Below are 55,368 nucleotides of genomic sequence, written 5' to 3' on the forward strand. Positions count from 1 at the left end.
GTCCGCTCGACTTGCATGTATTAGGCACGCCGCCAGCGTTCGTCCTGAGCCAGGATCAAACTCTCCATAAAAGAAGTTTTCGCTTTCGACGCTAGTCGAGAGAGAAAAGCTTCAACGAAGTCTTTCCAAACCGGACTAGCCGGTGAAGAAAAATCTTCAAAGGATGGCTTGTTAGCTCATCGCTGACTTACATTTTAAAACCTGTTTGACAGGTCGCTCATTGTTCAGTTTTCAAAGAACAAATTCTTGTGAAATCCTTGTCGCGTCTAGCTTTTCTTACGCTCGTCCAACTCCGTTTAACGACGTTGTCTCATCGGCGACTTTTATAAGATACCATAGGACCTGTGGGTAATGCAAGCATTATTTTAAAATAATTTTATTCACATGTGGACAATGCGCTTCCATCAACGATAAGAACGCATATTGAGCGCATATCTGGACAGCTCTTTAGGCGAGGCAATACGGGCGTACATGCGGAATATCACCTTGTAGCGTTTCGCAATGGAGGTTTTAATATCACCGTCTAAACGGGAGTCGTTGAGATCAAGCAGCATTTCATCAAGCTCTTTGCGCAGGACGTAGTCGAGTTCTTTGCATTCTCTATCGTTGAACAGTATTCCGAGCATAGCTGGCAGTGTCCCCCTTTTGCAATTCAGCCCTATTGGACCAATAGAAACGGCGCCTTACGCATGTCGCGTTAGACGCCGCCTTATTGGTATGCTCAGAAATTGGAAATTTTATTACCTCTCAAGCAGCCAAACTGTAAATGTACTTTCTATAATGGACGCTGCAAGCAGCATAACTACGATAAGAACCATTGCCGGAAGCGATTTTTTCACGAAATATTCAAGCTCTTGTCCCCATCCTTTGCGGCGGGTGAGTATAACGCCTATACCAGAAAACATGAGCTTGCCAAAACGCATGCCGTAAGCGCAAGCAAACAGGATAGCCGGTATTTCCAATATGCCGTGAGGCAGCAGACCTTTGACGACGATCGTAAATAACATGCCTTCCTCAGAGGCGATGCCGATAACATAACCGAGCACCATTCCATTGATCGCCAAAAATATTAAGGGAACGATACCGAACAAGGAGCCTATATACATTACAAGAATCGCCTTGATCGCGTTATTGAAGAAAATAAAGATCATAAACCAAAGCGAAGAGTTTTCCATCGCATTTATTTTTTGCGCCACTTCACCAAGACCCGATAATTGCCCTTGTATAAAGTTGTCCAGCGCGGGGTTCGTCGCCCCTACAACCATACCAGCTATCAGAATGACCGTGCTAAAAATGATGTAATGCCGCATCTCCTTCAGATGTCCGAATATTTCGCGAAGCGCAAACATAGTAACGCTCACCTCTTCTTATTTTTCTGGTTGGCAATGAATAAGTTTATTGTACGGGCATAGATTGTACTAGAACAAGCCCTATTAGAGAGGAGATTAATGCCGAATGAATATGTTCTATGTATGGAATGGCCGGAAGTTGAAGCGTTATTTGCTGATTGGCATCGGAATTCTTTTTGCCGCTGGAGTTATTTATGCCGAGAAGGATAATATTACGGTGTTCGCTCCCAACCAGCCCGCAGCGATTTACAGTGTGCCTACGGAGAAAAAGGTCGTTGCCTTCACCTTCGACATCAGTTGGGGAGACAAGCGGACAGAGCCAATTCTTGAGGTGCTGAAGCAGAAGAACGTAAGGAAAGCAACCTTCTTCCTATCCTCGCCCTGGAGTCAGTCGCATCCCGAAATCGTTAAAAAAATTGTTGAAGCAGGTTACGAGATCGGCAGCCACGGCCATAAGCATGACAATTACAGCAAGCTTAGCGAGGATGAGATCCGCACTCAAATCCAGACCGCTCACACGATTCTGTCACAGGTAACCGGCAAATCGCCCAACTTAATTCGGCTGCCCAACGGTGATTTTGACAAACGGGTGCTGAGTGTTGCCGAGCAGCTCAACTATAAAGTGATTCAGTGGGACACCGATTCTCTGGACTGGATGAACATCGGAAAGGATAAAATCATTAACCGAGTCGTCAGCAAGGCGCATCCCGGCGACATTATCCTTATGCATGCCAGCGATTCCGTCAAACAAACGCACGAGGCGCTTCCGGTTATTATTGATCAATTGCGTGCGAAGGGCTATGATTTTGTAACGGTGTCCGAGCTGATCGCGCAGACGGATCTTCAAGGCAAGCCGGTGCAGGACAAACCGACGATGTTTGAGCATTTTGATACAGCTTTGGCTGGTTACTAAGGTGGTATCGTTAAACGGCCGGCTTCGCATCTGCTGCGGAGTCGGTCTCTTCTTTGCGCACAAGACGGTGCAGAAGCATAATTTGGTACGCATTGCAGGCGAACAATGGTATGACCATAAAGATTATAGCTGCCGTGTTGCTCTCATCGCCATTGATGCTTGGCCATGATTCTAGAATCGTTACGACAAACAACAGGAACATCGTTGGCGCAATTGCGCTTTTATTGGTCTGCTTTGCCTTGAAATAGGTGACAATTGCTGAGGCCGCAACAAGTGAAAGCGGAAGCACCCAGAAGATCCAGTTATTATTCAACGCCCCTCTGTCCTCGTACAGGTTGTATCCCAGCAGGCCCACTGCGAACAGTGTCGTGTAGCCTTGAAGCGCATTCCACATATAGCTTTTGCGAATAATGCCTAAGGCAATATAGGTCAGAACAAGGTAGGCGAAAAAGCCCATTTGACTAAATGCCCCGAACAGCAGGCCGACAAGCCCCATCATCACCGCATTAAATCCTGCCGCCTCCAGACCCATAAATCCAAAGGAGGGGTCTGTCCACTGCAGAATGCTTCCAACCAGTATGGTTACAACACCGCCCAAGGCCATCGTACTCCAAAATATAAAAAATAATTTGCGCAGATTCAAACTGTCCACTCCTAAACTTTTTTGTGAGGTATGCCGGATATAAGTCAATTATCCGGTTCGTGTGCATCGCTTTATTTTACCATGTCCACTACAAAAAGCTATGCTGCATCCATGATAATCCGATGAACAATGTGCCATACTACAGAACATGAAGCACGTCGCTAAATTAGAAAGGAGACGCGTGAATCATGCTTAAACGTTGCGCAATGCTCATCGCGTGCGTCATGCTGGCTTCTATATTGGCAAGCTGCGGCGCCGAGCCATCCAGCGGGTCGAACGAAGCAGTCAGCTACAAGGACATGAAATCGATGGTTATTGACATACTGAAGACCGAGGATGCTCAAAAAGCATTGCAGGAATCGGCTCAGCAAATGACGGGCAGCACGGGATTCAGCTCGAAAATTATGAGCGTTCAGGATCAGGAGCAGGTACGGCTTGCAGTCAAGGAAACACTTGTGTCGCCAGAATACGATAAGGTTATTGAGAAGCTGATGACCGACCCTAGATTTGCAGGTGAATTCGCCAAATCAGTTAATAAGCAGAACAAACAAATTCATAAAGATCTCATGAAGGATCCCGCTTACCAGAAAGACCTCATACAGGTATTGAAGAGCCCGGAGATGAACCGGATGATTCTGGATGTTCTTCAAAGCACACAGTACCGCAAGCAAGTCTCAACCATCATGCAGGAATCGATGCAAAGCCCAATGTATCGCCTGGAAATTCTGGATTTACTCAAAAAAGCTGTTCAAGAGGAGCTTAAACCGAAGCCCGACGAGAAAGTGAAGAAAGCCGAGGGCGGCGGTGGCAGCGACAGCCAATCCCAAGAGGAATCAGGCGGAGGCTCTGAGGAGGATTCCGAGGGCGAAGGCCAAGGCTCTTCAACTTAGCGGCTGCCGAATAAAAGCCCGCAAGACTGCTTATGCTGCACGAACGCACTAATGGTGCGCACCTTTCAGCAAAATGTCCTTGCGGGCTTCTTTATGGGATCTTTCAGACTTATGGCCGCTGAGCTTCGCATTTGTCGATAACGCGATCAGCAACCTCCAGATACAGCTTGCCATTCTCGGTATCCGCCTTGTAAACCGATGGCGAATAGTCGGGCTCCGACAGATGGTTGTCCGGCGCGCCTAACGGAATTTGAGCAAGCAGCTCGGAGTTGAGCGATTCCGCAAGACGAGCGCCGCCTCCGCGTCCAAAGACGTATTCCACTTCACCGCTCTTGCTTACATAATGGGACATGTTCTCGATCACGCCGATGATCTCATGCTCGGTTTTGATCGCCATCGCTCCTGCCCGCGCTGCGACGAAGGCCGCGGTGGCATGTGGCGTCGTCACAATAATTTCTTTGCTCTGTGGAATAAGCTGATGCACGTCAAGCGCTACATCGCCCGTTCCCGGCGGCAGGTCCAGCAGCAAATAGTCAAGCTCTCCCCACTCGATCTCGGAGAAGAAATTGCGCAGCATCTTGCCGAGCATCGGCCCGCGCCATACGATTGGCGCATTGTCTTCGACGAAGAATCCCATCGACATGACCTGTACGCCGAATTTCTCGATCGGAATGACGCGCTCATTCTCGATTTGCGGGCGATCTTCGATCCCCATCATGTCGGGGATGCTGAAGCCGTAGATGTCGGCGTCAATTATGCCGACACGCTTGCCTCTACGGGCCAGGGCGACCGCCAGATTGACGGTCACCGTGGACTTGCCAACGCCGCCCTTGCCGCTGGCGATGGCGATGAACTGCACCCCGCTGCCGGCTTGCAGCAGCGGATGTGCCTCAAGCCCGGCCCCGTGCCCGCGTACGGGGCCGCTGCTGGCTTGGCCGCCCGCGCCTGCGGCAGCGGCGGCGGGCTTGTCTGCGGCGCGGCTGCTGCCAGCGCCGCCCTGCGCTTGCGCGGGCGCATCCGCGCGCGCCTCACCGGCCCGAAACCGGAAATGCACGGTTTCGGCCCCGGCTCGCGCCAGCGCGTCGCGCAGCGCGCCCTCCAGCGAGGGGTTTGCACCCTCGCTGACCCCAAGGACCGTCAGTGACACATGACGGTCCCTCACCATAACATCGCGGATGGCAACAAGTCCATCCGCACCAAATTGTGCCGCAGCAGATTCTGCGGCCGAAATAACTTCTTCACGAGTTGGCATCTATACTTCGTCCCCTTATTCAACAGACATAGAAAACCTACTATTGCGATTGTAATAAAACCATAATACCATATTCCGACTTCCTGCCAAAACGAATCTAAGCTAAACTTCTATAAATCCATTTATTCTTATGTTAATTACTTCCATATCACTGCGAAGCCGGCTCCCCCGAGCCCCATTTCTCCTTTGCCGTATATCGCAGTATCCCTTGATAGATCGAAGCAGCGACCATTTTCTGATAATTGCTGTCCGCCAATCTGCTCGCTTCACCTGGATTGGAGAGAAAGCCGACCTCAACAAGAGCACTTGGTATATTATCCATCGCCTTCAGCAGATAAACGGTATTGACGGTGGAAGCCACACGCTCCGTATTCTCCAAATTCCGTTTAATCTCATGCTGAATGAACGATGCCAGCACCACATTGTCGGGATGATTCGGATAGAAGAACGTTTGTGCGCCCGACCAGCGGGCAGAAGGTATGCTGTTCATATGGATGCTAATAAACAGCGAGGCCCCCTTATCCTTGACGAATTGAGCCCGTTTCACCAAATCCTCTGTCTTGCGCCGACTAAGCTTGCGTGTTCCTTCCTCCGCCAAATCATAATCGCCCTCGCGCGTCATAACAACGATTGCTCCAGCCTCCTGCAAATAATCGCGGAGCTGCAGCGCAATCGCCAAATTCAGATCCTTCTCCACGACGCCCTGCTTGCTCACAGCACCGCCATCCGCACCGCCATGACCTGCATCTATCGCTACAACCTTGCCGGAGAGCGGCAGCGTCCAATAGGTCCATGTTCGACTGGCAGGTATGTCTTGCGTAAGGAGTACGACAGTGAGTGCAACGGCGACCATGCCCACTACAATACGAATAACACCGCGATATGTAAGCCAGATAACAAAACGATTACGAATTCCGCGCATACAAAAACCACCCCTATTCCACATAAGAAGATAATGTGCGGATTTGACGTTCCTCCGCTTTATTATCATCTTATGGGACGAGGTGGTTCGTTATGCTTTCATCAGCACCGATTAGTTAACCGGCTGGGACATGCCTTCAATCAGAATCTTCGCAACCTCAGGACGCGAGAATTCCGGCGGCGGACAAACACCGTCACGCAGCAATGCGCGAACCTTCGTTCCCGATAGCGTCAAATGCTCCTCGCTGCCATGCGGACAAGTTTTGCTGGAAGCCATATTGCCGCATTTTTTACAGAAGAAGCTGTGCTCGAAGAACAATGGCGTAATGCCGAGCTCATCAGCAGTGAACGTACGGAGCAATTCTTGCGCCTCATAAGTGCCGTAGTAGTCGCCTACACCAGCATGATCGCGCCCAACGATAAAATGGGTACAGCCATAGTTTTTGCGCACCATCGCATGGAAGATCGCCTCACGCGGTCCAGCATAACGCATAGCTGCAGGGAATACGCCGAGAAACGCGCGATCCTGTGGATAGTAGTTCTCCAGCAGAGCGATATAGCTTTTCATCCGAACATTCGCAGGAACGTCATCGGATTTGGTTTCACCAACAAGCGGATTCAGGAACAACGCGTCAACGATCTCCATTGCACACTTCTGAATATATTCATGCGCGCGGTGTACCGGGTTGCGTGTCTGGAATCCAACGATTGTACGCCAGCCCTTCTCAGCGAAAATGCGGCGAGTCTCAGCCGGATCAAAATAAAATTCATTGAATTTCTCCGGAACAGGACGATTCAATACCGTAATCGCGCCGCCAACATAAGTCGATGGACGACCATACAGCTTCGCGACGCCTGGATGTTCTTCATCATCGGTTTTGAAAATATGAAGCGCCTCATGCTTCTGATCAACGCTATAAATGCTCTCAACATCGATTACGCCATATACGATGCCGTCTTCGCCGATTAGTGCGGCGCGCTTGCCTACCGACAGCTCGGCTGCCTTGGCTTCCTCAACAGCAAGTGTAATCGGAATGCTCCATACCGTTCCGTCTGCAAGACGCATACGCTCAACAACCGAGCGATAATCGGCTTCATTCAGAAATCCAGCAAGCGGGGAGAATGCTCCCACACCAATGAGGTCCAAATCAGAAACTGTCCAATTGTTGATTGTGATTGATTGTAAACCAGCTGCTTCTGCAAGCAATGCTTCGCGCTCCGTGCCAGCTGCGACACGATTGATCAAAACACCGCCATGCGGTTTAATGCTGCTCATTGTATGAATGGCCTCCCTTTATTTATGCAGTCCGCATTCTGTTTTTTCTTGACCAGACCAACGTCCTGCGCGCGGATCCTCGCCAGGCATAACTTGGCGCGTACAGTACTCGCAGCCAATGCTTGGGTAGTTATTGTCATGCAATGGATTATAATATACATTGTTCTCGCGAATATAATTCCATACATCCTCTGTCGTCCAGTGCGCGATTGGGTTGAACTTGATCAGCCCGAATTTAGTATCATATTCAACTTTCTTCGAGTTCGCACGTGTAGGCGCTTGATCGCGGCGAATACCGGTAATCCATGCATCATACCTTGAGAGAACTTTGGTCAAAGGCTGTACTTTGCGAATGTTGCAGCATTGGTTCGCATCACTCTTCCACAGCTCATCACCGAACTGCTCCGCTTGCTCCTCCGGCGTAATCTCCGGTTTCATCTGCACAAACTTCATACCGTATATTTCCATCATTTTATCGCGTGTCTCATAGGTTTCCTTGAAATGAAAATCAGTGTCCAAATAGAACACATCCGTGTTCGGACTAATCTTCTGCAGCATATCAACAAGTACAACATCCTCCGCGCCAAAGCTGCAGGCAAATGTAATATTAGGGAATGTTTCTACCGCATATTTCAAAATAGCCTCCGGCGATGCATGCTCGAGCTCTTCCGCCTTTTGATTAACTAGTGCTTCTTTTTCAAAAAGGTTCATGATTGAGTCCCCCCGTTTAGAATTCCTAAAATTAGCTACATTAAATTATACGTCCAACTGCATGAATGTTCAATGACCTAATTGAGCCAAAATGATAAAAAATGCCCTCTCTGGCGTGCAGAGAAGGCATTTTCCTTTGAATAGATTAACGTTTCGAGAACTGAGGCGCACGACGTGCTGCTTTAAGGCCGTACTTCTTACGTTCTTTCATACGTGGGTCACGCGTCAGGAAGCCTGCGCGTTTCAAAGCTGGACGGAATTCCGGATCTGCTTTAAGCAGAGCACGGGAAATACCGTGTCGAATTGCTCCTGCTTGACCGGAAATACCACCGCCATGAGCGATAACGAGTACGTCGTATTTAGACGTCGTGTCCGTCAGGTTAAGTGGTTGTTTCACGATCAGCTTGAGCGTTTCAAGACCAAAGTATTCATTAAGGTCGCGTTTATTGATAACGATTCGTCCTTCACCCGGCACAAGACGTACGCGTGCAACAGAGTGTTTACGACGACCGGTTCCATAGTATTGAACTTGAGCCATGAAACTGTCCTCCCTCTAATTAACCACGAAGTTCGTAAACTTCTGGATTTTGTGCTTGATGCGGGTGCTCCGAACCAGCGTAAACTTTCAGCTTGAGCTTCAGTTTGTCGCCCAGACGATTCTTTGGAAGCATGCCGTGAATAGCAAATTCCAATACGCGCTCTGGTTTGTTTTTCAACATTTCACCAGCAGGTGTTACTTTCAAACCACCTGGGTGCATGGAGTGACGATAGTACATTTTGTTTGCAAGCTTGTTGCCTGTAAGAACAATCTTCTCTGCATTGATGATAACAACGAAATCGCCAGTATCAACGTGCGGAGTGAATTGTGGTTTGTGCTTGCCGCGAATAAGGCTTGCAGCTTCGCTCGCCAGACGGCCAAGCGTCTTGCCAGTCGCATCAATAAGGTGCCACTTGCGTTCTACTTCATTAGGCTTAGCCATAAAGGTGGTGCGCATGAAAGATCCTCCTTCTTCATTTCAACAATCGTTCTCATGTATGAAGAAACGTTATACGTCTCATCTGTTTAAGTACTAGTTTGAATTTGCTTTTGTTGGGGCCATCTTAGTCGGGGCTGTGGGAGAGCCACTAAGAAAGCACAAGTTATATTCTACTATAAATAATTGCTATACGCAAGCAGTTTATTGACTTGTTCTCCCTTATGCAACACTTATTCCGCATACTCAATATCCCACAGCATCAGACCGTGCGCCATTGCGGTCGGTCCTGCTGCTGAGCGATCCCTTGCTTGCAGAATAGCAGCCATTTGGGCAGCTTCTCTTTTCCCTTGTCCGACCCACAATAATGTTCCGACAATGATGCGCACCATATTGAACAGGAAGCCATTGCCGGTCACATAGATGTCCAGCTTGCCATCTCCTTCTACAAGCCAGGCGTCATATATTGTTCTGACATGACTGGACTTCGTAGATTGCCGCGAGGCAAAGGAAGTAAAGTCATACTCGCCAATTAGCGCAGCAAGCGCCGACTGCATCGCAGCAACATTAAGAGGAGTGGGATGATGGAACCGATAGTTCCGTTCAAATACATCCGGGAACTTGTTAGTATCGATTGTATATTTGTACGTCTTCTTCTTCGCTGAGCGACGCGAATGGAATTCAAGCGATACCTCATCAGCATGAAGAACGACAATATCCTTAGGCAGACGAGTGTTCAATGCGAGCGCCCAACGTTCAACAGGAATACTTGAATGCGTAAAAAAGTTGAACACCTGTCCGCGTGCATGAACACCTGCATCGGTGCGGCCCGAACCAATAATACGCTCATCTTCCCCAGTGATAGCCTTATTGGCCTTCTCTATAATATCCTGTACCGTATTGCCGCCCGGCTGCGTCTGAAAGCCATAGTAACCTGTACCGTCATAGCTGACTACCATCCTGATATTCCTCATCCGGCACCTCCAGCCTGTTCACTTAGAGCTCGTCACATCGGCAAATAAAAAAAGGTGGCCGTAAGGCCCACCCTTTCTTGTTTACGCACGATCCACCAGTTCCAAGTACACCATAGGTGCAGCATCGCCGCGGCGAGGACCTAGCTTCAGAATCCGCGTATATCCGCCTGGACGTTCCGAGTAACGGGTAGCCAGATCGGAGAACAGCTTCTGGATTGCATCAGGTCCGCCATCGATGGACTCGCGGCGAACATAAGCAGCAACCTGACGACGAGCGTGAAGATCGCCACGCTTAGCAAGCGTGATCAGCTTCTCAGCGATTGGGCGAAGCTCTTTCGCTTTTGCTTCCGTCGTTTGGATGCGCTCATACAGGAACAAGTCAGTGACGAGATCGCGGAATAATGCTTTACGCGAGCTAGCATCACGGCTTAGTTTTGAATATGCCATTGATTTCCCCTCCTTTAAAAGATTTGCAAAGCAAATCTATCTGTGTAACGTAACCGGTCGACTAGTCTTCCATGCGAAGGCCAAGACCAAGTTCTTCAAGCTTCTCTTGTACTTCCTCCAAAGATTTGCGACCAAGGTTGCGCACCTTCATCATATCTTCTTCGGTTTTCGTAATCAGCTCTTGAACGGTGTTAATGCCTGCACGTTTCAGACAATTGTAAGAGCGTACGGAGAGATCCAATTCCTCGATCGTCATCTCCAGCACTTTCTCTTTCTTGTCTTCTTCCTTCTCGACCATGATTTCCGCATCTTTGGCTTCATCCGTCAGACCAACGAATAAATCAAGGTGCTCGGTTAAAATTTTTGCGCCGAGGCTAACTGCTTCTTCCGGCCTGATGCTGCCGTCAGTCCATACTTCAAGTGTCAGCTTATCATAGTTGGTCACTTGACCGACGCGAGTATTTTCAACGCTATAGTTGATGCGTGTAATCGGCGTGTAAATGGAATCTACAGGGATCACGCCAATTGGCTGATCATCCCGTTTATTGCGATCCGCTTGAACATAACCGCGTCCACGATTTGCGAATACCCGCATATGGAGACGTGCACCGGAGGCAAGTGTTGCGATATGAAGATCAGGGCTTAAAATTTCGACATCGCTATCGGCGCGAATATCAGCAGCCGTAACGATACCATCGCCCTCAGCGTCGATTTCCAAAACCTTCTCTTCGTCGGAATGGATTTTCAACGAGAGTCCCTTAAGGTTCAGGATGATCTCGGTTACGTCCTCAATTACGCCTGGAACCGTCGAGAATTCGTGAAGAACTCCATCGATTTGAACCGATGTCACAGCTGCGCCAGGCAGCGATGACAGCAGAATCCGGCGCAAAGAATTACCTAGTGTCGTGCCGTAGCCGCGTTCCAGCGGCTCGACGACGAAACGTCCGTAAGTGCCTTCCTCATTCAGTTCTACGGTTTCGATTTTCGGCTTTTCGATCTCAATCACTAATAGTACCCTCCTTCAAAACGTCGCTCCGCTACAATTATCGCTAGTGATGTCAAATCATGTAGTATGCCAAACCTTCACAACCATTATTCACAAGTTGGAGATATTTGATACCACGTGCATTTGACTATACGCGACGACGTTTTGGCGGACGGCATCCGTTATGTGGAACTGGTGTGACGTCTCTAATAATATTCACTTCAAGACCTGCAGCTTGCAGTGAGCGAATTGCTGCTTCACGGCCAGCGCCTGGACCTTTAACAACCACTTCCACAGATTTCATGCCGTGTTCCATTGCCGCTTTTGCAGCGGATTCAGCAGCCATTTGAGCTGCGAATGGTGTGCTTTTACGGGAACCTTTAAAACCGAGGTTACCCGAGCTTGCCCAAGAAATCGCATTGCCGTGAGGGTCAGTGATCGTGACGATCGTGTTGTTGAACGTCGAGCGGATGTGTGCTACGCCCGACTCGATATTTTTACGGTCACGACGTTTGGTACGAACCACTTTCTTTGGTTTAGCCATTTCGGTTATCCCCCCTTATTATTTCTTCTTGTTCGCTACAGTCCGACGAGGACCTTTACGCGTACGAGCATTGGTTTTCGTGCGCTGACCGCGAACAGGAAGACCACGGCGGTGACGAACACCACGGTAGCAGCCAATCTCAATCAGACGCTTAATGTTAAGCGAAATCTCGCGACGAAGGTCGCCTTCAACTTTAACCGATTTATCAATCGTTTCGCGCAAACGGCTTACTTCATCTTCAGTCAAATCGCGAACGCGTGTTTCGGCGCTGATGCCAGTCGTGCTCAGAATTTTCTGTGCAGTCGTAGTACCAATACCGAAAATGTACGTTAATGCGATTACGACGCGTTTATCGCGAGGTAAGTCTACACCAGCTATACGTGCCATGTGTCGTTTCCTCCTTTATCCTTGTTTTTGTTTGTGTTTCGGATTTTCACAGATCACCATAACATTGCCTTTGCGACGAATAACTTTGCATTTCTCGCAAATGGGCTTGACCGAAGGTCTGACTTTCATCGTGATTACCTCCTGAATTCTCTCGTCAGCAGATCATTGCGGATCTACTTCCGATAGGTAATGCGTCCTTTAGACAAATCATAAGGCGATAACTGGACGACTACTTTGTCTCCTGTCAGAATGCGAATAAAGTGCATTCTGAGCTTGCCCGATACATGGGCCAGAATTTGGTGTCCGTTCTCCAGCTCTACCTTGAATACAGCATTGGGCAGCGGCTCGACGACCGTACCTTCGACTTCAATAACGTCTTCTTTGGACACAGTCATTCCCCTTTCAGTTGCGCAAACTTCTGAATTACAAAACGCAGCTTGGCGTTTGTTACACGGCCGGATTCCCGCATGCTGTCAGTCACTTCATGACTGACGACCGGTTGCAATAGAAGATGTGTTACATTCTTCTTCTTAGGTTGATCGAATCGCCGTTTGTCTCCATCAGCGATAAGGACAAAGCGCTCGTCTATGACGCCAATAATGACAGCATAGCCGCCCTCGTCCTTGCCTCGCATAACTTTTACGATCCGGCCGATCTCTGGCATATGTTCCAATGCGCTCAACCTGCCTGCTCTCTGGATTGAGTTAATATTTCGCAGCCGTTCTCGGTTACAGCCACAGTATGCTCAAAGTGAGCGCACCATGTGTCATCCACAGTAACGACTGTCCAATTATCCTCCAGCGTACGAACATAACGCTCGCCGATGACAACCATCGGTTCGATCGCCAGAACCATGCCCGGTTTCAGACGTGGACCGCGATCAGGTACGCCGTAGTTTGGAATCTGCGGTTCTTCATGGAGACTTGCTCCAATGCCGTGACCTACATATTCTCGCACTACGGAGAAGCCAGCTGCTTCGATCACTTGTTGAATCGCATGCGAGACAGTGAACAGCCGCACATCCGCCTTCACCATTGCAAGGCCGGCGTACAGGGACTGTTCAGTCACTTCCAGCAGACGGTTTGTTTCTTCACTGATGTCGCCAACGCCGTAGGTCCAGGCGGAATCGCCATGGTAGCCCCCGTATTGCGCGCCGATATCAATGCTGATAATGTCGCCATCATTCAGCTTTCGTGATCCCGGAATACCGTGCACCAGCTCGTTATTAACAGAAGCGCAAATGCTGGCAGGAAATTGATTGTAGCCTTTAAAAGAAGGCAATGCGTCTTGACTGCGAATGTACGACTCGGCGATACCATCCAGCTCCTTGGTCGTTATTCCAGGACGTATCGCTTGTTTCAGCAAACGATGCGTCTCGGCAACGATCCTGCCAGCTTCTCTCATATATCGCAATTCCGCTTCGGATTTGCATATGATCATTATACCGAACCCCGCAGACAGGCTGTAATTTCTCCTGTTACTTCGTCGATTTCCTTCTCGCCGTTTACTTCTCTCAGCAATCCTTTGCCTGAATAGTAATCAAGCAGCAGTGATGTCTTCGAGATATATTCGTCAAGACGTGTTCCGACTTTCGCTTCCGTATCGTCTGACCGCTGATACAGCTCGCCGCCGCATTTATCGCAAACGCCTTCTTGCTTCGGCGGATTGAACATAACATGATAAGTCGCGCCACAAGCTTTACAAATGCGGCGACCGGTCAGACGCGCAAGCAGCAAGCCACGGTCTACCTTTAAGTTAACGACATGATCGATGCTGCGGCCCATTTCAGCCAGCATTTCGTCCAGTGCCTCAGCTTGCTGAAGCGTGCGCGGAAACCCGTCAAGCAGAAAACCGGAGTTGCAATCCTCAAGCTGCAGACGCTCACGAACGATACCGTTCGTAATTTCATCCGGAACGAGAAGACCTTGATCGACATACTCCTTCGCCTTTTGACCAAGTGCCGTGCCCTGCTTCATCGCGAGCCGAAAAGCATCGCCGGTCGAAATGTGCGGAACACCGAAAGTGTCTACAATTCGTTCGGCCTGCGTACCTTTGCCAGCGCCCGGAGGGCCCATGAATAAAATGTTCATTAGCGTGTTCCTCGCTTTAAGCACAATAGGCTCTAAGCGGGTTCCGTCACATGCAACATGCGCGGAATCCCGGTTTTGAACCTATCATTATTTATTGATAAACCCTTTGTAATGGCGCTTGATCAATTGTGTCTCGATCTGCTTCATCGTATCAAGTGCAACACCGACAACGATTAGCAATGCGGTACCGCCAAGCTGAACACCTGTAGGTAATCCGGCAAGAGAGCCGAGAGCTATAGGCGTCAATGAGATAAGCGCCAGGAAGATCGCTCCGCTCAGAGTAATCCGTGACATAACGCGAGTAATGAAGGATGAGGTTGGCTTGCCTGGACGAACGCCAGGAATATATCCACCGTTCTTCTTCATTTGATCGGCCATTTGAACCGGATTGATTTGCACAAACGTGTAGAAGAATGTAAATCCGATAATCAACAGTACATAAAGCACCATACCGAGCGGTTTATCATAGAACAAGTTGTCTTTCACCCAAATCGCCCAAGCATGTGTAGACCAGAATTGTGCGATTGTAGCTGGGAATGCCAAGAGCGAGCTTGCGAAGATAACCGGGATAACGCCTGCTCCATTAACCTTCAATGGAATATGCGTCGATTGACCACCGTACATTTTCCGTCCAACAACACGTTTAGCATATTGAACCGGGATTTTGCGTATTCCTTGCTGAACAAAGATAACGGCGACTAGTATTGCAATGACCACTAGGACCATAACAACCGCCTTAACGATGTTCAAGAACAGCTGATCTCCAGCATCTAAGAATTGATCGTTGTAGATCGTCTGGATTTGACCAGGAATACCAGCTACGATACCGGCAAAGATCAGAATCGAAATTCCGTTACCAATGCCTCTCTCCGTAATCTGCTCACCGAGCCACATCAGGAAGGATGTACCGGCAGTCAGAATAATCGCAATCATGACGTAGTCCGTGAACGTAGCCCCAGGAACCATCTCATATTGATATTGTCTGTTAAAGCCGATCGCTGTACCGAAACCTTGAATCAACGCGAGTATAACTGTACCGTAACGCGTGATTTGAGCCAGCTTGCGTTTGCCGTTCTCGCCTTCCTTTGCCCATTCGGCAAATTTAGGAATAACGTCCATCGACAGCAATTGTACGATGATTGACGAAGTGATGTAAGGTATGATCCCGATCGCGAAGATAGAGAACTGGAACAATGCACCACCGGAGAAGGTGTTAAGCAAACCGAACAAATCTCCGCCCTGATCCATACTTTTGAATACGTCTTTATTTACTCCAGGCACCGGAATAAAGGAACCTAAACGGTAAATCAACAAGATGAACAGTGTAAAAATAATCCGCTTGCGAAGGTCTTCCACTTTCCATATGTTGGAAATGGTCTTTAACAATTAGATCACCTCGGTTTTACCGCCGGCAGCCTGGATTTTCTCTACCGCAGATTGAGAGAATTTGTTTGCTTTTACGGTAAGCTTAGCCGTGATTTCGCCATTGCCCAAAACTTTAATGCCGCTTTGTGGGTTTTTGACGATACCTTGCTCAATTAGCAACTCAGGTGTTACTTCTGTTCCATCTGTGAAGCTGTTCAGCTCATCGATATTTACAATCGCATACTCTTTACGGAACGGATTGTTGAAACCACGCTTAGGTACGCGACGATACAATGGGTTTTGTCCGCCTTCGAATCCAGGACGGACACCGCCACCGGAACGAGCATTTTGACCCTTGTGACCGCGACCAGCTGTTTTGCCGTTGCCGCTACCGATACCACGGCCTTTGCGGAAGCCCTCTTTACGAGAACCCGGTGCTGATGCCAGATCATGCAATTTCATCGTACGTTGCACCTCCTTATTATTTCTACCACCAACTAATGGCGATTTATGCTTTTACTTCTTCAACTTTAATCAAGTGGCTAACACTGTTCACCATACCGCGAATGGCGGGGCTGTCACTGTGGACAACCGATTGGCGAATCTTACGCAGACCCAGCGTAGCAACTGTCGCACGCTGTTTCTCGTTACGACCGATTAGGCTGCGAACGAGGGTGATTTGCAATTTTGCCATCGAATTTCCCTCCTTAACCCAAAAGCTCTTGTACGGTTTTTCCGCGCAGTTTGGCAACATCCTCAGCGCGTTTCAGGCGGGACAGCCCTTCCAGCGTTGCGTTAACCATGTTCATGGAATTGGATGAACCAAGCGATTTCGTAAGAATGTCGCCTACTCCAGCCAGCTCAAGAACCGCACGAACAGGACCGCCAGCAATCACTCCGGTACCTTCCGATGCCGGTTTGAGAAGCACGCGTCCTGCACCGAAATGACCAAGAACTAGATGCGGAATAGTTGTGTTTACGAGTGGAACGAGGATCAGGTTTTTCTTAGCATCCTCGATGCCTTTACGAATAGCATCTGGTACTTCGCCCGCTTTGCCGATACCAGCTCCAACATGACCTTTGCCGTCGCCGACAACTACAAGTGCACTAAAGCTGAAACGGCGTCCGCCTTTTACAACTTTCGAAACACGGTTGATTTGGACTACTTTTTCAGTCAGTTCTAACGTATTCGGATCTATACGCAAGTCGTTTTACCTCCTTAATGAATATTTGAATCAGAATTTCAGACCGGCTTCGCGTGCTGCGTCTGCCAGCGCTTGAACTCTGCCGTGGTACAAGTAACCGCCGCGATCGAATACAACTTCCTCATGACCTTTTGCTTTTGCACGAGCTGCAATCAATTCGCCGATTTTGCGAGCGGATTCGACGTTGCCGCCGTTGCCCACCTGTGCTGCAACTTCTTTATCAAGCGTAGATGCAGCAGCGATTGTTACGCCTTGTACATCATCGATCAATTGAGCATAGATGTGTTTCGAGGAACGGAATACAGAGAGACGCGGACGTTGCGTAGTTCCACTGATTTTCTTACGAACACGCAGGTGACGCTTCAGACGCGCTTTGTTTTTATCAGCTTTCGTAATCATTCGTTGCACACTCCTTTCCTTGGTCCTTATGAAGCTCTTCTATTTAAGCAGCCGCTCTTGGCTGCTTATTTTTTCTTACCTGCTTTACCTTCTTTACGAAGAATGCGCTCGCCTTCGTACTTAATACCTTTACCTTTATACGGCTCAGGCTCACGAACGGAACGAATTTTTGCAGCAGTTGCGCCAACGAGTTCTTTGTCGATACCCTTCACGATAATTTTCGTGTTAGATGGCACTTCGAACTCAATGCCGCCTTCCGGTGTAATCTCAACCGGATGGGAGTAACCAACGTTCAGCACGACTTTATCGCCTGCTTTGCTTGCACGGTAACCAACGCCTACGAGCTCCAGGTTTTTCGCAAAACCTTCGGATACTCCGTTCACCATGTTAGCGATGATGCTGCGGGTTGTTCCGTGCAGGGAACGATGCAATTTATTGTCAGAAGGACGCTCTACAGTGATTACACTGTCCGCTACTACCACTTTCATATCCTTGTGGATTTCACGGCTCAATGAACCTTTAGGTCCTTTAACGGTAATGAAGCTGTTGTCCAAGTCGATGTTTACGCCACCGGGTACTTGGATCGGTTTACGGCCAATACGAGACATTGTTGCACCTCCAATCTTTGTGACAGTTAATTACCAAACGTAGCAGACTACTTCGCCACCAGATTTCACTTGGCGAGCTTCTTTATCGGTCATAATCCCTTTGGACGTGGAAATGATCGCCATTCCAAGGCCGCCCAGTACGCGAGGGACTTCATTGCTTTTCGTGTAGACGCGCAGTCCCGGTTTGCTGATACGTTTCAGGCCGGTAATGACACGCTCTTGGTTAGGGCCGTATTTCAAGAAGATACGGATAATCCCTTGTTTGTTATCTTCGATATACTCAGCATCACGGATAAAGCCCTCACGCTTCAAAATTTCAGCGATTTGCTTCTTAACTTTCGAAGCAGGCATTTCAACCGTCTCGTGACGAACAACGTTAGCGTTACGAATGCGAGTCAGCATATCTGCGATCGGATCAGACATAACCATTGTATTAACCTCCTTCCCGAACTAGGCTGATTACCAGCTTGCTTTTTTAACGCCAGGAATCTGGCCTTTGTGTGCTAATTCACGGAAACAAATCCGGCAAATTTTAAACTTTTGCAAAACGGAATGTGGACGGCCGCAACGCTCGCAGCGCGTGTATGCACGCACTTTGAATTTTGGTGCTCGTTGCTGCTTGATCTTCATCGAAGTTTTTGCCACTTGGTATTACACCTCCTGTGGATTACTTCGTAAATGGCATGCCCAGTTGGGTCAGCAATTCACGTGATTCCTCGTCCGTTTTTGCCGTCGTGACGATGACGACGTCCATACCACGCACTTTATCAACTTTATCATACTCAATTTCAGGGAAGATAAGTTGCTCTTTCAAGCCCAGTGTATAGTTGCCGCGACCATCGAACGCTTTGTTCGATACACCGCGGAAATCACGTACGCGAGGAAGAGATACGTTGAACAGTTTGTCAAGGAAGTAGTACATGCGCTCACCGCGCAGCGTTACTTTAACCCCAATTGGCATGTTCTCGCGAAGTTTGAAGCCCGCGATCGATTTCTTCGCACGAGTTACAACAGGTTTTTGACCTGTAATCAAGCGAAGCTCTTCAACAGCAACATCAAGTACTTTAGAGTTCGAAACAGCCTCACCCATACCAATGTTGATGACGACTTTCTCAACCTTAGGCACTTGCATTACTGTCGTATAGTTGAACTTCTGCATCAATGCAGGAGTAATTTCATTCAAGAAACGATCTTTCATTCTTGCTGCCATGGTTCATGGTCCTCCTTTCTCTAACGGTCAATTAATCGATAACTTCTCCGGATCTTTTGGCGATCCGAACTTTTTTGCCGTTGTCGAGCACTTTGTATCCGATACGAGTTACTTTACCGCTCTTCGGATCAACGTGCATCACGTTCGAAACGTGAATTGGCGCTTCTTGCTCAACGATGCCACCCTGCGGATTTTGCTGGGAAGGACGCGTATGCTTCTTCACCATGTTAACGCCTTCGACGAGTACGCGATTCTCACGTGGATACGCTGCAATGACACGGCCTTTCTTGCCTTTGTCTTTACCAGTAATCACGATAATCGAGTCGTCTTTCTTCACGTGCAATTTATTGTTGTGTGATTCCAACACTTTTTTCACCTTTGGCATGAGTTACACCTCCTGCATCTTGCGCTAATACGCAAGTAAATTTCGGCTTATTAAATAACTTCCGGAGCTAGGGATACGATTTTCATAAAGTCACGATCGCGGAGTTCGCGAGCAACTGGTCCGAAAATACGAGTACCACGCGGGCTCTTATCTTCTTTCACGATTACAGCTGCATTCTCATCAAACGCGATGTAAGAACCGTCTTTACGGCGCACCGCACGTTTCGTACGCACGATAACCGCTTTAACAACATCACCTTTTTTGACAACGCCACCTGGTGTTGCTTGTTTAACGGAGCAGACGACCAGATCACCGATGTGTGCTACACGACGTCCAGTACCACCTAGCACACGAATACACATTAATTCTTTTGCGCCAGAGTTATCAGCAACACTCATACGTGTAAATGGTTGAATCATTTCAACGTCCTCCTTTCGGGAAAATGCTTAGAAAAGCATTTTTACAGAATAACAGCTACTTCAACGATTTCGACCAGGCGGAACCGTTTATCTTTCGAAAGCGGACGAGTTTCCATGATTTTGACTACGTCGCCGATTTTGGCTTCGTTGTTCTCGTCATGCGCTTTGAATTTTTTCGTATACTTGATGCGTTTATGGTACAGATCGTGTTTTTTGTAAGTCTCGATTGCTACAACGATCGTCTTGTCCATTTTATCGCTTACGACTTTACCAACTTGAACTTTGCGGGCATTGCGTTCGCTCATGTTCTTCCTCCTTCCTTACTATACCGTTTCGTTATTATTCACGGACAATCAACTAGCTGCTGATTCCCAGTTCTCTTTCACGTAGAACGGTTTTGGCACGAGCTATTTCCTTCCGCACATCACGGATGCGCGTTGGGTTCTCCAATTGACCGGTAGCCAATTGAAAACGAAGGTTGAAAAGCTCTTCTTTAAATCCAGCAACTTTTTGCTCGATCTCAGTAGAGGTCAGGTTGCGCAATTCATTAGCTTTCATTTGCTTCACCACCCACTTCTTCGCGTTTCACGAACTTCGTTTTGATCGGGAGTTTGTGAGCAGCAAGACGCATAGCTTCGCGAGCGATCTCTTCGCTTACACCAGCAAGCTCAAACAAAATTTTACCCGGTTTAACGACTGCAACCCATTTTTCCACATTACCTTTACCGCTACCCATCCGCACCTCAAGAGGTTTTTGAGTAATCGGTTTGTCTGGGAATACTTTAATCCACACTTTACCGCCACGACGGATGTAACGAGTCATCGCGATACGAGCAGCTTCGATCTGACGGTTCGTGATCCATGAAGGCTCCATTGCTTGCAGGCCGAATTCACCGAAGTTAACTGTCGTTCCGCCTTTAGCGCGACCTTTCATGTGACCGCGTTGTTGCTTACGATGTTTGACACGTTTTGGTACCAACATGATTAGTTGCCTCCTTCCTGCGGAGCTTTCTTCTTAGGTGGAAGGATTTCACCGCGATAGATCCATACTTTTACGCCGATACGACCATAAGTCGTATGTGCTTCCGCTGTACCGTAGTCAATATCAGCACGCAACGTATGAAGTGGAACTGTACCTTCGCTATAGCCTTCCGAACGAGCAATCTCAGCGCCGCCGAGACGTCCGCTAACAGCTGTTTTAATTCCTTTAGCACCGGAACGAATCGTCCGTTGAATCGATTGTTTCATTGCACGACGGAACGAAATACGACGCTCCAATTGTTGTGCGATGCTCTCTGCAACCAAGATTGCATCCAATTCAGGATGTTTGATCTCAGCGATATTGATATGGACTTTTTTGCCTTTAGCAATCTTGGAAACCTCGGAACGAAGGTTCTCAACCTCGGAACCGCCTTTACCAATTACCATACCAGGCTTAGCCGTATTGATCGTCACGTTAACGCGGTTAGCTGCGCGCTCAATTTCAAAGCGGGAAACAGCTGCGTCCTTCAACTTGTTTTTCAAGTACTCACGAATTTTTACGTCTTCCATGAGCAGATCACCAAAGTCTTTGCCAGCGTACCATTTGGATTCCCAATCCCGAATGATACCGACACGAAGACCGACTGGATTTACCTTTTGACCCACACGTTATCCCTCCTTATTTCTCAGATACCACCAATGTGATGTGGCTGGTTCTTTTGTTAATCCGGCTAGCGCGACCCATAGCACGCGGACGGAAGCGTTTCATAGTTGGTCCTTGATTCACAAATACTTGTGATACGACCAATTTATTAACGTCCAGCTGGAAATTATGATCTGCATTAGCGATTGCAGAATTAAGCAACTTCTCCACGATCGGGGAAGCTGATTTCGGCGTATGACGCAGAATCGCAATTGCTTCGCCAACTTGCTTGCCGCGGATTAGATCCACAACCAACTGGGCTTTACGAGGAGCAATGCGAATGTTATTAGCGAACGCTTTAGCTTGTTGCATGGATGAACCTCCTTTCATTCATTAGAAGCTATCAATTAACGATTAACGACGGCCTGTTTTCTTATCGTCGTTACCGTGACCTTTGTAAGAACGCGTCGGTGCAAACTCACCGAGTTTGTGTCCAACCATATCTTCCGTCACATACACTGGCACATGCTTGCGACCGTCATAAACAGCGAAAGTGTGGCCGATGAATTGCGGGAAAATCGTCGAACGGCGAGACCAGGTTTTAACAACAACCTTCTTCTCAGTCTCGTTCAATACCTCAACTTTTTTCAACAGGTAACCGTCAATAAACGGTCCTTTTTTCAAACTGCGACCCATGGATGATCCTCCCTTCACGCTAGCATTGCATGACGCGTATGCGTCATGCGACTATTACTTCGTACGACGACGAACGATATATTGGCTTGACGCTTTTTTCTTTTTGCGAGTTTTGAATCCGAGTGTTGGTTTGCCCCATGGTGACATCGGAGATTTACGTCCGATTGGCGCACGACCTTCACCACCACCGTGTGGGTGATCGTTCGGGTTCATTACAACACCACGTACTTCTGGGCGTTTGCCAAGCCAACGGGAACGTCCGGCTTTACCGATTTTCACGAGCTCGTGATCCTCGTTGCCTACAGAACCGATTGTTGCACGGCAAGTTTTCAGAATGCGGCGTACTTCACCGGAGGACAAGCGGATTGTTACATAGCTTTCTTCTTTACCGAGCAGTTGTGCTTCTGTGCCTGCTGCACGAACCAACTGTCCGCCTTTACCAGGCTTCATCTCGATATTGTGGATAACTGTACCAACCGGAATGTTCTCAAGCGGCATAGCGTTGCCGATTTTAATATCTGAACCAGCGCCTGAAACGATTTGAGCGCCGACTTTCAGACCTTTAGGAGCGATGATGTAACGTTTTTCTCCATCCACATAGTGGATAAGCGCAATGTTCGACGTACGGTTTGGATCGTACTCGATCGATGCTACATTACCAACAACGCCGTCCTTGTTACGTTTGAAGTCGATGATCCGGTATTTACGTTTATGGCCGCCACCATGATGGCGAACCGTAATTTTACCTTGATTGTTGCGACCTGCTTTTTTGAAAAGCGGTGCAAGAAGTGATTTCTCCGGTGTACTTGTCGTAATCTCTTCGAATGTCGAGACGGACATGCCACGACGTGCTGGAGATGTCGGTTTATACTTCTTGATTGGCACTTCGATTCCCTCCTTAACCGATTTCTTGCGGTTTATCCACAGGCAGAGCCATCAGGCTCTACTCCTGCAAACTAAACCGATTCGAAAAATTCTAGTTCGTTGCTTTCAGCGCTCAATTGCACGATCGCCTTTTTCCATTCGGACGTATATCCACTATGTTTGCCATAACGCTTAGGCTTAGCCGGCATACGCATTGTGTTAACAAACGCAACTTTTACGTTGAAGATTTGCTCGATAGCTTGTTTGATATGTGTTTTGTTCGCACGCAAGTCGACTTCGAACACATAGCGTTTATCAGCCATAAGCTCACTCGTTTGTTCCGTAATGATCGGGCGCTTGATAAGATCGCGTGGATTCTTCATTACGCAAGCACCTCCTGTACTTTCTCAACTGCTTCTTTGGTAATAATAAGCTTGTCATATACAAGCACATCCAGAACATTAATGCCATCAGCTGCAACGATCTTGATTCCCGGAATGTTACGAGCGGACAATGCAACATTGTCTTCGTAATTAGCCGTTACTACAAGCGCTTTGCGAGCAACTTTCAGGTTGTTAAGGATTGATGCGAACTCTTTTGTCTTCGGCTGCGAGAGAGCCAGTTGATCCAATACGATGATGTCATTGTCGATCACCTTCGAAGACAGAGCAGATTTGATTGCCAAACGGCGAACCTTCTTCGGCAATTTGAAGCCGTAGCTGCGAGGAGTCGGTCCGAAAACCGTACCGCCGCCAACCCATTGCGGGGAGCGAATGCTACCTTGACGCGCGCGTCCTGTTCCTTTTTGTTTCCAAGGCTTGCGACCGCCGCCGCGTACTTCGGAGCGCCCTTTTGTCTTATGCGTACCTCTGCGTTCTGCAGCTTGCTGCAACAGAACTGCGCTGTGCAAGACGTGTACGTTCGGTTGAATTCCGAATATCGTTTCGGACAATTCAACTTCGCCCACTTGCGAGCCGTTCACGCTATAAAGTGCTACTTTCGGCATTGCTTGTTCCTCCTTTCTTTAGAAGCGATTATTTCTTCACCGTTAATTTAACTTTAACGAAGCTGTTTTTAGGACCTGGAATCGAACCTTTTACGAGCAGCACATTGCGTTCTGCATCGACGCGTACAATTTCAAGATTTTGAATTGTAACCGTTTCGTTACCCATATGTCCTGGAAGGCGTTTGCCTTTAGGAACGCGGTTCGCTTGGATGGAACCCATCGAACCTGGTCCACGATGATAACGGGAACCATGAGACATTGGTCCACGAGTTTGGTTCCAACGTTTGATAACACCTTGGAATCCTTTACCTTTGGAAATACCCGTTACGTCAACGAATTCGCCAGCAGCGAACAAGTCAGCTTTCAATTGTTGGCCAACTTCATATTCACCGATGTTAATGCCGCGAATCTCACGAACGTAGCGCTTAGGAGTCGAATCAGCTTTCTTGGCGTGACCGACTTCCGGTTTAGTTGCTCTACTAGCTTTCTTATCGGAGAAACCAATTTGAACAGACTCATAGCCATCGTTCTCTTGGTCTTTCTTTTGTAGAACAACACACGGACCTGCTTCAATTACCGTTACAGGTATAACGTTACCCTCAGCGGTAAACACTTGCGTCATTCCTAGTTTTTTACCTAAGATACCCTTCATGTTGACACCTCATTTCCTTCCTGCATTATGCTGTATTACAATTTAATTTCGATATCGACACCGGATGGCAGATCTAAGCGCATCAATGCATCGACCGTTTGCGGCGTTGGGTTAACAATGTCGATCAAGCGCTTATGAGTGCGCATTTCGAATTGCTCCCTAGAATCCTTGTACTTGTGTACCGCACGCAGAACAGTAATGATTTGCTTCTCTGTCGGAAGCGGAATCGGTCCCGACACGCCTGCTCCAGAACGTTTAGCAGTTTCCACGATTTTCTCTGCGGATTGATCAAGAATTCTGTGATCGTACGCTTTCAAGCGAATACGAATCTTTTGCTTTGCCATATAAGTCCCTCCTTTTATCGCCCAATTTAGTATCGGACATACTCCGTAAGAAAACCCGACACGCCCCTCATGGCAAAGGAGCCGTGTGTGTCGGCAACCTCTCACATCATCGCAACGTCACAGACCAACTTCACTATTATATCTAAATCGATGGGTGAATGCAACAACTAAATTAGGCACTTGATTGTGATGAATTTAGGGGCGCTGCGCGGGGCAATAAACGGTCTGCGGCCGCTGTTGCGATCATGTTGCTTCATTATAACAGTGACCCAAGGTGGCAACATGATCGCAAAGGCGGCTCGTAAACTCTCCGACTCGTTTATTGCTCTGCTTCGCTTCCCCATATTCATCAAGATCACTACGCGCTAATCGCGCATCTAAGAAAAACAAGACTGCATTATTATCAGTATTGCAGCTGTATTGGATTCTTAAACAGTCGCAGTGCGATGGATATTTACTCTGCTTCTTCTATATATAATGAAGTAATGGCGCAGCATTGCAGCTATCATCAATTAACTGTCGCTACTTTCTACTGTTTGCCGTTCCGCTTCTACGCCGCACGGTAGGGCGAGATGCTGTCCCTTCGATAGAGCCACCTTCGTTCATTCACTCTACCTTAAGACGATATTTCCTGCTTATACGAGTGAGCCGACACTTTCGACGTAGCTGTTAGCCGATTTTATCCGCTTAATGTCTGTCCCGATGCGACCTTTTACCGCGCAGTCCGGATTTAAGACGATTTTTCCTGCTTACACAGCTCAAACACAAACTCCCAGATGCTATAAGCCAATTTTATCTGCTTAACCTCTCCGATTGAAACAGAATGAAGTAGATTCACACCGCTCAATCGGAGACTCGCCCACTTGACTACTTGCTGCTATACCACCCTCAACGAAGGAGCGATCTGTCGTTCTACCAGCCGAGCTATGTGCCCCAGGCTATTTGCTGCTTATTTGCGCTGAAGGTTCACTGGGCAAACAAAAGACCCTCACCGAAGTGAGGGCCTTTCTACCATTATAATGAGCGCGGCTGATGCCGGGCTTTATTATTTTTGGATGGATGCTACTGCGCCAGCGCCTACAGTACGGCCGCCTTCGCGGATTGCGAAGCGAGTTCCATCTTCAACAGCGATAGGAGCGATAAGCTCAACCGTTACTGTGATGTTATCGCCAGGCATTACCATCTCAGTGCCTTCTGGCAGGTTGATGATACCCGTTACGTCAGTTGTACGGAAGTAGAACTGTGGACGGTAGCCAGTGAAGAAAGGCTTGTGACGGCCACCCTCTTCTTTAGTCAAAACGTAGATTTGAGCAGTAAAGTTCGTGTGTGGTTTAACGGAACCCGGCTTAGCCAATACTTGGCCACGCTCGATGTCAGCACGGTCTACACCACGAAGCAATGCGCCAATGTTGTCGCCAGCTTGAGCGGAGTCAAGCAATTTGCGGAACATTTCTACGCCTGTTACTACGCATTTGCGAGTTTCTTCAACTAGACCGATGATTTCGATCTCGTCGCCTACTTTAACAACGCCACGCTCTACACGGCCAGTAGCAACTGTACCGCGACCTGTGATCGTGAATACGTCCTCAACCGGCATAAGGAAAGGTTTGTCCGTATCGCGCTCAGGAGTTGGGATGTAAGTATCAACTTGCTCGAACAGCTCAACGATTTTGTCAGCCCATGCACCATCTGGGTTTTGCAATGCTTCACGAGCAGCACCACGGATGATTGGCGTATCGTCGCCTGGGAACTCATATTCGTTAAGAAGGTCGCGAACTTCCATCTCAACCAATTCAAGAAGCTCATCATCTTCAACCATGTCGCATTTGTTCAAGAATACGACGATGTAAGGAACACCTACTTGTTTGGAAAGCAGGATGTGCTCACGAGTTTGTGGCATTGGACCGTCAGCTGCGGACACAACGAGGATTGCTCCGTCCATTTGTGCAGCACCAGTGATCATGTTCTTAACGTAGTCGGCGTGACCCGGGCAGTCAACGTGAGCATAGTGACGGTTAGGCGTCTCATACTCAACGTGAGCTGTCGAGATCGTGATACCGCGCTCGCGCTCTTCTGGAGCTTTGTCGATTTGGTCGAATGCTACTGCAGCTCCACCATAACGCTTGGAAAGAACTGTCGTGATAGCAGCAGTCAAAGTTGTTTTACCATGGTCAACGTGACCGATTGTACCGATATTAACGTGCGGTTTATTACGTTCAAATTTTGCCTTAGCCATTGAACTTAATCCTCCTTAATATATAGAAAATATGTGATAGGTCGAATTCGGTCAACCTGCTGGCTTTCCCTTCATTCGACCAAGTACTGCTTATTACAGATGCTGCTTGTCAAAGGCTGCTATTAAGCGCCTTTGGATTTGGAGATGATCTCTTCAGAGATCGAGCGTGGTACTTCTTCATAGTGCGAAAGCTCCATGGAGAATACGCCGCGCCCTTGTGTACCGGAACGAAGTGTTGTGGAGTATCCGAACATCTCTGCCAGAGGCACCTTCGCACGTACGATCAAGGAACCATGACGCGAGTCAGATCCTTCGATACGTCCACGACGGGAGCTCAGCATACCCATTACGTCACCCATATACTCTTCAGGTACGGTTACTTCTACTTTCATGATAGGCTCAAGCAGAACCGGAGCACATTTGTCCTTAGCTGCTTTAAGCGCCATCGATCCAGCAATTTTAAACGCCATCTCCGAGGAGTCAACGTCATGGTAAGAACCATCGACTACAGTAGCTTTAATGTCAACAAGAGGGAAGCCCGCGAGGACACCGTTCTTCATTGACTCTTCGATACCAGCCTGGATCGGTCCGATAAATTCACGAGGAATTGAACCACCGACAACCTTGCTTTCGAAGGTAAAGCCTGCTCCTGCTTCTTGTGGCGAGAATTCAACCCAACAATGTCCAAATTGACCACGGCCGCCTGATTGGCGTACGAATTTACCTTCGACCTTCGCAGCTTGCTTGAACGTCTCACGGTATGCAACTTGCGGCTTACCAACGTTCGTTTCAACTTTGAATTCACGAAGCATACGATCAACAAGGATTTCAAGGTGAAGCTCACCCATACCAGCGATGATTGTCTGTCCAGTTTCTTCGTCCGTGTGCGCACGGAACGTAGGATCCTCTTCAGACAGCTTTTGCAATGCGATACCCATTTTATCTTGGTCAGCTTTCGTCTTAGGCTCAACCGCGAGCTGGATAACCGGCTCAGGGAAGTTCATCGACTCCAGAATAACCGGGCTCTTCTCATCGCAAAGCGTATCGCCAGTCGTTGTGTCTTTCAGACCTACGGCAGCTGCAATATCACCGGAGTAAACATCGGTAATTTCTTGACGGCTGTTCGCATGCATCTGAAGAATACGTCCAACGCGCTCACGTTTGCCCTTCGTTGCATTCACAACGTATGAACCGGAGCTAAGTACTCCTGAGTATACGCGGAAGAACGTCAGCTTACCAACATAAGGGTCAGTCATAATTTTGAATGCCAAAGCCGCGAACGGCTCGTCATCCGATGACTTGCGAGTCGTCTCAGTTCCATCCTCAAGTGTACCCTTGATAGCTGGAACGTCAATTGGAGCAGGCAAGTAATCTACAACTGCGTCAATCATAAATTGAACGCCTTTGTTACGGTAGGAAGATCCACACACTACTGGGTAGATCTTAACTTCACAAACACCTTTACGCAGTGCTGCTTTAAGTTCTGGTATTGAAATTTCTTCGCCCTCAAGGAACTTCATTGTGAGCTCTTCGTCAAGCTCAGCAACTTTCTCAACGAGGATATTGCGAAGCTCTTCAACTGTATCTACCAGATCAGCCGGGATTTCAATTTGCTCTGGATCTTTACCGAGATCATCTTTGTATTTGTAAGCAACTCGTTCAACGATGTCAACTATACCAACAAAGTCATTCTCGGCACCGATTGGCAATTGAATAGCGACAGCATTAGCTTGCAGACGCTCACGCATATCTTTGATAACGTTGAGGAAGTCTGCGCCGATGATGTCCATTTTGTTGACGTATGCGATCCGCGGAACACCGTAACGGTCAGCTTGACGCCATACTGTTTCGGATTGCGGCTCAACGCCTTCTTTTGCACTGAAAACGCCTACGGCCCCGTCCAATACGCGCAGGGAACGCTCAACTTCAACCGTGAAGTCAACGTGTCCCGGGGTGTCGATAATATTGATGCGGTGACCCTTCCATTGAGCAGTAGTAGCAGCGGAAGTAATCGTAATTCCGCGCTCTTGTTCCTGCTCCATCCAGTCCATCGTTGCTGCACCTTCGTGCACTTCTCCGATTTTGTGGGTACGGCCTGTGTAGAACAGAATCCGCTCAGTTGTGGTTGTTTTACCCGCATCGATATGCGCCATAATCCCGATGTTGCGTGTATTTTTCAAGGAGAACTCTCTTGCCATGATTTCGTCTCCTTTCGATTATATGAATCCTACCAGCGGTAGTGAGCGAATGCTTTGTTAGCTTCCGCCATCTTGTGTGTATCTTCGCGCTTCTTCACAGATGCGCCAGTGTTATTGGAAGCATCGATGATTTCAGCAGCCAGACGCTCTTCCATCGTTTTCTCACCGCGGTTACGTGAATAGTTCACGAGCCAGCGGAGACCAAGCGCTGTACGACGCTCTGGTTTTACTTCAACCGGTACTTGATAGTTTGAACCACCTACACGGCGAGCTTTAACTTCAAGAACTGGCATGATGTTTTTGATTGCCGCTTCGAAAACTTCCATCGGCTCTTTACCTGTACGCTCGTTAATAAGGGTGAATGCATCATACAAAATCGTTTGAGCAACACCGCGTTTACCATCGAGCATAATGCGGTTGATGAGACGAGTAACAAGTTTGCTATGGTATAGCGGATCCGGCAGAACATCGCGTTTAACAACAGGACCTTTACGTGGCATGAGGAAATCCCCCTTTCTTTAGTGTTCACTTCGGTTACCTTAAAGATAACTTCTTGTGGATTATTATTTTTTCACTTTAGCACGCTTCGTTCCGTATTTCGAACGAGCTTGTTTACGGTTGTTTACGCCTGCAGTATCAAGTGCACCGCGAACGATATGGTAACGTACGCCCGGAAGGTCTTTAACCCGGCCGCCACGAACCAGAACGACACTATGCTCCTGAAGATTGTGACCAATACCACCGATGTATGCTGTAACCTCAACGCGGTTCGTCAAACGCACACGCGCATATTTCCGCAATGCGGAGTTCGGTTTTTTCGGAGTCATCGTACCTACACGTGTGCAAACCCCACGTTTTTGTGGCGCGCTTTGGCTAGTTTCTTCACGTTTCAGTGCGTTGAATCCTCTTTGCAAAGCCGGCGATTTCGATTTAACGACTTTCGCTTCACGGCCTTTGCGTACGAGCTGATTAATTGTTGGCATGTTGCCACCTCCTTCCCAAATGACTGTCTTGCTCCATCCAATATGAAGGCTTATTTAAGCCCACAGACCCAGGCGGTTCATAAAGAAACAAACGAAAGTTTCTACCGCAGTCTTTCCCCGGTAAAAACGATATTTCCTTATTCTATTTCAGGTATGACTGCCGCCATAGCGGCGCCGACTTCGATCCCGCAGGTAACCCCAAGGTTCTTCATCGTGTCCACCCAGGAGATTGGAACCCCCGCCGTTTCGCAAAGTCGGACAATCTTGTCCGTCATCCGCTGATCTGCATCTTGTGCAACATAGACTAGTATGGCGTTGCCTTGCTCTACCATCTTCACCGTCTGCTTGCTGCCGATAACAAATTGCATCATATCCCATCCTTCTATGTCTAGTCAAAACCGAGCGACTTATGATAGAGGGTAAGTTCTGATCTGACAATAACAAGGATATGCAATAGGCACACTACGACATAGTAGCACTTTGATTGGCTGCATGTCAAGCAGGTTGTAAAAGTACATTTGTGAAGTTTCAGTAAATCGATCTCTTCTTGGCTGTATAAACAGCGCAAAGAGCGATTAGCGTCACCGTCAACCTGCCGGCTGTACGCATCTCGCTCTCTGTACTGCTACCAGACTAGATCAGTTCATTTCGTCCACGATACACTATTCTACTGTGACCGTTTCAGCAGCTTCTAGAGCTGTGTCTTCCGCTTGCTCTTCTTCCATGCCTGCAAAGCTAATGCTGCGGTAACGGTTCATCCCTGTTCCTGCTGGAATGAGCTTACCGATAATGACATTCTCTTTCAAGCCGAGCAATTGGTCAACTTTCCCTTTAATTGCCGCATCCGTCAGAACACGAGTCGTCTCTTGGAAAGAAGCTGCAGACAAGAAGGAATCTGTTTCCAATGAAGCTTTGGTAATACCAAGCAATACCGGCTTGGCAACAGCTGGCTCCATATCGGAAAGAATCGCTTCGCGGTTCGCCGATTCGTACTCATGAATATCTACAAATGCACCTGGGAGAAGCTTGGTGTCACCCGCATCAACGATACGGATTTTACGAAGCATCTGCTTGATCATAACTTCCACGTGCTTATCGTTAATTTCAACACCCTGGTTCCGGTAAACGCGTTGAACTTCTTGCAGAATATAGTTCTGAACGCCACGGATACCTTTAATGCGAAGCATATCCTTCGGATCAATCGATCCGTCAGTCAGCTCGTCGCCTGCCTCGATGTGCTGGCCTTTAGCGACCCGTATACGGGATCCGTAAGTGACCGCATATACTTTCGATTCCGCTTCGCCTTGCACTTCTATTTCACGACGATCCTTCGCTTCACGGATGTCTTTAATAATCCCGTCAAGCTCAGAAATGATCGCTTGCCCTTTCGGATTACGCGCTTCGAACAGCTCCTGGATACGCGGCAAACCTTGCGTAATATCGTCTCCGGCAACACCGCCGGTATGGAATGTACGCATTGTAAGCTGTGTTCCCGGCTCACCGATGGATTGAGCAGCAATGATTCCGACTGCTTCACCAATTTCAACAAATTTACCTGTCGCAAGGTTTCGTCCGTAGCAAATCTTACATACGCCATGACGTGCGCGGCAGCTCAATACAGAGCGAATTTGAAGCTTCTCAACACCAGCATCGATAAGCTCTTCCGCTTTGTTGGAATCAATCAGCTGGTTGCGATGAAGGATAACTTCACCGGTCTTCGGATTGCGAACTGTCTCGAAGGAATAACGTCCTTCGATACGATCATAGAGATCCTCGATAACCTCTTTACCATCTTGAATCTTGCTGACGGAAAAGCCTTTGTCAGTGCCGCAATCGTCTTCGCGGACGATCACGTCTTGAGCAACGTCGACGAGTCGGCGGGTCAGGTAACCGGAGTCAGCAGTACGAAGCGCTGTATCGGCAAGACCTTTCCGCGCTCCGTGAGTCGAGATAAAGTACTCGAGAACGGTCAGACCTTCACGGAAGTTGGATTTAATTGGCAACTCGATAATTCGACCAGACGGATTCGCCATGAGACCACGCATACCGCCAAGCTGTGTAATTTGCGATTTATTACCCCGTGCCTTAGAGTCCACCATGAGCATAATGGAGTTATAACGATCCATTGATCTCATTAGAACTTCTGTAATCTTGTCTTTGGATTTGCTCCAAATTTCGATAACACGGTCATAACGCTCTTCGTTCGTAATCAAACCACGACGGTATTGATTCGTAACGACTCTGACCTTCTCTTCCGACTCTTTCAGCAATTCTTTCTTCTCTTCCGGCACGATAACATCGGATACAGCAATCGTGATGCCAGCGCGAGTCGAGTAAGTAAAGCCCAGCTGTTTAATGTCGTCAAGAATGACCGAGGTTTTAGTCGTATGATATTGGCGGAAGCACTCGGCAATAAGAAGTCCCAGATACTCCTTGCCAACAGCACCCATTTGCGGCACTTCATCCATAAACTTGCGCAAATCAGTGCCTTTTTCATATACAAAATATCTGTCCGGCGTACCTTGCAGCAAATTGCCCTTGGTTGGCTCATTGATGTAAGGGAAATCTTCCGGGAATATTTCATTGAATATTACTTTACCTACAGTTGTGGAGATCAGCGAATTCTGCTGCGCTTCAGTAAAGTTCACTTTCTTGAGCACCTTCACCGGAATGAAAATACGCGCATGCAAGGAGACAATTCCTCTTTGGTATGCGGATATCGCTTCATTCACAGTCGCAAATACGGAGCCGCTGCCCTTGGATTCTTTGTTGTCCATCGTCAGATAGTAGCTGCCCAGAACCATATCCTGCGAAGGCGTAACGACCGGTTTGCCGTCTTTCGGGTTAAGAATGTTGCCTGAAGCAAGCATCAGAAGGCGAGCTTCTGCCTGAGCCTCTGCAGACAGCGGAACGTGGACAGCCATTTGGTCACCATCGAAATCCGCATTATAAGCGGTACATACGAGCGGGTGAAGCTTAATCGCACGGCCTTCCACCAGAATCGGCTCAAACGCTTGAATACCCAATCTATGAAGCGTAGGGGCACGGTTGAGAAGCACCGGATGTTCTTTAATAACTTCCTCCAGAACGTCCCATACTTCTGGGCTTACACGCTCAACCTTGCGCTTTGCGCTCTTAATGTTATGAGCAAGACCTTTGTTAACCAGCTCTTTCATCACAAATGGCTTGAACAATTCCAGAGCCATTTCCTTAGGCAGGCCGCATTGATACATCTTCAGGCTAGGTCCAACTACGATAACGGAACGACCTGAGTAGTCAACACGTTTGCCGAGAAGATTCTGACGGAAGCGTCCCTGTTTACCTTTCAGCATGTGGCTGAGAGATTTAAGCGGACGGTTACCAGGGCCTGTCACCGGACGACCGCGACGGCCATTATCGATAAGCGCATCAACCGCTTCTTGCAGCATACGCTTCTCATTCTGCACGATAATGTCTGGCGCGCCAAGGTCAAGCAAACGCTTCAAGCGGTTGTTCCGGTTAATAACGCGACGATACAAATCATTAAGGTCAGAGGTAGCAAAGCGACCGCCATCCAACTGTACCATCGGACGAAGCTCCGGTGGAATAACCGGAAGAACGTCAAGGATCATCCATTCTGGCATATTGCCAGAATTACGGAATGCTTCGATGACTTCAAGACGCTTGATCGCACGATTGCGTCGTTGGCCTTGAGCCGTTCTAAGCTCTTCCTTCAAGTTCTCAAGATCACGCTCTACGTCGATATCCTGAAGCAGCTTCTTAACAGCCTCAGCGCCCATGCCAGCATGGAAGCCGTAGCCGTACTTCTCGCGGTAGCTGCGGTACTCCTTCTCGGACAGCAGTTGTTTCTTCTCCAAAGGCGTATCGCCTGGATCGGTTACAACATACGATGCAAAGTAAATAATCTCTTCCAAGGAACGCGGAGACATATCAAGCGCAAGTCCCATTCGGCTTGGAATACCTTTGAAATACCATATATGCGATACCGGCGCAGCCAATTCAATATGCCCCATCCGTTCGCGGCGCACTTTCGCCCGAGTAACCTCTACCCCACAGCGATCACATACAACGCCTTTATAACGTACACGTTTATATTTGCCGCAATGGCACTCCCAGTCCTTCGTTGGTCCGAAGATTTTTTCGCAGAACAGACCTTCTTTTTCCGGTTTAAGCGTCCTGTAGTTGATTGTCTCCGGTTTCTTCACTTCTCCACGGGACCACGAGCGGATTTTATCCGGGGATGCCAATCCAATCTTCATGTACTCGAAGTTGTTCACATCTAGCAAGGAGCAACCCTCCTTCGTCTTGGTTCACTATGTCAAGCCAGTTACGTGTGCAAAGCCGTTGCCGAGACTGGAGCTTCATGCAAGGATGAAGCCCGGTCCGACATCTACCACACGGACTTACGGCATGCTCATTAGCGTTCGTACGTATACCGTTACTCTACTCCGACTTCCGCACCCTCAAGGTTGAGGTTCAGCTTGTCGCTAGTTGCGTCTTCCTCGTCATCCATTTCTTTCATTTCGATCTCTTCTTCGTTCTCTGCCAGAATCTTAACGTCCATGCCTAAGCTTTGAAGCTCTTTAATAAGAACTTTGAAGGACTCAGGTACGCCCGGCTCCGGCACGTTCTCGCCTTTGACGATCGATTCGTATGTTTTTACACGACCAACGACATCATCGGATTTGACGGTAAGAATTTCTTGCAATGTATAGGCAGCTCCATAAGCCTCAAGCGCCCAAACCTCCATCTCCCCGAAACGCTGTCCGCCGAACTGCGCTTTACCACCCAGCGGCTGCTGAGTAACGAGCGAGTAAGGACCTGTGGAACGGGCATGGATTTTGTCGTCAACCATGTGCGCAAGCTTAATCATGTACATGACGCCAACAGTAACTTCACGTTCAAATTCCTCGCCAGTACGGCCGTCATAGAGAACTGTTTTACCGTTGCGTTGCATGCCTGCTTCTTCCATGGAGTTAAACACATCATCCTCACGAGCGCCATCGAATACCGGCGTCGCCGCGTGGATGCCCAGACGTTTGCAAGCCATGCCAAGGTGAACCTCAAGCACTTGACCGATGTTCATCCGTGAAGGAACCCCAAGCGGATTCAATACGACTTCTACTGGTGTGCCATCCGGCAGGAAAGGCATATCCTCCTCCGGCAGAATGCGAGCGATAACCCCTTTGTTACCATGTCGTCCAGCCATCTTATCTCCTTCAGAAATCTTACGCTTCTGAGCGATATAAGCACGAACTAATTGGTTAACGCCTGGCGGCAGCTCATCGCCATTCTCACGGGTAAACACTTTAACATCAACGACAATACCGTCCGTACCATGAGGTACGCGCAGGCTTGTATCGCGAACTTCACGAGCCTTTTCACCGAAGATGGCATGAAGGAGACGCTCTTCTGCTGTCAGTTCCGTTACACCCTTAGGCGTTACTTTACCGACCAGAATGTCGCCAGCGCTAATCTCAGCACCTACACGAATAATACCGCGCTCATCGAGGTTGCGAAGCGCATCCTCCCCGACATTCGGAATATCGCGTGTAATTTCTTCTGGTCCAAGCTTCGTATCCCGTGCTTCAGACTCGTACTCTTCGATATGAATCGACGTGTACACATCCTCTTTCACAAGCTTCTCGCTTAAAAGAATCGCATCCTCATAGTTGTAGCCTTCCCACGTCATAAATGCGACGACAACGTTGCGTCCGAGAGCCAATTCGCCCATTTCGGTCGATGGACCGTCTGCAAGGATATCGCCTTTCTTGACGTGGTCGCCACGACGGCAAAGCGGACGCTGATTGATACAGGTTCCTTGGTTGGAACGCATGAACTTGTGCAGCTTCTGCTTAACCAGATCCCCGGTTACCGGTTTGCCGTCAATCATCTCAACACGGCGAAGCCAGATCTCGTTAGCCGAAACACGTTCAATAATTCCATCGTGTTTGGCAACAATACATACACCTGAATCTTTCGCTGATTTGTGCTCCATACCCGTTCCGACAAGCGGAGACTTCGGAATAAGCAGAGGCACAGCTTGACGTTGCATGTTGGAGCCCATGAGCGCACGGTTGGAGTCATCATTCTCAAGGAATGGAATGAGCGCTGTCGCGACCGAAACAACCTGCTTAGGCGAAACGTCCATGTAATCGACGCGATCACTAGCCATCGTCAGGATGTTGTCCGCTTGCTTGTTGTAGCGAACGATAACCGCATCTTCCAGAAACCTGCTCTCTTCCGTCAGCTTGGCATTCGCTTGCGCAATAATATAGTTGTCTTCTTCATCAGCAGTCAAATATGCAATTTGCTCCGTGACGATGCCGGTCTTCGGATCAACCCAGCGATACGGCGCTTCAATGAAACCATACTCGTTGATGCGGGCGAACGTGGAGAGCGAGTTGATCAAACCAATGTTCGGTCCCTCTGGCGTCTCAATTGGACACATGCGGCCATAGTGAGAGTTATGAACGTCACGCACTTCAAAGCCAGCGCGTTCACGCGTCAAACCTCCGGGTCCTAGAGCGGACAAACGACGCTTATGCGTAAGCTCTGCAAGCGGATTCGTTTGGTCCATGAACTGAGACAATTGGGAGGAGCCAAAAAACTCCTTGATTGACGCAATAACAGGCCGGATATTAATAAGCGCCTGTGGTGTAATCGCATTCGCGTCTTGTATCGACATCCGTTCGCGAACAACACGCTCCATCCGCGATAGACCAATTCGGAACTGATTTTGCAGCAGCTCGCCAACAGAACGAAGACGACGGTTGCCAAGGTGATCGATGTCGTCTGTGCTGCCAACACCGCTCAGCAAATTCAAGAAATAGTTGATCGACGAAATAATATCCGCCGGCGTTATATGCTTAACAGCTTTGTCAATGATGCCGTTAGCGATAACTTTGATGACCTTCGTGTCATCATTTGGCGAGAATACGCTGATCGCTTGCAATGGAATACTATCTGCATCAAGCACCCCATTAGCAACATGGTAGGTCTTGAAGCCGACGTTATTCTCCAGATAAGGAATGATCTCATCCAGCAATCTACGGTCAATCATTTGTCCAGCCTCAGCCAGAATTTCGCCCGTGGACGGATCAACAAGCGTCTCCGCCAAACGTTGGTTGAACAAACGGTTTTTGATATGGAGCTTCTTATTAATTTTGTAACGTCCCACATTCGCCAGATCATAACGCTTTGGATCGAAGAAACGTGCTACGAGCAAGCTCTTGGCGTTATCAAGCGTTGGCGGCTCGCCGGGACGAAGGCGCTCATAAATTTCAATAAGCGCTTTCTCTGTGGAATCGGTGTTATCCTTGTCCAGCGTATTGCGAATGTATTCATCATGGCCAAGCAGATCCAGAATCTCTGCATCTGTGCCAAAGCCGAGCGCACGAAGAAGAACCGTCACCGGGATTTTCCGTGTACGGTCGATGCGGACATAAACGACGTCCTTCGCATCTGTTTCAAGCTCCAGCCAAGCGCCACGGTTCGGAATCACTGTAGCGGTGTATGTTTTTTTGCCGTTTTTGTCCACTTTCGTGCTGAAATAGACACTCGGTGAGCGGACCAATTGGCTAACGATAACCCGTTCAGCACCGTTAATAATAAATGTGCCCGTTTCAGTCATCAGCGGGAAATCGCCCATGAATACTTCTTGCTCTTTCACTTCGCCGGTTTCTTTATTGATGAGCCGAACCTTAACACGTAATGGCGCTGCGTAAGTTACGTCACGTTCTTTCGATTCGTCGACGGAATATTTCGGTTCCCCGAGCGAATAGTCTATAAACTCAAGCATCAAGTTACCTGTAAAATCCTGAATCGGTGAAATATCCTGGAAAAGCTCAAGCAAATCCCTCTCCAAAAACTTCTCATACGATCTCTGCTGGATTTCAATCAGGTTCGGAACTTCGAGTACCTCATTGATGCGAGCATAGCTTCTGCGCGTGCGCCGACCAAACTGAACAAGTTGTCCTGCCAACTTAACCTCACCCCTCATGTCTGCTTCCACAGAAAATGAACGTTGCACATCCCCATCAATCCTATGATGAGACGGCATTGCACGTAACGCGAACACCTTGCACTTTCACGTTCTTTCTGCGCTGTTTCTTAAAATGACGATACCATCAAGCGCACCGTCAATCAGAACGTGCAGCAGGCAAATTCTGATTCAATAAAGAAAAGCCCTTATCGAAATGTTTCGAAAAAAGAGCGTGTTTCCGCAAGTAACTCTTACACGATCACAAGAAATAAAGGTCTTATACCATGTAATTTTGCCCAAAATGTAAACATTATACGTCAAACGCTTCATTTTTATTCATAAAAATAGCGCTTGACATTTTAGTTAACTAAAGAGATTGAGCCCATATTAATACTGACATTTTATAATAATATCACAATTCAAATGTCAAGTCAACATAATGTTCACTATCTTCCTATTCTTCCTTTTGTGACCGCAAGATACGATATCCTTTATCTTTCGTTACCACTTCCACATTGCCGAATATAGCATCAAGCTTGGCTTCAGCAGATGGCGCACCTTGCTTCTTCTGAATAACAACCCACATATAACCGCCTGGAACGAGCAGCTTGGCGCCTTCTTCGAATATAGCATTAACAATCATTTTGCCTGCCCGGATAGGCGGGTTGGTAATGATGACATCAAATGATTGCTCGCGCACTCGCTCGAACAAATCGCTCTGTATGACCGTTACATTGCTGACCCCATTCAATTTCGCATTATTAGCTGCAAGCTGAACAGCACGTTCATTAATATCGATCATTGTGATTTGTCCTCTTGGAGCAAGCCTGGCAGCCGAAATTCCAATGGGGCCGTAGCCGCAGCCCACATCAAGCACTCGTGCATCAGGGCCAATATCCAATGCCTCGACAAGCATGCGAGTGCCATAATCGACACCAGTCTTTGAGAAAACACCGGCATCTGTCATAAAACGCAGCTGCTGTCCACGCAGAACGGTTTCATGTTCCCGATGCTCATGCTTGGCGCCAGGAGTCTGCGTATAGTAATGATCTCCCATCCCTTGCCACTCCCTCCACGGCTGACTTAACATCCTTTAGACCATCATGCCCTTCATGCACTAGAAAGCGGTGCAAGCTTCTTACGTTAAAAATATCAGAAAAGCCTGGCAGCGGCTTTAATGAAGCCCCGCCTTTCTCACATTTTTAATGAAACGAACCCCATGAGACCAGTAGCCTCAAGGGGTTCGCCGATAAGCCAGGTTGACTTAAATTACTTCACTTCTACGTTAGCGCCTGCTTCTTCAAGCTTAGCTTTAACTGCTTCTGCTTCTTCTTTAGCTACTTTTTCTTTGATTGGCTTAGGTGCGCCATCAACAAGATCTTTCGCTTCTTTCAGGCCAAGACCTGTAATTTCGCGAACTGCTTTGATAACGTTGATTTTGGAAGCGCCAGCGTTAGTAAGAATAACGTCGAATTCGGATTGCTCAGCTTCAGCAGCAGCGCCGCCGCCAGCGATAACTGCTACTGGTGCTGCAGCAGTTACGCCGAATTCTTCTTCGATTGCTTTAACTAGGTCGTTCAGTTCAAGAACGTTCATGCCTTTAATAGCTTCTAAGATCTGTTCTTTACTCATGGTTAAACCTCCAGTGAATTTGTTTTATTTGGGTTGTTGCGATTACCCGGCATTGCCGAGTCGATTATAATTACGCTTCTTGCTTCTCTGCCACAGCTTTAACCGCAAGGGCGAAGTTGCGCACAGGAGCTTGGAGTACGCTGAGGAGCATGGAGAGCAAACCTTCGCGCGACGGTAGATCCGCAATCGCTTTGATTTGAACTGCATCCATAAATTGACCTTCAACAACGCCGCCTTTAAGTTTCAAAGCCTCGTTCTTCTTAGCGAAATCGTTTAGAATTTTAGCTGGTGCTACTGCGTCTTCCTTACTGAACGCGATAGCGGTTGGACCAGTCAATACTGAATCCATTTCTGACAGCTGAGCACCTGCAGTCGCACGGCGCAGAATTGAGTTTTTCAATACTTGAAACTCAATGCCTGCTTCACGCAACGTTTTACGAAGCTCAGTTACTTGCTTAACGTTCAATCCGCGATAGTCAGCAACAACCGTGCAGGAGCTCTCACGAAGTTTCACCGAGATTTCTTCTACGGCTGCTTGCTTGCCTTGGATGATCTTTGCATTTGCCAAACTGTACACCTCCCGTAAAGTTAATCAACATCCCGATTCTAGCGGCAAATTCCTTCTTCCTCGATGCATGAGAAAGACCTCCGCAGACAATGCGAAGGCCATGATGGTCAGCAGCTCCTTGGAACACGAAGGTTCCTCCAAGCACAAACACAATATCATAACACCTCGGTAGGAAATTAAGCCTTACGGCACCTACTGTCTACGGTATGCGTATTCGAATGTTAGTTCTGTCCCTCTTAGCGGTAAGCCGCTACGTTTACGCGAGCGCTAGGGCCCATCGTCGAGGAAACAGCAATATTTTTCAGGTAAATACCTTTAGCAGCAGCCGGCTTTGCACGTACAAGCGCTTCAACCAAAGAACGAAGGTTTTCGTTCAATTTCTCAGCGTCAAACGATACTTTACCGATTGGAGCATGGATTTGACCTGCTCTGTCAAGACGGTACTCGATTTTACCGGCTTTGATCTCTTGAACTGCCTTCGTAACGTCAAACGTTACAGTGCCCGCTTTAGGGTTAGGCATAAGACCTTTACCACCGAGAATACGTCCGAGTTTACCAACCTCAGCCATCATGTCCGGAGTAGCGACACAAACATCGAACTCGAACCAGCCTTGTTGGATTTTGTTGATTACGTCAGCATCGCCAACATAATCTGCGCCTGCAGCTTCCGCTTCTTTGGCTTTATCGCCCTTTGCGAAAACGAGAACGCGTTTCGTTTTACCAGTACCGTGCGGAAGTACAACGACGCCACGCACCGCTTGGTCTTGTTTCTTAGGGTCTACACCCAGACGAACAGCGACTTCAACCGTTTCGTCGAATTTCGCAGTCGCAGTTTTCTTAACCAATTCAATAGCCTCTAAAGACTCATAAGTCGCTTCGCTGTCAACCAGCTTAACGGCTTCTACATACTTCTTACCTTTTTTCGCCATGTCAATCTTCCTCCTTGTGTGGTAATAACGGAAAAGCTCTCCTTAAGAGATCCTCCCACTTAGAGCAGAGCATAAGCTCTCTCCTGGCAGACAACGCCTTCCGGCGTGCCCCTGTAATCGAATTAGTCTTCGATTACGACGCCCATGCTGCGCGCTGTACCTTCAACCATACGCATTGCTGCTTCTACAGAAGCTGCGTTAAGATCAGGCATTTTTTGCTCTGCAATTTCACGTACAGTTGCACGTTTCACAGTAGCAACCTTCTTCTTGTTCGGTTCACCAGAACCCTTCTCAATCTTCGCAGCAACGCGTAATAATACGGCCGCCGGTGGTGTTTTGGTGATGAATGTGAACGAACGATCCTCAAATACGGAAATTTCAACCGGAATGATCAGACCTGCTTGGTCGGCTGTACGAGCGTTGAACTCTTTACAGAACGCCATGATGTTCACACCTGCTTGACCGAGTGCAGGACCGATCGGCGGAGCCGGGTTCGCTTTACCTGCTGGCACTTGCAGTTTTACCATCTTGATGACCTTTTTTGCCATGTTGCACACCTCCTTGCCCCAATAATCCATTCAACTCTGATCGACCGCAATCGTCAAAGCCCTTCGCCGTTTAAGAGAAACGGCCCCCGGAAACCGGAATTATATCTTCTCCACTTGAGTATAATCCAACTCAACTGGGGTCTCCCTGCCAAACATGTTGACATGAACCTTAAGCTTGCTCTTGTCGAGGAGAATCTCTTCTACTGTACCGACAAAATTGGCAAACGGACCTACTGTTACGCGAACCGTTTCTTTCACATCGAACTCGATCTTCGGCTTCGGCTCCTCCATACCCATATGCTTGAGGATTTGCTCCACTTCATCAGGCAGCAGGGGAGTCGGTTTCGAACCGGAACCAGTTGATCCGACGAACCCGGTCACGCCAGGCGTATTACGAACAACGTACCAGGAGTCATCGGTTTGAACCATCTCCACAAGGACGTAGCCAGGGTAAACCTTACGCATGACGGTTTTCTTCTTGCCGTCTTTGTTTACCACTTCTTCTTCCATTGGGACGAGCACACGGAAAATCTTGTCTTCCATGCCCATTGATTCAACACGCTTCTCAAGGTTAGCTTTCACTTTGTTCTCATAGCCTGAGTAAGTATGCACAACGTACCATCTTTTTTCCATAAACAAGCCACCTTTGGCCTTTCTTAAACAATCAGTTCGACCAATTCGGAGATCCCGATGTCAAGAACCCAAAAATAAATCGTGACAATAACAATCGTGAACAAAACTACGAGAGTATAGCTTGTCAGCTCTTTACGGCTTGGCCAGCGAACTTTCTTCAATTCTGCCACGCTGTCGGCCAAGAAGGAAAACGTCGTGCCGAAGAAATTCTTCACTTGTGCGAAAAATGCCACTTCCACACCTCCAAATTAGCTATCTCGTCTCGCGATGAGGAGTATGCTCGTTACAGAACTTGCAGAACTTCTTCATCTCGATGCGGTCGGGGTGATTCCGCTTGTTCTTGCTCGAAGCATAATTTCTTTGTTTGCAGTTTGTGCAAGCCAACGTAATAATTACCCGCATTGCTGTACACCTCCGAACTAACTAAATAAAAAAATGTAAATCTCTTATGCGACCAAGATTCGTCCAGTACCCATAATAAAAAAGACCTATTTAGGGCTACCTAAAATACTTTATCACAAGCAATAGTTAGTGTCAACGAAAAACTATTCCTGAAATGTGGTCGAGAGCGGCATCATCATCGTTCAGTATGGACAAAAGAAATCGCCCCCAAACGCTCTCTATCCCAAAGCGACTAAAAAAAAGAGCCCTGAGGCTCTCTCTATCGCAATTTATCCGCTAATATTACGAACTTCCAAGTATCGTTCCAGCTTCCGCTTAACACGTTGGAGTGCATTATCGATAGACTTAACATGACGATCTAAATCGACTGCGATTTCTTGATATGAACGGCCGTCCAGATACAGCATAAGAACCTTGCGCTCCAAATCACTTAGAATTTCAGACATCTTATCCTCTAGTCCGACGAACTCCTCTTGATTAATAATAAGTTCTTCCGGATCTGAGACGCGAGTGCCGCAAATGACATCCAGCAGCGTTCTGTCAGAGTCTTCATCGTAGATCGGCTTGTCCAAGGACACATAGGAATTGAGCGGAATATGCTTCTGTCGCGTCGCCGTCTTAATGGCGGTAATAATCTGACGCGTGATGCAAAGTTCAGCGAACGCCTTGAAGGACGCCAGCTTATCCCCTTTAAAATCCCGAATTGCCTTATAAAGGCCAATCATGCCTTCCTGGACGATATCCTCGCGATCAGCCCCGATCAAGAAATAGGAACGCGCCTTGGCACGGACAAAGTTCTTATACTTATTAATTAGAAATTCCAGCGCTTCGCCGTCACCTTCTCGAACCGCTTCTACAATATCCTCGTCCGTTCTGCAGTCATATTCCAGCGTTTTCCACTCTTTGAGGTCGATGCTCACGAACAATCCCTCCGGCTCGAAAGGCGTACATTACTCTGAATCTGCTACGAGCAAATGTTAAATGATGTCCCCTTGACATCAACACTTGTCGTCATATGGCTTACAATAAAGCACGGAGCTCATAACGATCCCTGTCGCCAAACCTAGAACCTAGTATACATTATGTAACCTAAAGCCGTCAATCGACTTCATGTCGAATGTTTCATTATAATCTAGTTAAAATGGAATTTCCGTCCATGCCCGGTGGATCCTCGCAACAGTTGCTCCTATAGTACTCTGCCTTATTTGTTCCCGATCACAGCTTCCCTCTTCGCCAGCGTTCAAGCTTCATTCGAACATCCATACTCAAATTGTCATCCAGCTCGTTGCGCTTGTTAGCCGTATGCTTCACGGTTCGTTCAATCGAAATCCGATTCTGTTCGATATCCGTCAGAAGCTCGCGGGCAGAGATGCGAAGCGCACCCTTGCCAAACGCGACATGCTGCTCGACCAAATCCGATGTCGCCACATACAGATTGCGGCTCCGCATCGCAAGCTCAACAGCCAGACGCTCGATACAAGCATCGGCCGTTTCTTTTTCCTTCGTATATACGACGGTTACGCGGTGCTGGTGGAATGTCGAACCGACACCGGGTACTTGATATGCATCGAATACCACTACAACCGTTACTCCCGTAAAGCCTTGATATTCTGCCAGCATTTCCAGCAATCGGTCACGCGCCTCTTCCAAGTCATTATCCCTTATTGCAGCAAGCATCGGCCATGCGCCAATCATGTTATAACCGTCAACCAGCATAATATCCTCTCGCCGTTGCATGTATCAATGACTCCGACGCTGTCGCACCACTTCATACATCAATACCCCTGCCGCAACAGAAGCGTTAAGCGAGTTAAGGCTTCCATGCATGGGGAGCTTGACGAGAAAATCGCATTTCTCACGTATCAGCCTGCCAATTCCTTTACTCTCGTTGCCAATAATGACGGCAAGCGGCATGTCAAAGCTGCGAGATGAGAAGACGTCCTGCTGGGCGCTTACATCGGCGCCCGCGATCCAGATTCCCGCTTCCTTCAGTTTGTCAATTGTCTGGGCCATATTCGTCACTCGCGCTACCGGCACATATTCAACCGCGCCAGCCGAGGTCTTCGAGACCGTTGCAGTGAGCGATGCAGCGCGCCGCTTCGGTATAATGACGCCATGCACGCCCGTGCATTCTGCCGTTCGCAGAATAGAGCCCAAATTATGCGGGTCCTCAATCTCATCCAGCAGCAGCAGAAAAGGCATTTCGCCGCTATCGCGCGCACGCTCGATTAATTCATCGACCTCATAATAACGATGGGCAGCTGCTTGAGCCACGATTCCTTGATGCTGAATGCCTTCCACCATGCCATCAAGCTTGCGCTTATCAACGAATTGGACGATAATTCCGGCTTTCTTGGCTTCGGCAATAATTGGCTGTATCGCATGCTTCTGAGCCTGCTCCGCAATCCATATCTTATTGATCTCCCGTCCGGAACGAAGCGCCTCCATAACGGGATGCTTGCCCCCGATCCATTCTTGTCCGTCCTGCTCCTGCTCCGTCATTCTTTGACCTCCTTGGATATTGCTATTCCAGCCTCATCAGCTCTCTCGCCAAACGCTACCCTCATTAACTCATGCAATCTATCGATCTGCTTGCTGTAATATAAATAGCCAACCAAACATTCCAGCCCTGTTGCCTGGCGGTATTCCGCAATGTCCGCATTTTTGGGAGGGCTGCCGGATTTGCCGTTCCGCCCGCGCCTGACCATATCCGCTTCCGTATCTGTGAGCAGCGGCCTCCACTTTTCCAGCAGCGCGCATTGCGCCTTGGCGGACACATAGCCTGTCGCCTGGCGGTGCAGATGCTGCAGCTTGTGATTAGGCTGCGATATCAGATATTGGCGTACGATCAGCTCGAATACCGAGTCGCCGATATAAGCCAGCACAATCGGATTCAACAGATGAGGCGGCTTCATTGGCTCATGACTCCAAAGCCCCGCGTCCGCAGTAATTAATGATTCCATACTGTCCTTCATTTGCGCCGCCAACGGATACCTTGCGGCGTATCCTCCAACACAATGCCCTGAGCTGCCAGCAGGTCCCGAATCTCATCTGCCCGCGCCCAATTTTTGGATTGCCTTGCCTCTGTACGCTGCACAATCAGATCATCAATGTCCGTGTCCAGGATATCGCCCTCCTGCTCCAGCGACAGCAAGCCAAACACTTGATCCAGCTTATTGAAAGCCCCTATAAGCAACTCCAAGCCTTCAACGGACACAACAGTCCGCTGCAAGTACTGATTCGCTTCGCTTACCAGCTCGAAAATACTTGTAATGGCATCCGGAGTATTGAAATCATCATTCATCCGCGACCGGAAGCCATGCTCGATCACTCCGATTCTAATCCGCAAGTGGCTCTCAGCATCACTGGGCGCGCTTACAGCAACCGATAGCCGATGTTTCAGGTTGCCGATGCAATTGGCAATCCGCTCAACGCTGTTCTCAGCCTGTGCGATCGCCTCGTCGCTGAAGTTGAGCGGGCTGCGATAATGAGATGACAATATAAAATAGCGCATGGTCGATGGTTTCACCGTCTTAAGCAGCTCATCCACTGTAATTCCGTTGCCCAGCGACTTGGATATTTTCTCATTATTGATATTAATAAAACCATTATGCATCCAATAGCGGGCCAGCGGCTTGCCTGTCACCGACTCCGACTGTGCAATCTCGCACTCATGGTGGGGAAATTGCAAATCATGGCCTCCGCCGTGAATGTCCAACGTGTCGCCCAAATATTTGCGCGCCATTGCAGAGCATTCGATATGCCAGCCAGGACGGCCGGGTCCCCACGGGCTATCCCAATAGATTTCACCCGGCTTAGCCGCTTTCCACAGCACGAAGTCCTGCCCGCTCTCCTTGCGCTCGTCAACTCCAATACGGATGCCAAGCTGCAGCTCATCCAAATTCTGATGCGACAGCTTGCCATAGTCAGTAAATTTGCCTGTTCGGAAATACACATCCCCGCCGCTCTCGTACGCATATTCCCTGTCCACCAATTCCTGTACGAACGCTACAATCTCCGCAATGTTCTCCGTCACGCGCGGATTAAGCGTTGCTTGATGAACGCCGAGTGCGGTGATGTTCGCATTGAAAGCGGCGATGAACTGCTCCGCAACCTCGGGCACGGTCGTTCCAAGCTGATCTGCTTTGCGAATTAATTTGTCGTCCACATCCGTAAAGTTCACAACGTAATTCACTTGATAGCCCGAAAATTCCAGATAACGGCGTACCACATCAAAGAAAATAACCGGCCTTGCATTGCCGATATGGATATAATCGTATACGGTGGGACCGCATACGTACATGTTCACCTTACCTGGTTCAAGCGGTATAAATTCTTGCTTGTTGCGCGACATCGTATCATAGATATGCAAGGTCATTTTCTAATATCTCCTCCAGCGACAGGCTGTCTATGCCGTTCGCGTTCCAGTTCGGATTTCAAGACCTGAATTTCATGCTGCATCGCTCTCAGCATCTCAATGACCGGATCGGGCAGCTTCGTGTGATCGAGCCTGTCGCCGACACGCTCCCCATTGCGTTTCACTACACGGCCGGGATTGCCGACAACTGTACTGTTCGGCGGAATCTCTCTGAGCACAACCGAGTTCGAGCCTATATTCACATTATCCCCAACCTCGAAGGACCCCAGTACCTTGGCTCCTGAGCCAATAACAACGTTATTGCCGATAGTCGGATGCCGCTTCCCTTTCTCTTTGCCCGTTCCGCCTAGCGTTACACCTTGATAGATCACAACATTGTTGCCAATCTCGCATGTCTCGCCAATAACGACGCCCATACCATGATCTATAAACAGTCGTTCCCCTATTGTGGCCCCGGGGTGGATTTCGATTCCGGTAAAAAATCGGCTAATCTGCGAGATGATCCGTGCTACGGTAAACCAACGCCGCGTGTAGAAACGATGCGCAATTCGATGCGCCCAAATGGCGTGAATCCCCGAATAAGTGAATACAATCTCAAACTTATTCCGGGCTGCCGGATCATTGTCTATTACCGTCTCAATATCCGTTCTTAGTTGGCGAAACATGGTCAAGACTCCTCTCGAACATCGACAATTCGGGCATCCCTATTGCACAGAATCGGTTGTCCTATCTATAATTGCAATCTATGCCTGAATAACAAAAGCCTCTGCAGCCTACGGCTGCAGAGGCGTTCTATAACGCGGTTCCACTCTGCTTGGAAGCAGCCAACACGCACAGCTCCCGTCTCATCGGTTCTTAACGCGAACCTCACGTCGCCGCCTACCCCGCGCAATGGATGAAACAGCCTCTGCTCTCCGGCTAACGGTAGAGTACAGGTGATCATTACGTTGCTCGGCTCGGGTGCGCAGCTCCCAGGCGCAATGTTGCATTTCAAGGAATGAACGACTTCCACCCAATCTCACGACTTCCAACACGCATCATCAATCCATTGCGACTGTTGGCTCCGCTTGATAGGTCGCCCTCTCTGACAATTCCTTCGCGAAATGAACGTTCCTGTTCTAAGCTTTGTACCGATACCTTTAATTAATTCAAGTATAGCCGACAGTCGAATAACTGACAAGTGTCGCGTTGCCTAATCAATCAGCCGTTTTTGCTCAAAGGATGCAGCTAGCGCAGCCTGGCGCCCAGTCGCTGCTCCACTTTGGATTTACCCAGCAGGGCAATCGTCATGTTAAGATCCGGACCATGCGTTTGGCCTGTTAATGCGGCGCGGATCGGCATGAACAACTGCTTGCCCTTGCAGCCCGTTTCCTGCTGAACCGCTTTAATCGCCGCTTTAATGCCATCCACCTCAAAGCCCTCAAGCGCAGCAGCCTGCCTCGCAAACGCCGACAGCACCAGCGGCACCTGCTCCTCCGCCAATACAGCAGACGCTTCCTCTTCATCGGCAACCTCTGTGCGGAAGAACAGCTCTGTCAGCGGCACGATCTCGGAGCCATAACGAAGCTTGTCCTGATAGAGCGCGATCAGATCATTCGCCCATTGACGCCCCGCTTCATCAAGAGCCTCAGGCAGCCGGCCAGCAGCCTGCAGATAAGGCAAGCACAGGTCAACAACTCTCGGCAGCTCCGCCTTCTTCAAATATTCATTGTTCATCCAGCTAAGCTTATTCGTATCGAACACAGCAGTGCTCTTGCTAAGACGGTCAGGATTGAATACGGCAATCAGCTCATCGCGAGTGAAGATTTCCTGTTCTCCCTCCGGCGACCAGCCAAGCAGTGTAATGAAATTGAACATTGCTTCAGGCAAGTAGCCAAGCTTGTCGTACTGCTCAATGAACTGAATGATCGATTCGTCACGCTTGCTCAGCTTCTTGCGCTGCTCGTTGACGATTAGCGTCATGTGCGCAAATTGAGGCGGCTCCCAGCCGAACGCTTCATAGATCATTAATTGGCGCGGTGTATTGGAGATATGATCCTCTCCACGAAGCACATGGCTGATGGCCATCAGATGGTCATCCAGCGCGACAGCAAAGTTATAGGTCGGAATCCCGTCCTTCTTCACAATAACAAAATCGCCAATGCCATCGGATTCAAAGCTGATGGAGCCTTTCACCATATCTTGAAACGTATAGGTCTTGCCCTGCGGCACACGGAACCGTATGCTCGGAACACGCCCTTCAGCCTCGAAGGCTGCCCGCTGCTCCTCCGTCAATCGGCTGTGCCGACCGGAATAACGCGGCATCTCGCCTCTTGCCGTCTGCTCCTCCCGCTCCTGCTCAAGCTCTTCCTCCGTGCAATAGCACTTGTACGCCAGATCGCGGTCAACCAGCTCCTGCCAATACTTATTGTAAATATCAATCCGCTCGGTCTGGCGATACGGGCCATAGCCGCCGCCGATATCAATACTCTCGTCCCAATCGATGCCTAGCCACTTCAAATATTGGAGTTGGCTCTCCTCGCCGCCCGCGACGTTCCGTTTCACATCCGTATCTTCAATACGTATAATAAATTTGCCGCCGCGACTGCGGGCAAACAAATAATTGAATAAGGCCGTTCTTGCATTGCCGATATGCAGATGCCCTGTAGGCGATGGCGCATAGCGAACCCTGATTTCATTCGTCATTATCGTTCAAGCTCCTTCCAATCATTCCAGCTTCATCAGTGAATCATAGCACAACTTTTATTAGGCATACAACCGATTGCGCGGCAATTCCTTCGCCCCGTCCGGCGAATCCAAGCTGCTCTGTCGTCGTTGCCTTTACATTGACCTGAGAGAGCTCTTCCGCTTCAAGCGCACCCGCAATAATCTTCACCATATCCGGAATATAAGGCGCCATCTTCGGCCGCTGGGCAATTATCGTTGCATCCACATTGCCAAGCTTGTAGCCCCGCTCCTTCACCATCGACCAAATATGGAGCAGCAGCTTCAGACTGTCCGCATCCTTGAAGGCCGGATCTGTATCGGGATAATGCTTGCCGATGTCTCCAAGACCCAGCGCGCCTAATATGGCATCGCTGATGGCATGCAGCAGCACGTCTGCATCGGAATGCCCCAGCAAGCCTTTCTCATAAGGAAGAGTTACTCCGCCAATAATACATGGACGCCCCTCTACCAGTTGATGCACATCAAATCCTTGACCTACCCGAATCATCTGCCTGTCCCCTCTCGTCTACGTTCTTCTTTCTGCTGCTCGCGATTCGCAAGCAGAAACTCCGCCCAAGGCAAATCCTCCGGAGTCGTAATCTTAATATTCGTATAATCCCCTTCAGCCACCACCACTGCAGCGCCATAACGCTCTACCACCATCGCATCATCGGTTCCGACGAACCCCTCCGCCAGCGCCGCCTCATGGGCTTCATGCAGCAGGGAACGCCGAAAAGCCTGCGGCGTTTGAATCGCCCACAAGCTTCTACGGTCAGGTGTCGCAACAATAATGCCGGACTCATTCACTTGCTTAATCGTATCCTTGACAGGCACAGCCAGCACAGCTGCTCCGGCATTCTCCGCAGCAGCCATGCAAGCCCGCACCGCCTCCGGCGTTACGAGAGGACGCACACCATCATGCACCATGACCCATTCGCCCTGCAGCAGCTCCAGGCCGATTCTGACCGAGTGCTGGCGCTCACTGCCTCCTGCGGCAACGGCCTTCACTTTATGTAGATGATGCTGGAGCAGAAGTTCCTCGCAGCGCGACACATCCTGTGCGCCCACGACAAGCACAATTTCCTTGACCTCCTCCATCGCCTCGAACAGCTCAAGCGTATGGATCACAATCGGCTTGTCCTGCAATAGCAGATACTGCTTGCTCTCTGCCGTTCCCATCCGCGTTCCGCGTCCCGCCGCAACGACGATAACATCCCATTTTGCCCCAGCTAACATGCCTTCCTACCGCCTCGCTGTAAACTTGAATGTCGCAAACGCGACATCTTCAGTATATCATACCGTGTTACAGCGCTTTTTCCAACAGCTTCGGCTTGGCGAAGATCATTCGGCCCGCAGAGGTTTGCAGCACACTTGTTACCAATACCTCCATCGTAATCCCGATATAATCGCGTCCACCCTCGACCACGATCATCGTGCCGTCATCAAGATAAGCAACGCCCTGCCCATGCTCCTTGCCATCCTTAATCACTTGAACGACGATTTCCTCGCCAGGCAGAACGACAGGCTTCACAGCATTTGCCAGATCATTGATATTGAGCACGGAGACACCTTGCAGCTCACATACCTTATTAAGGTTAAAATCATTCGTAACCACCTTGCCGCCGAGCGCCTTGGCCAGCTTGACCAGCTTGCTGTCTACCTCTCCATCCTCCATGTCGCCCTCATAGATCAATACCTTCACATCGAGCTCCTTTTGAATTTTGTTCAAAATATCGAGCCCACGACGTCCGCGATTGCGTTTGAGCAGGTCAGAGGAATCCGCAATATGCTGCAGCTCTTCAAGCACAAATTCCGGGATCACCAATGTCCCCTCGATAAAGCCTGTTTTGCATATATCAGCAATTCGGCCATCAATAATGACACTCGTATCGAGAATCTTATGCTCTTCAAAAGAACTCTTCTCCGTCGATGCGGCCGACCTTGACTGCATGCCAAGAAAGGCGGAGAATCGCTGGGACAGCTCCTCCCGTTTGCCCATCCCAATGCGCAGTCCCAAATAACCCAGAAATAATGTCAGGCAGACCGGAACAAGAAGACCCGCGCCAGTAAAGCCCGATAGAACCGGATAGAGCAGTGCCGATACCGCCAAACCGCTAATAAGTCCACCCGCTCCCGACATCAGCTCACCGGTCGGCATGGCCGAAGCGCGTTCAGCGCCCTGCTGCATCCATCTCTGAATGGGACCCGCTATTACCGTCGCCGCTGCCAATCCACAAATTGCGCCGATACCGACGTTCATATAATAGCCCCCCGAACGCTGCATGACCCCATAAGCCGATTCCGTCCAGAGTGTTCCCATATGCATCCAACTATGAACCTGACCGCCAAGAGCACCGCCAAAAAACAAACCAATCATTTGAATTATTCTTTTCATCACATAAATCCACCTCCATTACAATTATGATCCAATCTTTCGATCGTTAATCGTTAGGAAGGCGATATTGTCTGAGATTTTATTAACTGGAAGAGGAAATGTCTAAATTTTCGTAAAACTATTTTGAAATACGAGGCTATGACGCTTATAATGGGAAGTAGCAATGCCAATCCCGAAATGAGGTGGAATCGATGAACGCCCCAACGCTGGAGCAATTTCAGCAGCAAGTATCCGAACTGCTGTTGCGTCATCGGAGCTTGCTGGATGTTTTATCTAAGTACGGTCAGGCCGGCGCTTCCGTTAATCGGGCCGTAGCCAAATCCGTCACCGAATGCGGGTGTATTGAGCTTAATGCCCGCAGACAAGAATTCACTGACGACATTGATCTTGAGAAAGCGAAGACGAATCTGCATTATCACGTCGCCGGCAATCTGTGCGAGCACTGTAGAGACGCCATCAAGAATGAGCTCGGACGGAATTTGTTTTATATGTCCGCCATGTGCAATTTGCTCGATATTCAACTCGATGATGTCGTAGCGCAAGAATCCGACAAATGCTCTACCCTCGGTTTATTCAATCTCACGTAATGCATACAGAGAATGGCAGAACAAAACAAAACCGCCCCACTGTCCGTAATCGGATCAGCAAGGCGGTTTTATTATGTCTAAGCGCTATGCTCAGTCTGAATGTTCTCCTCTTGCTTGCGGCGCTTCCGTTTGCGTCCGGGCAACCGCCGTTCAACGTTTTTTTTTAAGCCGTATAGCGCATAGAGCACTAACGGGATAAAAATAATTTTGGACAAATGATGCGGGAACAGGATACCCAGCACAACTGCCACAACAACAATAATAGGAACGACCCAAATCGCATTCTTAGGAATACCCAGCTTCTTGAAGTTGGGATATTTAATCGTACTGACCATCAGGAATGACAATATGAGCGTACTTGCCATTAAAACGGCAACAGATATATCCTTGTGGAACAACGCCAATGTAGCAAGAACGCCTCCGGCAGCAGGTATCGGCAAGCCGATGAAATAACCTGGCATTCCCGAAACAACATTGAAACGCGCCAGTCTCAGAGCTCCGCAAATCGGGAACAACGCCGTAATAATCCAGGCAGGAGCCGCACTAAGCTCTTGAAACGCAACGCTGTACATAATAAAAGCCGGCGCAACACCGAACGAGATCACATCCGACAACGAATCCAGCTCTTTGCCGAACTCGCTTTGCGCATTGAGCGCGCGTGCTACACGGCCGTCCACACCGTCCATCAGCATTGCGATAATAACCATCATCGCGGCGATTTCAGGCTTTGCATTCTCAGGAAACACGAGCAGGATGGCGACAATACCTAAAAATAAATTCGCCACCGTAAAAAGACTCGGTATCGATTTCGTAATCATTATGCTCCACCTCATCTTTACTATGCCCCAAAACCGCTTCTTGCAGCTCTGTCGGCAAGCTGTGAGAAAAACTTTCTAGAAAGTCTTTCGGGGATGAGCTAACTGTAAAAAAGAACCAGTTGCGGCTGTCCGCATTCTCACATTGTATGGGATTTAGATTTGTCTGTCAATGAACATCTGTTCTTGAATCCGCTTCATGCCTTCTTTAATCGCCCTTGCCCTTACCTCGCCGATCCCGTCCACAGCATCCAGTTCTTCAATCGTAGCCATAAGAATATGCGGCAGATGCTGGAACTGCTCAACGAGATTATTCATAATAACAGCCGGCAATCGAGGGATACGGCTAAGCAGCCGGTAGCCGCGCGGGGAGATCATCTCTTCGGCAGCCGCGCCTGATACCGAATAGCCAAGCAGCTTGATAATACTATTCACCTCTAGAAGCTCATCTGAATTCAGGCGGCGAATAGCCGAGCGGAGCTCACGAATTTTCTCTTCCTGCGGCTCTTTCGCGTAATCCTTGAGCAGGAACCAGGCTTCTTCCTCGACACCGCCAACCAGCTCTTCCATCTGCATGCTGATCAACCGGCCCTCGGTGCCAAGCTCGTTCACATAACGCTTGATCTCCATCTTGACTCTTATAACCATTTCTACCCGTTTTATGACGTGCGCAACCTCATGGAGAGTAACCAATTCCTCAAACTCCAAGGCAGACAGGTTTGTAAAGGACTGATTCAGCACCACTTTGTACTTCTCCAGCGTTTGGATAGCTTGATTGGCTTTCGTCAGAATAACGCCCATTTCTTTGAGCGAATAGCGCAATTGGCCTTGATATAACGTAATCACATTCCGTCTCTGAGATATCGACACAACGAGCTTTCCAGTCTGCTTCGCGACCCGCTCCGCTGTACGATGGCGAATACCCGTCTCAATCGATGAGATTGAGCTATCCGGAATAAGCTGAGTATTGGCATACAGAACACGTCTGCGATCCTCGCTCAGAATGATCGCTCCATCCATCTTGGCCAGCTCATACAGGTAGTTAGGAGAGAAATCGCAATTAATGGAGAAGCCGCCGTCGACAACCTCCATCACTTCCGGACTGTAGCCAACGACGATAAGGGCTCCTGTCTTCGCTCGCAGAACATTATCCAAACCTTCCCTGAAAGCTGTCCCGGGCGCAACCATTTGCAGCAATTGGTTCATAATCTCTACTTGGTTAAGCTCTTTCATCTTGGGGC

The 55,368-nt window shown here is 48.7% G+C and carries 71 protein-coding genes, 1 rRNA gene and 1 other annotated feature; of the genes, 3 read left to right on the forward strand and 69 right to left on the reverse strand.

Going from position 1 to position 55,368, the window contains the following annotated elements:
- The 3 genes from L6H65_RS22340 to L6H65_RS22350 all read right to left on the reverse strand — a co-directional run.
- Window positions 1–71, reverse strand: a 16S ribosomal RNA gene (locus tag L6H65_RS22340); the annotation flags it as partial.
- A 333-nt stretch (window positions 72–404) separates the two neighbouring features.
- Entirely contained in the window at window positions 405–626 is a 222-nt protein-coding gene (locus L6H65_RS22345) for a hypothetical protein (protein ID WP_236345040.1), read from the reverse strand.
- A gap of 114 nt (window positions 627–740) precedes the next feature.
- A complete protein-coding gene (locus L6H65_RS22350) occupies window positions 741–1,349 on the reverse strand; it encodes a stage II sporulation protein M (RefSeq protein ID WP_236345042.1) in 609 nt (202 codons plus the stop codon).
- A gap of 106 nt (window positions 1,350–1,455) precedes the next feature.
- On the opposite strand from L6H65_RS22350, the gene pdaB reads away from it, so the two are divergent.
- Entirely contained in the window at window positions 1,456–2,262 is an 807-nt protein-coding gene (gene pdaB / locus L6H65_RS22355; RefSeq protein ID WP_236345043.1) for a polysaccharide deacetylase family sporulation protein PdaB, read from the forward strand.
- A 10-nt stretch (window positions 2,263–2,272) separates the two neighbouring features.
- Here the strand turns inward: pdaB and L6H65_RS22360 are convergent, their stop codons facing one another.
- Window positions 2,273–2,905, reverse strand: a complete 633-nt coding sequence (locus L6H65_RS22360) for a KinB-signaling pathway activation protein (RefSeq protein ID WP_236345044.1) — start codon at window positions 2,903–2,905, stop codon at window positions 2,273–2,275.
- Window positions 2,906–3,093: 188 nt separating this feature from the next.
- Between L6H65_RS22360 and gerD the strand changes: the two genes are divergently transcribed.
- Complete coding sequence (gerD, locus tag L6H65_RS22365; RefSeq protein WP_236345045.1) at window positions 3,094–3,795, forward strand: spore germination lipoprotein GerD; 702 nt, start codon at window positions 3,094–3,096, stop codon at window positions 3,793–3,795.
- Between the two features lie 109 nt (window positions 3,796–3,904).
- Here the strand turns inward: gerD and salA are convergent, their stop codons facing one another.
- The 63 genes from salA to L6H65_RS22680 form a co-directional block, all read right to left on the reverse strand.
- On the reverse strand, window positions 3,905–5,047 hold the full coding sequence (gene salA, locus L6H65_RS22370) for an iron-sulfur carrier protein/transcriptional regulator SalA (protein WP_236345046.1): 1,143 nt from the start codon (window positions 5,045–5,047) through the stop codon (window positions 3,905–3,907).
- Between the two features lie 148 nt (window positions 5,048–5,195).
- Window positions 5,196–5,969, reverse strand: coding sequence for an N-acetylmuramoyl-L-alanine amidase CwlD (gene cwlD / locus L6H65_RS22375; RefSeq protein ID WP_236345047.1), 774 nt, complete (start codon window positions 5,967–5,969; stop codon window positions 5,196–5,198).
- A gap of 111 nt (window positions 5,970–6,080) precedes the next feature.
- Window positions 6,081–7,244 (reverse strand): sulfate adenylyltransferase, encoded by a 1,164-nt coding sequence (sat, locus tag L6H65_RS22380; RefSeq protein ID WP_236345048.1) that lies wholly within the window; start codon window positions 7,242–7,244, stop codon window positions 6,081–6,083.
- Window positions 7,245–7,262: 18 nt separating this feature from the next.
- A complete protein-coding gene (locus L6H65_RS22385; protein ID WP_236345050.1) occupies window positions 7,263–7,955 on the reverse strand; it encodes a phosphoadenylyl-sulfate reductase in 693 nt (230 codons plus the stop codon).
- A 145-nt stretch (window positions 7,956–8,100) separates the two neighbouring features.
- Complete coding sequence (rpsI, locus tag L6H65_RS22390; protein ID WP_236345051.1) at window positions 8,101–8,493, reverse strand: 30S ribosomal protein S9; 393 nt, start codon at window positions 8,491–8,493, stop codon at window positions 8,101–8,103.
- Window positions 8,494–8,512: 19 nt separating this feature from the next.
- Window positions 8,513–8,950 carry a 50S ribosomal protein L13 gene (gene rplM, locus L6H65_RS22395; protein WP_236345052.1) on the reverse strand — a complete coding sequence of 146 codons (438 nt, stop codon included), beginning with the start codon at window positions 8,948–8,950 and terminating at the stop codon, window positions 8,513–8,515.
- Between the two features lie 212 nt (window positions 8,951–9,162).
- Complete coding sequence (gene truA, locus L6H65_RS22400; protein WP_236345053.1) at window positions 9,163–9,903, reverse strand: tRNA pseudouridine(38-40) synthase TruA; 741 nt, start codon at window positions 9,901–9,903, stop codon at window positions 9,163–9,165.
- A gap of 81 nt (window positions 9,904–9,984) precedes the next feature.
- Window positions 9,985–10,350: a 50S ribosomal protein L17 gene (gene rplQ, locus L6H65_RS22405; protein ID WP_236345054.1), complete on the reverse strand. Its 366-nt coding sequence runs from the start codon at window positions 10,348–10,350 to the stop codon at window positions 9,985–9,987.
- 61 nt (window positions 10,351–10,411) lie between these two features.
- A complete protein-coding gene (locus L6H65_RS22410; RefSeq protein ID WP_236345055.1) occupies window positions 10,412–11,356 on the reverse strand; it encodes a DNA-directed RNA polymerase subunit alpha in 945 nt (314 codons plus the stop codon).
- A 127-nt stretch (window positions 11,357–11,483) separates the two neighbouring features.
- On the reverse strand, window positions 11,484–11,879 hold the full coding sequence (gene rpsK, locus L6H65_RS22415) for a 30S ribosomal protein S11 (RefSeq protein ID WP_236345057.1): 396 nt from the start codon (window positions 11,877–11,879) through the stop codon (window positions 11,484–11,486).
- A gap of 18 nt (window positions 11,880–11,897) precedes the next feature.
- Window positions 11,898–12,266, reverse strand: a complete 369-nt coding sequence (gene rpsM / locus L6H65_RS22420) for a 30S ribosomal protein S13 (protein ID WP_219874757.1) — start codon at window positions 12,264–12,266, stop codon at window positions 11,898–11,900.
- Window positions 12,267–12,281: 15 nt separating this feature from the next.
- Window positions 12,282–12,395 carry a 50S ribosomal protein L36 gene (rpmJ, locus tag L6H65_RS22425; protein ID WP_003333770.1) on the reverse strand — a complete coding sequence of 38 codons (114 nt, stop codon included), beginning with the start codon at window positions 12,393–12,395 and terminating at the stop codon, window positions 12,282–12,284.
- Window positions 12,396–12,439: 44 nt separating this feature from the next.
- On the reverse strand, window positions 12,440–12,655 hold the full coding sequence (gene infA, locus L6H65_RS22430) for a translation initiation factor IF-1 (protein ID WP_236345059.1): 216 nt from the start codon (window positions 12,653–12,655) through the stop codon (window positions 12,440–12,442).
- Window positions 12,656–12,657: 2 nt separating this feature from the next.
- Window positions 12,658–12,930 carry a KOW domain-containing RNA-binding protein gene (locus tag L6H65_RS22435; RefSeq protein WP_236345143.1) on the reverse strand — a complete coding sequence of 91 codons (273 nt, stop codon included), beginning with the start codon at window positions 12,928–12,930 and terminating at the stop codon, window positions 12,658–12,660.
- Between the two features lie 14 nt (window positions 12,931–12,944).
- Window positions 12,945–13,706 carry a type I methionyl aminopeptidase gene (map, locus tag L6H65_RS22440; protein WP_236345061.1) on the reverse strand — a complete coding sequence of 254 codons (762 nt, stop codon included), beginning with the start codon at window positions 13,704–13,706 and terminating at the stop codon, window positions 12,945–12,947.
- Window positions 13,706–14,356 (reverse strand): adenylate kinase, encoded by a 651-nt coding sequence (locus tag L6H65_RS22445; RefSeq protein ID WP_236345063.1) that lies wholly within the window; start codon window positions 14,354–14,356, stop codon window positions 13,706–13,708. Before L6H65_RS22445 ends, map begins: the two co-directional genes overlap by 1 nt.
- An 87-nt stretch (window positions 14,357–14,443) precedes the next feature.
- A complete protein-coding gene (secY, locus tag L6H65_RS22450; RefSeq protein ID WP_236345065.1) occupies window positions 14,444–15,742 on the reverse strand; it encodes a preprotein translocase subunit SecY in 1,299 nt (432 codons plus the stop codon).
- Window positions 15,743–16,183: a 50S ribosomal protein L15 gene (rplO, locus tag L6H65_RS22455; protein WP_236345067.1), complete on the reverse strand. Its 441-nt coding sequence runs from the start codon at window positions 16,181–16,183 to the stop codon at window positions 15,743–15,745. It lies immediately after the preceding gene.
- A gap of 46 nt (window positions 16,184–16,229) precedes the next feature.
- Window positions 16,230–16,415, reverse strand: a complete 186-nt coding sequence (gene rpmD / locus L6H65_RS22460; protein ID WP_236345069.1) for a 50S ribosomal protein L30 — start codon at window positions 16,413–16,415, stop codon at window positions 16,230–16,232.
- A 13-nt stretch (window positions 16,416–16,428) separates the two neighbouring features.
- Window positions 16,429–16,926, reverse strand: a complete 498-nt coding sequence (rpsE, locus tag L6H65_RS22465) for a 30S ribosomal protein S5 (RefSeq protein WP_219874750.1) — start codon at window positions 16,924–16,926, stop codon at window positions 16,429–16,431.
- 30 nt (window positions 16,927–16,956) lie between these two features.
- Window positions 16,957–17,325: a 50S ribosomal protein L18 gene (rplR, locus tag L6H65_RS22470; protein ID WP_236345071.1), complete on the reverse strand. Its 369-nt coding sequence runs from the start codon at window positions 17,323–17,325 to the stop codon at window positions 16,957–16,959.
- Between the two features lie 65 nt (window positions 17,326–17,390).
- On the reverse strand, window positions 17,391–17,933 hold the full coding sequence (gene rplF / locus L6H65_RS22475) for a 50S ribosomal protein L6 (protein ID WP_236345073.1): 543 nt from the start codon (window positions 17,931–17,933) through the stop codon (window positions 17,391–17,393).
- Window positions 17,934–17,963: 30 nt separating this feature from the next.
- Window positions 17,964–18,362 (reverse strand): 30S ribosomal protein S8, encoded by a 399-nt coding sequence (gene rpsH / locus L6H65_RS22480; RefSeq protein WP_236345074.1) that lies wholly within the window; start codon window positions 18,360–18,362, stop codon window positions 17,964–17,966.
- A gap of 30 nt (window positions 18,363–18,392) precedes the next feature.
- The gene (locus L6H65_RS22485) at window positions 18,393–18,578 is read right to left on the reverse strand and encodes a type Z 30S ribosomal protein S14 (protein ID WP_236345075.1); all 186 of its coding nucleotides are present in this window, start codon (window positions 18,576–18,578) and stop codon (window positions 18,393–18,395) included.
- A gap of 22 nt (window positions 18,579–18,600) precedes the next feature.
- The gene (gene rplE, locus L6H65_RS22490; protein ID WP_236345076.1) at window positions 18,601–19,143 is read right to left on the reverse strand and encodes a 50S ribosomal protein L5; all 543 of its coding nucleotides are present in this window, start codon (window positions 19,141–19,143) and stop codon (window positions 18,601–18,603) included.
- A gap of 31 nt (window positions 19,144–19,174) precedes the next feature.
- Window positions 19,175–19,528: a 50S ribosomal protein L24 gene (rplX, locus tag L6H65_RS22495; RefSeq protein ID WP_236345077.1), complete on the reverse strand. Its 354-nt coding sequence runs from the start codon at window positions 19,526–19,528 to the stop codon at window positions 19,175–19,177.
- Window positions 19,529–19,578: 50 nt separating this feature from the next.
- Window positions 19,579–19,947, reverse strand: coding sequence for a 50S ribosomal protein L14 (gene rplN, locus L6H65_RS22500; RefSeq protein ID WP_236345078.1), 369 nt, complete (start codon window positions 19,945–19,947; stop codon window positions 19,579–19,581).
- Between the two features lie 41 nt (window positions 19,948–19,988).
- Entirely contained in the window at window positions 19,989–20,252 is a 264-nt protein-coding gene (rpsQ, locus tag L6H65_RS22505) for a 30S ribosomal protein S17 (protein ID WP_236345079.1), read from the reverse strand.
- A 52-nt stretch (window positions 20,253–20,304) separates the two neighbouring features.
- On the reverse strand, window positions 20,305–20,505 hold the full coding sequence (gene rpmC / locus L6H65_RS22510; RefSeq protein WP_236345080.1) for a 50S ribosomal protein L29: 201 nt from the start codon (window positions 20,503–20,505) through the stop codon (window positions 20,305–20,307).
- Window positions 20,495–20,929: a 50S ribosomal protein L16 gene (gene rplP, locus L6H65_RS22515; protein WP_219874740.1), complete on the reverse strand. Its 435-nt coding sequence runs from the start codon at window positions 20,927–20,929 to the stop codon at window positions 20,495–20,497. The genes rpmC and rplP overlap by 11 nt, the downstream gene beginning before the upstream one ends.
- A 2-nt stretch (window positions 20,930–20,931) precedes the next feature.
- On the reverse strand, window positions 20,932–21,594 hold the full coding sequence (rpsC, locus tag L6H65_RS22520) for a 30S ribosomal protein S3 (RefSeq protein ID WP_236345082.1): 663 nt from the start codon (window positions 21,592–21,594) through the stop codon (window positions 20,932–20,934).
- Window positions 21,595–21,607: 13 nt separating this feature from the next.
- Window positions 21,608–21,943 carry a 50S ribosomal protein L22 gene (rplV, locus tag L6H65_RS22525; RefSeq protein WP_236345084.1) on the reverse strand — a complete coding sequence of 112 codons (336 nt, stop codon included), beginning with the start codon at window positions 21,941–21,943 and terminating at the stop codon, window positions 21,608–21,610.
- A gap of 42 nt (window positions 21,944–21,985) precedes the next feature.
- Window positions 21,986–22,267, reverse strand: coding sequence for a 30S ribosomal protein S19 (gene rpsS, locus L6H65_RS22530; RefSeq protein ID WP_236345086.1), 282 nt, complete (start codon window positions 22,265–22,267; stop codon window positions 21,986–21,988).
- Window positions 22,268–22,321: 54 nt separating this feature from the next.
- Window positions 22,322–23,152, reverse strand: a complete 831-nt coding sequence (gene rplB, locus L6H65_RS22535; RefSeq protein WP_236345088.1) for a 50S ribosomal protein L2 — start codon at window positions 23,150–23,152, stop codon at window positions 22,322–22,324.
- A 71-nt stretch (window positions 23,153–23,223) separates the two neighbouring features.
- Window positions 23,224–23,514 (reverse strand): 50S ribosomal protein L23, encoded by a 291-nt coding sequence (gene rplW / locus L6H65_RS22540; protein WP_236345091.1) that lies wholly within the window; start codon window positions 23,512–23,514, stop codon window positions 23,224–23,226.
- Window positions 23,514–24,137: a 50S ribosomal protein L4 gene (gene rplD / locus L6H65_RS22545; protein ID WP_236345093.1), complete on the reverse strand. Its 624-nt coding sequence runs from the start codon at window positions 24,135–24,137 to the stop codon at window positions 23,514–23,516. Before rplD ends, rplW begins: the two co-directional genes overlap by 1 nt.
- A gap of 28 nt (window positions 24,138–24,165) precedes the next feature.
- Window positions 24,166–24,789 (reverse strand): 50S ribosomal protein L3, encoded by a 624-nt coding sequence (gene rplC, locus L6H65_RS22550; protein ID WP_236345094.1) that lies wholly within the window; start codon window positions 24,787–24,789, stop codon window positions 24,166–24,168.
- 35 nt (window positions 24,790–24,824) lie between these two features.
- On the reverse strand, window positions 24,825–25,133 hold the full coding sequence (gene rpsJ / locus L6H65_RS22555; protein WP_006037947.1) for a 30S ribosomal protein S10: 309 nt from the start codon (window positions 25,131–25,133) through the stop codon (window positions 24,825–24,827).
- Between the two features lie 1,045 nt (window positions 25,134–26,178).
- The gene (gene tuf / locus L6H65_RS22560; protein ID WP_219874732.1) at window positions 26,179–27,369 is read right to left on the reverse strand and encodes an elongation factor Tu; all 1,191 of its coding nucleotides are present in this window, start codon (window positions 27,367–27,369) and stop codon (window positions 26,179–26,181) included.
- A 122-nt stretch (window positions 27,370–27,491) separates the two neighbouring features.
- Window positions 27,492–29,567, reverse strand: coding sequence for an elongation factor G (fusA, locus tag L6H65_RS22565; RefSeq protein ID WP_236345096.1), 2,076 nt, complete (start codon window positions 29,565–29,567; stop codon window positions 27,492–27,494).
- Between the two features lie 29 nt (window positions 29,568–29,596).
- Window positions 29,597–30,067, reverse strand: coding sequence for a 30S ribosomal protein S7 (gene rpsG, locus L6H65_RS22570; RefSeq protein ID WP_236345098.1), 471 nt, complete (start codon window positions 30,065–30,067; stop codon window positions 29,597–29,599).
- A 63-nt stretch (window positions 30,068–30,130) separates the two neighbouring features.
- Complete coding sequence (gene rpsL / locus L6H65_RS22575; RefSeq protein ID WP_236345099.1) at window positions 30,131–30,550, reverse strand: 30S ribosomal protein S12; 420 nt, start codon at window positions 30,548–30,550, stop codon at window positions 30,131–30,133.
- A 137-nt stretch (window positions 30,551–30,687) separates the two neighbouring features.
- Window positions 30,688–30,918, reverse strand: coding sequence for a ribosomal L7Ae/L30e/S12e/Gadd45 family protein (locus L6H65_RS22580; protein ID WP_236345145.1), 231 nt, complete (start codon window positions 30,916–30,918; stop codon window positions 30,688–30,690).
- Between the two features lie 294 nt (window positions 30,919–31,212).
- Window positions 31,213–34,836 carry a DNA-directed RNA polymerase subunit beta' gene (gene rpoC, locus L6H65_RS22585; protein WP_290370465.1) on the reverse strand — a complete coding sequence of 1,208 codons (3,624 nt, stop codon included), beginning with the start codon at window positions 34,834–34,836 and terminating at the stop codon, window positions 31,213–31,215.
- A 152-nt stretch (window positions 34,837–34,988) separates the two neighbouring features.
- A complete protein-coding gene (rpoB, locus tag L6H65_RS22590) occupies window positions 34,989–38,534 on the reverse strand; it encodes a DNA-directed RNA polymerase subunit beta (protein WP_236345100.1) in 3,546 nt (1,181 codons plus the stop codon).
- 454 nt (window positions 38,535–38,988) lie between these two features.
- Window positions 38,989–39,591: a class I SAM-dependent methyltransferase gene (locus tag L6H65_RS22595; RefSeq protein ID WP_236345101.1), complete on the reverse strand. Its 603-nt coding sequence runs from the start codon at window positions 39,589–39,591 to the stop codon at window positions 38,989–38,991.
- Window positions 39,592–39,803: 212 nt separating this feature from the next.
- Window positions 39,804–40,166, reverse strand: coding sequence for a 50S ribosomal protein L7/L12 (gene rplL, locus L6H65_RS22600; protein ID WP_236345103.1), 363 nt, complete (start codon window positions 40,164–40,166; stop codon window positions 39,804–39,806).
- Between the two features lie 70 nt (window positions 40,167–40,236).
- A complete protein-coding gene (gene rplJ, locus L6H65_RS22605; RefSeq protein ID WP_236345105.1) occupies window positions 40,237–40,734 on the reverse strand; it encodes a 50S ribosomal protein L10 in 498 nt (165 codons plus the stop codon).
- 60 nt (window positions 40,735–40,794) lie between these two features.
- Window positions 40,795–40,957: a sequence feature (ribosomal protein L10 leader region), on the reverse strand.
- Between the two features lie 13 nt (window positions 40,958–40,970).
- Window positions 40,971–41,663: a 50S ribosomal protein L1 gene (gene rplA, locus L6H65_RS22610; protein WP_236345107.1), complete on the reverse strand. Its 693-nt coding sequence runs from the start codon at window positions 41,661–41,663 to the stop codon at window positions 40,971–40,973.
- Window positions 41,664–41,785: 122 nt separating this feature from the next.
- The gene (gene rplK, locus L6H65_RS22615) at window positions 41,786–42,211 is read right to left on the reverse strand and encodes a 50S ribosomal protein L11 (protein ID WP_219874722.1); all 426 of its coding nucleotides are present in this window, start codon (window positions 42,209–42,211) and stop codon (window positions 41,786–41,788) included.
- 99 nt (window positions 42,212–42,310) lie between these two features.
- The gene (gene nusG / locus L6H65_RS22620) at window positions 42,311–42,844 is read right to left on the reverse strand and encodes a transcription termination/antitermination protein NusG (RefSeq protein ID WP_219874721.1); all 534 of its coding nucleotides are present in this window, start codon (window positions 42,842–42,844) and stop codon (window positions 42,311–42,313) included.
- Window positions 42,845–42,867: 23 nt separating this feature from the next.
- Entirely contained in the window at window positions 42,868–43,077 is a 210-nt protein-coding gene (secE, locus tag L6H65_RS22625) for a preprotein translocase subunit SecE (protein WP_236345108.1), read from the reverse strand.
- A gap of 19 nt (window positions 43,078–43,096) precedes the next feature.
- Window positions 43,097–43,246 (reverse strand): 50S ribosomal protein L33, encoded by a 150-nt coding sequence (rpmG, locus tag L6H65_RS22630; RefSeq protein WP_183604319.1) that lies wholly within the window; start codon window positions 43,244–43,246, stop codon window positions 43,097–43,099.
- Window positions 43,247–43,515: 269 nt separating this feature from the next.
- A complete protein-coding gene (gene sigH / locus L6H65_RS22635; RefSeq protein ID WP_236345109.1) occupies window positions 43,516–44,166 on the reverse strand; it encodes an RNA polymerase sporulation sigma factor SigH in 651 nt (216 codons plus the stop codon).
- A 295-nt stretch (window positions 44,167–44,461) separates the two neighbouring features.
- Window positions 44,462–44,983: an NYN domain-containing protein gene (locus tag L6H65_RS22640; protein WP_236345110.1), complete on the reverse strand. Its 522-nt coding sequence runs from the start codon at window positions 44,981–44,983 to the stop codon at window positions 44,462–44,464.
- Window positions 44,984–44,986: 3 nt separating this feature from the next.
- On the reverse strand, window positions 44,987–45,748 hold the full coding sequence (gene rlmB / locus L6H65_RS22645; protein WP_236345112.1) for a 23S rRNA (guanosine(2251)-2'-O)-methyltransferase RlmB: 762 nt from the start codon (window positions 45,746–45,748) through the stop codon (window positions 44,987–44,989).
- The gene (locus L6H65_RS22650) at window positions 45,745–46,209 is read right to left on the reverse strand and encodes a Mini-ribonuclease 3 (RefSeq protein ID WP_236345113.1); all 465 of its coding nucleotides are present in this window, start codon (window positions 46,207–46,209) and stop codon (window positions 45,745–45,747) included. Before L6H65_RS22650 ends, rlmB begins: the two co-directional genes overlap by 4 nt.
- An 8-nt stretch (window positions 46,210–46,217) precedes the next feature.
- Window positions 46,218–47,624: a cysteine--tRNA ligase gene (gene cysS / locus L6H65_RS22655; protein ID WP_236345115.1), complete on the reverse strand. Its 1,407-nt coding sequence runs from the start codon at window positions 47,622–47,624 to the stop codon at window positions 46,218–46,220.
- Complete coding sequence (gene epsC / locus L6H65_RS22660) at window positions 47,621–48,289, reverse strand: serine O-acetyltransferase EpsC (RefSeq protein ID WP_236345117.1); 669 nt, start codon at window positions 48,287–48,289, stop codon at window positions 47,621–47,623. Before epsC ends, cysS begins: the two co-directional genes overlap by 4 nt.
- Window positions 48,290–48,851: 562 nt before the next feature.
- Window positions 48,852–50,309 (reverse strand): glutamate--tRNA ligase, encoded by a 1,458-nt coding sequence (gene gltX / locus L6H65_RS22665; protein WP_236345120.1) that lies wholly within the window; start codon window positions 50,307–50,309, stop codon window positions 48,852–48,854.
- Between the two features lie 43 nt (window positions 50,310–50,352).
- Entirely contained in the window at window positions 50,353–50,838 is a 486-nt protein-coding gene (ispF, locus tag L6H65_RS22670; RefSeq protein WP_236345125.1) for a 2-C-methyl-D-erythritol 2,4-cyclodiphosphate synthase, read from the reverse strand.
- A complete protein-coding gene (gene ispD / locus L6H65_RS22675; protein ID WP_236345126.1) occupies window positions 50,835–51,566 on the reverse strand; it encodes a 2-C-methyl-D-erythritol 4-phosphate cytidylyltransferase in 732 nt (243 codons plus the stop codon). The genes ispF and ispD overlap by 4 nt, the downstream gene beginning before the upstream one ends.
- 67 nt (window positions 51,567–51,633) lie before the next feature.
- Entirely contained in the window at window positions 51,634–52,725 is a 1,092-nt protein-coding gene (locus tag L6H65_RS22680; protein WP_236345149.1) for a PIN/TRAM domain-containing protein, read from the reverse strand.
- A 191-nt stretch (window positions 52,726–52,916) separates the two neighbouring features.
- Between L6H65_RS22680 and L6H65_RS22685 the strand changes: the two genes are divergently transcribed.
- Window positions 52,917–53,312 (forward strand): nucleoside triphosphate pyrophosphohydrolase family protein, encoded by a 396-nt coding sequence (locus tag L6H65_RS22685; RefSeq protein ID WP_236345128.1) that lies wholly within the window; start codon window positions 52,917–52,919, stop codon window positions 53,310–53,312.
- 77 nt (window positions 53,313–53,389) lie between these two features.
- Here the strand turns inward: L6H65_RS22685 and pssA are convergent, their stop codons facing one another.
- Window positions 53,390–54,130 (reverse strand): CDP-diacylglycerol--serine O-phosphatidyltransferase, encoded by a 741-nt coding sequence (pssA, locus tag L6H65_RS22690; RefSeq protein ID WP_236345129.1) that lies wholly within the window; start codon window positions 54,128–54,130, stop codon window positions 53,390–53,392.
- Between the two features lie 153 nt (window positions 54,131–54,283).
- Window positions 54,284–55,360, reverse strand: a complete 1,077-nt coding sequence (gene disA, locus L6H65_RS22695; RefSeq protein ID WP_236345131.1) for a DNA integrity scanning diadenylate cyclase DisA — start codon at window positions 55,358–55,360, stop codon at window positions 54,284–54,286.
- Window positions 55,361–55,368 lie beyond the last annotated feature (8 nt).

Source organism: Paenibacillus plantiphilus (assembly GCF_927798095.1).
GTDB lineage: Bacteria > Bacillota > Bacilli > Paenibacillales > Paenibacillaceae > Paenibacillus_Z > Paenibacillus_Z plantiphilus.

Coding starts and splice junctions, on each gene's coding strand:
- L6H65_RS22345 (WP_236345040.1), bottom strand. CDS start 626: ATGCTCGGAATACTGTTCAACGATAGAGAATGCAAAGAACTCGACTAC.
- L6H65_RS22350 (WP_236345042.1), bottom strand. CDS start 1,349: ATGTTTGCGCTTCGCGAAATATTCGGACATCTGAAGGAGATGCGGCAT.
- pdaB (WP_236345043.1), top strand. CDS start 1,456: ATGAATATGTTCTATGTATGGAATGGCCGGAAGTTGAAGCGTTATTTG.
- gerD (WP_236345045.1), top strand. CDS start 3,094: ATGCTTAAACGTTGCGCAATGCTCATCGCGTGCGTCATGCTGGCTTCT.
- salA (WP_236345046.1), bottom strand. CDS start 5,047: ATGCCAACTCGTGAAGAAGTTATTTCGGCCGCAGAATCTGCTGCGGCA.
- cwlD (WP_236345047.1), bottom strand. CDS start 5,969: ATGCGCGGAATTCGTAATCGTTTTGTTATCTGGCTTACATATCGCGGT.
- sat (WP_236345048.1), bottom strand. CDS start 7,244: ATGAGCAGCATTAAACCGCATGGCGGTGTTTTGATCAATCGTGTCGCA.
- L6H65_RS22385 (WP_236345050.1), bottom strand. CDS start 7,955: ATGAACCTTTTTGAAAAAGAAGCACTAGTTAATCAAAAGGCGGAAGAG.
- rpsI (WP_236345051.1), bottom strand. CDS start 8,493: ATGGCTCAAGTTCAATACTATGGAACCGGTCGTCGTAAACACTCTGTT.
- rplM (WP_236345052.1), bottom strand. CDS start 8,950: ATGCGCACCACCTTTATGGCTAAGCCTAATGAAGTAGAACGCAAGTGG.
- truA (WP_236345053.1), bottom strand. CDS start 9,903: ATGAGGAATATCAGGATGGTAGTCAGCTATGACGGTACAGGTTACTAT.
- rplQ (WP_236345054.1), bottom strand. CDS start 10,350: ATGGCATATTCAAAACTAAGCCGTGATGCTAGCTCGCGTAAAGCATTA.
- rpsK (WP_236345057.1), bottom strand. CDS start 11,879: ATGGCTAAACCAAAGAAAGTGGTTCGTACCAAACGTCGTGACCGTAAA.
- rpsM (WP_219874757.1), bottom strand. CDS start 12,266: ATGGCACGTATAGCTGGTGTAGACTTACCTCGCGATAAACGCGTCGTA.
- rpmJ (WP_003333770.1), bottom strand. CDS start 12,395: ATGAAAGTCAGACCTTCGGTCAAGCCCATTTGCGAGAAATGCAAAGTT.
- L6H65_RS22435 (WP_236345143.1), bottom strand. CDS start 12,930: ATGCCAGAGATCGGCCGGATCGTAAAAGTTATGCGAGGCAAGGACGAG.
- map (WP_236345061.1), bottom strand. CDS start 13,706: ATGATCATATGCAAATCCGAAGCGGAATTGCGATATATGAGAGAAGCT.
- L6H65_RS22445 (WP_236345063.1), bottom strand. CDS start 14,356: ATGAACATTTTATTCATGGGCCCTCCGGGCGCTGGCAAAGGTACGCAG.
- rplO (WP_236345067.1), bottom strand. CDS start 16,183: ATGAAATTGCATGATCTGGCATCAGCACCGGGTTCTCGTAAAGAGGGC.
- rpmD (WP_236345069.1), bottom strand. CDS start 16,415: ATGGCAAAATTGCAAATCACCCTCGTTCGCAGCCTAATCGGTCGTAAC.
- rplR (WP_236345071.1), bottom strand. CDS start 17,325: ATGATTACGAAAGCTGATAAAAACAAAGCGCGTCTGAAGCGTCACCTG.
- rplF (WP_236345073.1), bottom strand. CDS start 17,933: ATGTCTCGTATTGGCCGTAAACCGATCCAAGTACCCGGTGGCGTAAAC.
- rpsH (WP_236345074.1), bottom strand. CDS start 18,362: ATGGTTATGTCTGATCCGATCGCAGATATGCTGACTCGCATTCGTAAC.
- rplE (WP_236345076.1), bottom strand. CDS start 19,143: ATGGCAGCAAGAATGAAAGATCGTTTCTTGAATGAAATTACTCCTGCA.
- rplX (WP_236345077.1), bottom strand. CDS start 19,528: ATGCCAAAGGTGAAAAAAGTGTTGGAATCACACAACAATAAATTGCAC.
- rplN (WP_236345078.1), bottom strand. CDS start 19,947: ATGATTCAACCATTTACACGTATGAGTGTTGCTGATAACTCTGGCGCA.
- rpsQ (WP_236345079.1), bottom strand. CDS start 20,252: ATGAGCGAACGCAATGCCCGCAAAGTTCAAGTTGGTAAAGTCGTAAGC.
- rpmC (WP_236345080.1), bottom strand. CDS start 20,505: ATGAAAGCTAATGAATTGCGCAACCTGACCTCTACTGAGATCGAGCAA.
- rplP (WP_219874740.1), bottom strand. CDS start 20,929: ATGTTGGTACCAAAACGTGTCAAACATCGTAAGCAACAACGCGGTCAC.
- rplV (WP_236345084.1), bottom strand. CDS start 21,943: ATGCAACAAGCTAAAGCGTTCGCTAATAACATTCGCATTGCTCCTCGT.
- rpsS (WP_236345086.1), bottom strand. CDS start 22,267: ATGGGTCGCAGTTTGAAAAAAGGACCGTTTATTGACGGTTACCTGTTG.
- rplW (WP_236345091.1), bottom strand. CDS start 23,514: ATGAAGAATCCACGCGATCTTATCAAGCGCCCGATCATTACGGAACAA.
- rplD (WP_236345093.1), bottom strand. CDS start 24,137: ATGCCGAAAGTAGCACTTTATAGCGTGAACGGCTCGCAAGTGGGCGAA.
- rplC (WP_236345094.1), bottom strand. CDS start 24,789: ATGAAGGGTATCTTAGGTAAAAAACTAGGAATGACGCAAGTGTTTACC.
- rpsJ (WP_006037947.1), bottom strand. CDS start 25,133: ATGGCAAAGCAAAAGATTCGTATTCGCTTGAAAGCGTACGATCACAGA.
- tuf (WP_219874732.1), bottom strand. CDS start 27,369: ATGGCTAAGGCAAAATTTGAACGTAATAAACCGCACGTTAATATCGGT.
- fusA (WP_236345096.1), bottom strand. CDS start 29,567: ATGGCAAGAGAGTTCTCCTTGAAAAATACACGCAACATCGGGATTATG.
- rpsG (WP_236345098.1), bottom strand. CDS start 30,067: ATGCCACGTAAAGGTCCTGTTGTTAAACGCGATGTTCTGCCGGATCCG.
- rpsL (WP_236345099.1), bottom strand. CDS start 30,550: ATGCCAACAATTAATCAGCTCGTACGCAAAGGCCGTGAAGCGAAAGTC.
- L6H65_RS22580 (WP_236345145.1), bottom strand. CDS start 30,918: ATGCAATTTGTTATCGGCAGCAAGCAGACGGTGAAGATGGTAGAGCAA.
- L6H65_RS22595 (WP_236345101.1), bottom strand. CDS start 39,591: ATGGGAGATCATTACTATACGCAGACTCCTGGCGCCAAGCATGAGCAT.
- rplL (WP_236345103.1), bottom strand. CDS start 40,166: ATGAGTAAAGAACAGATCTTAGAAGCTATTAAAGGCATGAACGTTCTT.
- rplA (WP_236345107.1), bottom strand. CDS start 41,663: ATGGCGAAAAAAGGTAAGAAGTATGTAGAAGCCGTTAAGCTGGTTGAC.
- rplK (WP_219874722.1), bottom strand. CDS start 42,211: ATGGCAAAAAAGGTCATCAAGATGGTAAAACTGCAAGTGCCAGCAGGT.
- nusG (WP_219874721.1), bottom strand. CDS start 42,844: ATGGAAAAAAGATGGTACGTTGTGCATACTTACTCAGGCTATGAGAAC.
- rpmG (WP_183604319.1), bottom strand. CDS start 43,246: ATGCGGGTAATTATTACGTTGGCTTGCACAAACTGCAAACAAAGAAAT.
- L6H65_RS22640 (WP_236345110.1), bottom strand. CDS start 44,983: ATGCAACGGCGAGAGGATATTATGCTGGTTGACGGTTATAACATGATT.
- rlmB (WP_236345112.1), bottom strand. CDS start 45,748: ATGACGGAGCAGGAGCAGGACGGACAAGAATGGATCGGGGGCAAGCAT.
- L6H65_RS22650 (WP_236345113.1), bottom strand. CDS start 46,209: ATGGAATCATTAATTACTGCGGACGCGGGGCTTTGGAGTCATGAGCCA.
- cysS (WP_236345115.1), bottom strand. CDS start 47,624: ATGACCTTGCATATCTATGATACGATGTCGCGCAACAAGCAAGAATTT.
- epsC (WP_236345117.1), bottom strand. CDS start 48,289: ATGTTTCGCCAACTAAGAACGGATATTGAGACGGTAATAGACAATGAT.
- gltX (WP_236345120.1), bottom strand. CDS start 50,309: ATGACGAATGAAATCAGGGTTCGCTATGCGCCATCGCCTACAGGGCAT.
- ispF (WP_236345125.1), bottom strand. CDS start 50,838: ATGATTCGGGTAGGTCAAGGATTTGATGTGCATCAACTGGTAGAGGGG.
- ispD (WP_236345126.1), bottom strand. CDS start 51,566: ATGTTAGCTGGGGCAAAATGGGATGTTATCGTCGTTGCGGCGGGACGC.
- L6H65_RS22680 (WP_236345149.1), bottom strand. CDS start 52,725: ATGAAAAGAATAATTCAAATGATTGGTTTGTTTTTTGGCGGTGCTCTT.
- L6H65_RS22685 (WP_236345128.1), top strand. CDS start 52,917: ATGAACGCCCCAACGCTGGAGCAATTTCAGCAGCAAGTATCCGAACTG.
- pssA (WP_236345129.1), bottom strand. CDS start 54,130: ATGATTACGAAATCGATACCGAGTCTTTTTACGGTGGCGAATTTATTT.
- disA (WP_236345131.1), bottom strand. CDS start 55,360: ATGAAAGAGCTTAACCAAGTAGAGATTATGAACCAATTGCTGCAAATG.